At 60.5% G+C, this 57671-nt stretch carries 51 protein-coding genes and 1 riboswitch (1 of these 52 running past the window's edge); of the genes, 22 read left to right on the top strand and 29 right to left on the bottom strand.

Features of this window, described 5'->3' with window-relative positions:
* Positions 1-308 (top strand): gamma-glutamyltransferase (locus tag HRQ64_RS17420; protein ID WP_172125171.1); only part of this gene is annotated, 308 nt, incomplete at its 5' end.
* Positions 309-789: 481 nt separating this feature from the next.
* Here the strand turns inward: HRQ64_RS17420 and HRQ64_RS17425 are convergent.
* The 3 genes from HRQ64_RS17425 to HRQ64_RS17435 form a co-directional block, all read right to left on the bottom strand.
* Positions 790-2280, bottom strand: a complete 1491-nt coding sequence (locus HRQ64_RS17425; protein ID WP_172125173.1) for an aldehyde dehydrogenase family protein — start codon at positions 2278-2280, stop codon at positions 790-792.
* 130 nt (positions 2281-2410) lie between these two features.
* A complete protein-coding gene (locus tag HRQ64_RS17430) occupies positions 2411-3490 on the bottom strand; it encodes an MBL fold metallo-hydrolase (RefSeq protein ID WP_172125175.1) in 1080 nt (359 codons plus the stop codon).
* A 38-nt stretch (positions 3491-3528) separates the two neighbouring features.
* The gene (locus HRQ64_RS17435; protein ID WP_172125177.1) at positions 3529-4647 is read right to left on the bottom strand and encodes an NAD(P)-dependent alcohol dehydrogenase; all 1119 of its coding nucleotides are present in this window, start codon (positions 4645-4647) and stop codon (positions 3529-3531) included.
* 166 nt (positions 4648-4813) lie between these two features.
* Here HRQ64_RS17435 and HRQ64_RS17440 point away from each other — a divergent pair, with 166 nt between their 5' ends.
* Positions 4814-5713, top strand: coding sequence for a LysR family transcriptional regulator (locus HRQ64_RS17440; RefSeq protein ID WP_172125481.1), 900 nt, complete (start codon positions 4814-4816; stop codon positions 5711-5713).
* A gap of 13 nt (positions 5714-5726) precedes the next feature.
* Here the strand turns inward: HRQ64_RS17440 and HRQ64_RS17445 are convergent, their stop codons facing one another.
* On the bottom strand, positions 5727-7391 hold the full coding sequence (locus HRQ64_RS17445) for an MFS transporter (RefSeq protein WP_172125179.1): 1665 nt from the start codon (positions 7389-7391) through the stop codon (positions 5727-5729).
* Between the two features lie 180 nt (positions 7392-7571).
* On the opposite strand from HRQ64_RS17445, the gene HRQ64_RS17450 reads away from it, so the two are divergent.
* The 4 genes from HRQ64_RS17450 to HRQ64_RS20265 all read left to right on the top strand — a co-directional run bounded on the left by HRQ64_RS17450 (position 7572) and on the right by HRQ64_RS20265 (position 13878).
* Positions 7572-8471, top strand: coding sequence for a pirin family protein (locus HRQ64_RS17450; protein ID WP_248308266.1), 900 nt, complete (start codon positions 7572-7574; stop codon positions 8469-8471).
* 188 nt (positions 8472-8659) lie between these two features.
* On the top strand, positions 8660-11542 hold the full coding sequence (locus HRQ64_RS17455; protein WP_210258700.1) for a winged helix-turn-helix domain-containing protein: 2883 nt from the start codon (positions 8660-8662) through the stop codon (positions 11540-11542).
* Between the two features lie 370 nt (positions 11543-11912).
* On the top strand, positions 11913-12887 hold the full coding sequence (locus HRQ64_RS17460; protein WP_172125180.1) for a zinc-dependent alcohol dehydrogenase family protein: 975 nt from the start codon (positions 11913-11915) through the stop codon (positions 12885-12887).
* A gap of 385 nt (positions 12888-13272) precedes the next feature.
* Positions 13273-13878, top strand: a complete 606-nt coding sequence (locus HRQ64_RS20265; protein WP_248308267.1) for an AraC family transcriptional regulator — start codon at positions 13273-13275, stop codon at positions 13876-13878.
* Here the strand turns inward: HRQ64_RS20265 and HRQ64_RS17470 are convergent.
* The 14 genes from HRQ64_RS17470 to HRQ64_RS17530 form a co-directional block, all read right to left on the bottom strand.
* Complete coding sequence (locus HRQ64_RS17470) at positions 13870-14085, bottom strand: hypothetical protein (protein WP_172125182.1); 216 nt, start codon at positions 14083-14085, stop codon at positions 13870-13872. The genes HRQ64_RS20265 and HRQ64_RS17470 overlap by 9 nt on opposite strands.
* Positions 14086-14210: 125 nt before the next feature.
* Positions 14211-14642: a 6,7-dimethyl-8-ribityllumazine synthase gene (gene ribH, locus HRQ64_RS17475; protein WP_210258701.1), complete on the bottom strand. Its 432-nt coding sequence runs from the start codon at positions 14640-14642 to the stop codon at positions 14211-14213.
* Positions 14643-14646: 4 nt separating this feature from the next.
* Positions 14647-15867 (bottom strand): 3,4-dihydroxy-2-butanone-4-phosphate synthase, encoded by a 1221-nt coding sequence (gene ribB, locus HRQ64_RS17480; protein WP_172125186.1) that lies wholly within the window; start codon positions 15865-15867, stop codon positions 14647-14649.
* Positions 15843-16451 (bottom strand): riboflavin synthase, encoded by a 609-nt coding sequence (locus HRQ64_RS17485; protein ID WP_172125188.1) that lies wholly within the window; start codon positions 16449-16451, stop codon positions 15843-15845. Before HRQ64_RS17485 ends, ribB begins: the two co-directional genes overlap by 25 nt.
* Positions 16432-17475: a bifunctional diaminohydroxyphosphoribosylaminopyrimidine deaminase/5-amino-6-(5-phosphoribosylamino)uracil reductase RibD gene (ribD, locus tag HRQ64_RS17490; protein WP_172125190.1), complete on the bottom strand. Its 1044-nt coding sequence runs from the start codon at positions 17473-17475 to the stop codon at positions 16432-16434. The genes HRQ64_RS17485 and ribD overlap by 20 nt, the downstream gene beginning before the upstream one ends.
* Before the next feature lie 89 nt (positions 17476-17564).
* Positions 17565-17716: riboswitch (FMN riboswitch) on the bottom strand.
* A 218-nt stretch (positions 17717-17934) separates the two neighbouring features.
* Positions 17935-18309 (bottom strand): PepSY domain-containing protein, encoded by a 375-nt coding sequence (locus tag HRQ64_RS17495; RefSeq protein WP_172125192.1) that lies wholly within the window; start codon positions 18307-18309, stop codon positions 17935-17937.
* A gap of 471 nt (positions 18310-18780) precedes the next feature.
* Complete coding sequence (locus tag HRQ64_RS17500; RefSeq protein WP_172125195.1) at positions 18781-19035, bottom strand: DUF2171 domain-containing protein; 255 nt, start codon at positions 19033-19035, stop codon at positions 18781-18783.
* A 175-nt stretch (positions 19036-19210) separates the two neighbouring features.
* A complete protein-coding gene (locus HRQ64_RS17505) occupies positions 19211-19552 on the bottom strand; it encodes a GNAT family N-acetyltransferase (RefSeq protein ID WP_172125197.1) in 342 nt (113 codons plus the stop codon).
* 82 nt (positions 19553-19634) lie between these two features.
* On the bottom strand, positions 19635-20570 hold the full coding sequence (locus HRQ64_RS17510) for a pirin family protein (protein ID WP_172125199.1): 936 nt from the start codon (positions 20568-20570) through the stop codon (positions 19635-19637).
* 150 nt (positions 20571-20720) lie between these two features.
* Positions 20721-21434: a sensor histidine kinase gene (locus HRQ64_RS17515; protein ID WP_172125201.1), complete on the bottom strand. Its 714-nt coding sequence runs from the start codon at positions 21432-21434 to the stop codon at positions 20721-20723.
* Between the two features lie 157 nt (positions 21435-21591).
* Complete coding sequence (locus HRQ64_RS17520) at positions 21592-23028, bottom strand: glucose/sorbosone family PQQ-dependent dehydrogenase (protein ID WP_172125203.1); 1437 nt, start codon at positions 23026-23028, stop codon at positions 21592-21594.
* A gap of 114 nt (positions 23029-23142) precedes the next feature.
* On the bottom strand, positions 23143-23607 hold the full coding sequence (locus HRQ64_RS20270; protein WP_248308268.1) for an AraC family transcriptional regulator: 465 nt from the start codon (positions 23605-23607) through the stop codon (positions 23143-23145).
* A 116-nt stretch (positions 23608-23723) separates the two neighbouring features.
* Positions 23724-23954 (bottom strand): hypothetical protein, encoded by a 231-nt coding sequence (locus HRQ64_RS20275; RefSeq protein WP_248308269.1) that lies wholly within the window; start codon positions 23952-23954, stop codon positions 23724-23726.
* Positions 23955-24065: 111 nt separating this feature from the next.
* On the bottom strand, positions 24066-24431 hold the full coding sequence (locus tag HRQ64_RS17530; RefSeq protein ID WP_172125205.1) for a hypothetical protein: 366 nt from the start codon (positions 24429-24431) through the stop codon (positions 24066-24068).
* Between the two features lie 546 nt (positions 24432-24977).
* On the opposite strand from HRQ64_RS17530, the gene HRQ64_RS17535 reads away from it, so the two are divergent.
* The gene (locus HRQ64_RS17535) at positions 24978-25811 is read left to right on the top strand and encodes an alpha/beta hydrolase (protein ID WP_172125207.1); all 834 of its coding nucleotides are present in this window, start codon (positions 24978-24980) and stop codon (positions 25809-25811) included.
* A gap of 668 nt (positions 25812-26479) precedes the next feature.
* On the opposite strand, the gene HRQ64_RS17540 is transcribed toward HRQ64_RS17535, so the two are convergent.
* Positions 26480-28258, bottom strand: coding sequence for an NAD(P)/FAD-dependent oxidoreductase (locus HRQ64_RS17540; protein ID WP_172125209.1), 1779 nt, complete (start codon positions 28256-28258; stop codon positions 26480-26482).
* A 56-nt stretch (positions 28259-28314) separates the two neighbouring features.
* Positions 28315-29241, bottom strand: a complete 927-nt coding sequence (locus tag HRQ64_RS17545) for a MurR/RpiR family transcriptional regulator (RefSeq protein ID WP_172125211.1) — start codon at positions 29239-29241, stop codon at positions 28315-28317.
* Between the two features lie 286 nt (positions 29242-29527).
* On the opposite strand from HRQ64_RS17545, the gene HRQ64_RS17550 reads away from it, so the two are divergent.
* The 4 genes from HRQ64_RS17550 to HRQ64_RS17565 all read left to right on the top strand — a co-directional run bounded on the left by HRQ64_RS17550 (position 29528) and on the right by HRQ64_RS17565 (position 33617).
* Positions 29528-30349 carry an ABC transporter ATP-binding protein gene (locus tag HRQ64_RS17550; protein WP_172125213.1) on the top strand — a complete coding sequence of 274 codons (822 nt, stop codon included), beginning with the start codon at positions 29528-29530 and terminating at the stop codon, positions 30347-30349.
* Positions 30350-30358: 9 nt separating this feature from the next.
* Positions 30359-31201 carry an ABC transporter permease gene (locus HRQ64_RS17555; protein WP_172125215.1) on the top strand — a complete coding sequence of 281 codons (843 nt, stop codon included), beginning with the start codon at positions 30359-30361 and terminating at the stop codon, positions 31199-31201.
* 76 nt (positions 31202-31277) lie between these two features.
* The gene (locus HRQ64_RS17560) at positions 31278-32432 is read left to right on the top strand and encodes an ABC transporter substrate-binding protein (RefSeq protein ID WP_172125217.1); all 1155 of its coding nucleotides are present in this window, start codon (positions 31278-31280) and stop codon (positions 32430-32432) included.
* A gap of 105 nt (positions 32433-32537) precedes the next feature.
* Complete coding sequence (locus HRQ64_RS17565) at positions 32538-33617, top strand: Gfo/Idh/MocA family oxidoreductase (protein ID WP_172125219.1); 1080 nt, start codon at positions 32538-32540, stop codon at positions 33615-33617.
* Between the two features lie 432 nt (positions 33618-34049).
* Here HRQ64_RS17565 and HRQ64_RS17570 read toward each other — a convergent pair whose 3' ends face one another.
* The 3 genes from HRQ64_RS17570 to HRQ64_RS17580 form a co-directional block, all read right to left on the bottom strand.
* Positions 34050-35225, bottom strand: a complete 1176-nt coding sequence (locus tag HRQ64_RS17570; RefSeq protein WP_172125221.1) for a M20 aminoacylase family protein — start codon at positions 35223-35225, stop codon at positions 34050-34052.
* Between the two features lie 59 nt (positions 35226-35284).
* Positions 35285-36679 carry an L-serine ammonia-lyase gene (locus HRQ64_RS17575; RefSeq protein ID WP_172125223.1) on the bottom strand — a complete coding sequence of 465 codons (1395 nt, stop codon included), beginning with the start codon at positions 36677-36679 and terminating at the stop codon, positions 35285-35287.
* A gap of 73 nt (positions 36680-36752) precedes the next feature.
* Complete coding sequence (locus tag HRQ64_RS17580) at positions 36753-37748, bottom strand: ABC transporter substrate-binding protein (protein WP_172125225.1); 996 nt, start codon at positions 37746-37748, stop codon at positions 36753-36755.
* A gap of 166 nt (positions 37749-37914) precedes the next feature.
* Here HRQ64_RS17580 and HRQ64_RS17585 point away from each other — a divergent pair, with 166 nt between their 5' ends.
* The 4 genes from HRQ64_RS17585 (at position 37915) to HRQ64_RS17600 (ending at position 41683) form a co-directional block, all read left to right on the top strand.
* Positions 37915-38601, top strand: a complete 687-nt coding sequence (locus HRQ64_RS17585) for a TetR/AcrR family transcriptional regulator (RefSeq protein WP_172125227.1) — start codon at positions 37915-37917, stop codon at positions 38599-38601.
* A gap of 174 nt (positions 38602-38775) precedes the next feature.
* Positions 38776-39507 (top strand): ABC transporter permease, encoded by a 732-nt coding sequence (locus HRQ64_RS17590; RefSeq protein WP_248305322.1) that lies wholly within the window; start codon positions 38776-38778, stop codon positions 39505-39507.
* Positions 39504-40925 carry an amidase gene (locus HRQ64_RS17595; protein WP_172125231.1) on the top strand — a complete coding sequence of 474 codons (1422 nt, stop codon included), beginning with the start codon at positions 39504-39506 and terminating at the stop codon, positions 40923-40925. Before HRQ64_RS17590 ends, HRQ64_RS17595 begins: the two co-directional genes overlap by 4 nt.
* Complete coding sequence (locus tag HRQ64_RS17600) at positions 40922-41683, top strand: ABC transporter ATP-binding protein (RefSeq protein ID WP_172125233.1); 762 nt, start codon at positions 40922-40924, stop codon at positions 41681-41683. The genes HRQ64_RS17595 and HRQ64_RS17600 overlap by 4 nt, the downstream gene beginning before the upstream one ends.
* Before the next feature lie 10 nt (positions 41684-41693).
* Here the strand turns inward: HRQ64_RS17600 and HRQ64_RS17605 are convergent, their stop codons facing one another.
* The 3 genes from HRQ64_RS17605 to HRQ64_RS17615 are packed head-to-tail and all read right to left on the bottom strand — an operon-like array spanning position 41694 to position 44656.
* The gene (locus HRQ64_RS17605) at positions 41694-42533 is read right to left on the bottom strand and encodes a GNAT family N-acetyltransferase (protein ID WP_172125235.1); all 840 of its coding nucleotides are present in this window, start codon (positions 42531-42533) and stop codon (positions 41694-41696) included.
* Between the two features lie 4 nt (positions 42534-42537).
* A complete protein-coding gene (locus HRQ64_RS17610) occupies positions 42538-43569 on the bottom strand; it encodes an NAD-dependent epimerase/dehydratase family protein (RefSeq protein WP_210258703.1) in 1032 nt (343 codons plus the stop codon).
* A 19-nt stretch (positions 43570-43588) separates the two neighbouring features.
* Positions 43589-44656: a dihydrodipicolinate synthase family protein gene (locus HRQ64_RS17615; RefSeq protein WP_172125237.1), complete on the bottom strand. Its 1068-nt coding sequence runs from the start codon at positions 44654-44656 to the stop codon at positions 43589-43591.
* A 677-nt stretch (positions 44657-45333) separates the two neighbouring features.
* On the opposite strand from HRQ64_RS17615, the gene HRQ64_RS17620 reads away from it, so the two are divergent.
* Both HRQ64_RS17620 and HRQ64_RS17625 read left to right on the top strand, forming a co-directional pair.
* The gene (locus HRQ64_RS17620) at positions 45334-45903 is read left to right on the top strand and encodes a lysophospholipid acyltransferase family protein (protein ID WP_248308270.1); all 570 of its coding nucleotides are present in this window, start codon (positions 45334-45336) and stop codon (positions 45901-45903) included.
* A gap of 173 nt (positions 45904-46076) precedes the next feature.
* Positions 46077-46964 (top strand): LysR substrate-binding domain-containing protein, encoded by an 888-nt coding sequence (locus HRQ64_RS17625; RefSeq protein WP_172125239.1) that lies wholly within the window; start codon positions 46077-46079, stop codon positions 46962-46964.
* Between the two features lie 9 nt (positions 46965-46973).
* On the opposite strand, the gene HRQ64_RS17630 is transcribed toward HRQ64_RS17625, so the two are convergent.
* Positions 46974-47285, bottom strand: coding sequence for a cyclic nucleotide-binding protein (locus tag HRQ64_RS17630; RefSeq protein ID WP_248307284.1), 312 nt, complete (start codon positions 47283-47285; stop codon positions 46974-46976).
* A 257-nt stretch (positions 47286-47542) separates the two neighbouring features.
* On the opposite strand from HRQ64_RS17630, the gene HRQ64_RS17635 reads away from it, so the two are divergent.
* The 5 genes from HRQ64_RS17635 (at position 47543) to HRQ64_RS17655 (ending at position 54554) form a co-directional block, all read left to right on the top strand.
* Positions 47543-49114 carry an ABC transporter substrate-binding protein gene (locus tag HRQ64_RS17635; protein ID WP_172125241.1) on the top strand — a complete coding sequence of 524 codons (1572 nt, stop codon included), beginning with the start codon at positions 47543-47545 and terminating at the stop codon, positions 49112-49114.
* The gene (locus HRQ64_RS17640) at positions 49114-50061 is read left to right on the top strand and encodes an ABC transporter permease (RefSeq protein ID WP_172125243.1); all 948 of its coding nucleotides are present in this window, start codon (positions 49114-49116) and stop codon (positions 50059-50061) included. Before HRQ64_RS17635 ends, HRQ64_RS17640 begins: the two co-directional genes overlap by 1 nt.
* Positions 50058-50885, top strand: coding sequence for an ABC transporter permease (locus HRQ64_RS17645; RefSeq protein ID WP_172125245.1), 828 nt, complete (start codon positions 50058-50060; stop codon positions 50883-50885). Before HRQ64_RS17640 ends, HRQ64_RS17645 begins: the two co-directional genes overlap by 4 nt.
* Positions 50882-52489: an ABC transporter ATP-binding protein gene (locus HRQ64_RS17650; protein ID WP_172125247.1), complete on the top strand. Its 1608-nt coding sequence runs from the start codon at positions 50882-50884 to the stop codon at positions 52487-52489. The genes HRQ64_RS17645 and HRQ64_RS17650 overlap by 4 nt, the downstream gene beginning before the upstream one ends.
* A 70-nt stretch (positions 52490-52559) precedes the next feature.
* Positions 52560-54554 carry a CocE/NonD family hydrolase gene (locus HRQ64_RS17655; protein ID WP_172125249.1) on the top strand — a complete coding sequence of 665 codons (1995 nt, stop codon included), beginning with the start codon at positions 52560-52562 and terminating at the stop codon, positions 54552-54554.
* A 1541-nt stretch (positions 54555-56095) separates the two neighbouring features.
* On the opposite strand, the gene HRQ64_RS17660 is transcribed toward HRQ64_RS17655, so the two are convergent.
* Positions 56096-56329, bottom strand: a complete 234-nt coding sequence (locus HRQ64_RS17660; protein WP_172125251.1) for a winged helix-turn-helix transcriptional regulator — start codon at positions 56327-56329, stop codon at positions 56096-56098.
* A gap of 263 nt (positions 56330-56592) precedes the next feature.
* Positions 56593-57671 carry the 3' portion of an ABC transporter substrate-binding protein gene (locus HRQ64_RS17665; protein ID WP_172125253.1) on the bottom strand. Its footprint extends 508 nt past the window's final position, so 1079 of the gene's 1587 nt are visible here — the last part of the coding sequence; its start codon lies off the right edge, out of view; the stop codon is at positions 56593-56595.

Consider the following 57671-nt stretch of genomic DNA (forward strand, 5'->3'; position numbering starts at 1 on the left):
ATGGGACCCAAGGGGCGGACGGGCAGCCGCAAACGCTCGCCATGCTGCTCACGCGCCTCATTGATTACGGCAGACGGCCAGCCGAAGCGTTGGCGGGGGGGAGGTTCTTGCTGGGACGGACATTTTCCGACAGCCGCGACACGCTTAAACTTGAAGGCCAGTTCCCACCATCAGTTCACCAAGAACTCGCAAGGCGCGGCCATGAAGTGGCGCCAATCCCCGCGTTAAGCCCACTAGCAGGACAGGCCGGCGCGATCGCCATCGACATTCACGGCTCGCTCGATGGAGGTCACGATCCTAGGGGGTGAGAGGTCTGGCCGCAAAAGATCACCCACGCATCGTGACGCGAGATCGCCCTCTGTTACATGGCTAAACCCGGACAGTCCGGTGCCGGCCCGCAACCAAGTTGTTGGCCTACCCACCCCCAGTGTCTGCTTTCGACGAGCGATTACCAAGAGCTGCCAGTCCGCTGCCGGCCCCTACCCTGCCCTTCCGGGTCGTTATGCGGAACAGCAGAAACGGGGTGGGAAGCGGTCAGTCGGCTTCCGGCCATTAAACGCAAACAGCAAACGTCAGTGATCTGAAGGGGAGCTCGAAGGGCATGTCGTCGAAGCCGCCAGACGATGGTGGACTAAAGCCTACCCCTGTTACGCCGGGAAGATGGGGCGTCGACCGAGCGACAACAAGCTGGCTGGTGCCGCTGGTCGGTATGGGGATTTCGGATCGTTTCGCGAGCCATGGGTAGTTCATGTTCGTGGCGAATTGAAAATTAGCTCAAGCCGACAAGGCTCAGGCGGAGCGCGTAGGGAGCCGCGGCCGGACCGACGGTCCAGCTAGGCCCGGCTTGAGCGCGATGTGCTTGTATTCAATGAAGTCGTCGAGCGCGGCGTGGCCGTTCAGCCTACCCAGTCCCGACAGCTTGAACCCGCCCTCCTCGGTGCTGTCATACACCTTCGCCCAGTCGTTCACGAAGACGCTGCCCGCCTCCAGGGCTTGGGCTACCCGCAGGGCGCGGTCGAGATCTCGTGTCCAGACGCTGGCGGACAGGCCGTAGTCGCTGTCGTTGGCAAGGCCGATGGCTTCGTCCTCGTCGCCGAAGCGCTGGATGGTGAGAACTGGACCGAAGGTCTCCTCCTGCACGATAGCAAGCCTGTTGTTGGCGACCTCGAGAAAAGTGGGGCGGAAGAACGCTCCCTTGGCCAGCGGACCCTCGGTGACCGGTCCCCCGCGGACGACCGGGTTTGCCCCGGCGTCGATCGCGTTCTGGACGACCTTGTCGACCCGCGCCACGTTCGCCTTGTCGATGAGCGGACCCATATCACTCGCTGGATCGGAGGCTGGGCCGACACGCACGGCGCGCAGTCGCTCGGCGAGCTGATCCCGGACGGCATCGTACACCGCGTCCTGAACGAGCAGCCGGGAACCCGTCATGCAGAATTGACCGGCGAACACAGTTAGAGCCTTTTCGAGCACAGGCAACATCGGGGCGATGTCGGCGTCGTCGAATACGATCATTGGCGCCTTGCCCCCAAGCTCAAGGCCGAACCGCTTGATCCGGGCCGCGCCGACCGCGCCGATGGCAGCGCCGGTCCGCGTGCTTCCTGTGAAGCTGATCGTCGGCACGTTGGCACTCTCGACAAGGAGCGCAGCGCCGTCTGATCCGCTTTCGAGGAAGAGGTTCATGACGCCCTGAGGCAGATCTGTGCTCTCGGCGAGTATCTCCGCCAGCACAGCTGCTGTCTGCGCGACCTGTCCAGGCATCTTTACCACGACGGTACAGCCCGCCGCCAACGCAGGTGCGAACGACCTCGCCGCCAGGATGATTGGTGAGTTCCACGGCACAATGACGCCCGCCACACCCATCGGTTGGCGCAGGACGATCGAAAGGCTGCCAGGTCGCGGCCGCGTGGCGCGGCCCGCCTCCGTGCGGGCCATCGCCGCCCAGTAGCGCAGCTTGCTCGGGGCTGCGGAGACTTCGAGTGTGGCTTCGCTCCGGACCTTTCCGTTCTCGAGCGAGAGGATATCGATCAATCGATCGCCGTTCCCTTCGATCGCCGCCGCCATCTGGTCAAGAACTCTCGCGCGGAGTTCGGCATCGTGCGCCCATTCCGAACCGCGAAAGGCGCGGGCGGCTGCGGCGATCGCGGCGGCGGCAGCCGCCCCACCATCGTCTGCATATTCTCCGATGGAATCGTAGGTAGCCGGATTGATAGAAGCGCTGCGTTTCGTCGACGAAACGAACGCGCCGTCGATCCAGTTCTGGGCAAAGTAAGTCGTCATCGGATCATCCTTCCGGAACCTGCATGGCATGACGGGTTCCGGCATCGCCCGAAATGAAGCGGCGCTGCTGCGGAGCCACGGTTCGTTGCTCCTCCCGCCGCATAGTCTGGCGGGAGGAGCGGGCTTGAGACTAGGCGAAGAACGGCGGTGGGTTCTCACCGCGCAGCCGGTAGTTTGGCCGCGGCCGCTCGAGGCGGATCGACTCCATGACAGTATAGGCGTGATACTTGGTTTGCGTGGTCACACCGGCCAGACGCTCGGACCAAAGCTTGCCGTTGCTGGTCTTTTTCTCGAGCACGTACTTGGTCGCGTAATTGACCATCGAGTTGATCCAGTTTTCAGATCCAACCCAAAAGCGATCGAGGCCTGGTTCCAGGAGAATGTCCATCAGCCGATCGGAGCGGGAGTAGATGTCGATTGCTGCCTGTGCACCGTCGAGAATGTCAGCAAAATACTCGATTGATTCTTTGACTAGCTCAGGGGTGCCATATTTCATGTGGTGCCCGGCTACTAGAAAGTCGAAATCGAACTCCATGATTTGGTGCTGAGCCTCGTACCAGGCCGTGATGTTCTGGGAGGCGTCGCAGTGCATGAAGGTGGCGCTGCCGGGGCTGATGATGTCGATGCAGGTCAGAACCTTCTGTGCCGGGGCATAGATGAAGATGTTGCCAGGGCAGTGGTTCTCACCCTTGTAGGATAGCTCCAGCGTTACGCCGCCCACCGTGAGCGTGTGCTTCTTGTCAAAGGTGATCGTGGGTAGAGGGCGGCTGGGATCAGGGAAACGCTCCAGCAGCTCCTTCGTGATCTCATGGGCAACGATCTCGACGTCTGGTCCGTAGATTGAGGCGGCCCCGATATGGTCGGTGTGCCAGTGACTGTAAATCACATGGGTAACCGGCTTGTCCGTAACCTCCTCGATCGCGGCGAGCATGTTCTCACCGAGGGTCGGAGGAGCATCGATAGCGACTACGCCATCGTCTGTCACGACGAATGCCGCGTCATAGCCGCCACTCGTCACCCAGTAGAAGCCGCCGCGAAGCTCCTCAACATAGTAGCCAAGCTTCTGGAAACGCTCACTATGAAAGTAGGGAGGATAGTATTCAGGAGGATCGAGCGGATGCTCGCCCGCCTCGGGAAAGCCGTATCGGTCAATGCCGAAAAACGCGGGTGTGTCTGACGCCGTGATGGGCTTCTGGTGGTTATCGCACATGCTTGTTTCCTTCTTGTCTGATTGTAGAGTTCGGCCGTTCAGACTCCTGAGTGCCCGAAGCGGAGGACAGCCTTGATGACGCGGCCTGAGGCGGTGTCTTCAAATGCCTGGTTGATGTCGGCGAAATCGTAGAAGGTGATAAGCCTGTCGAACGGGAAACGGCCGCTGCGATAAAGACCGATCAGCTCTGGAATCATCAGCGCCGACACCGCGTCGCCCTGGATGATACCCTGGAGGGTCTGCCCGACCGAAAGACGCGCCGCATCCACGATCGCGCCCGAGTGATCATTGAACGCGACGAACCCGAAGTTCCCGAGCGGGGCGAGCGCACCGATCCCAGCATCGAGGTTCGCCGCGCGACCGCTGGTGTCGAGGATGAACTCGACGCCCCTCTGTTCGACTTGTCGAATCTCGGAGCAGACGTCCGCTCCGCTTGCGGCATTCACGACATGCGTCGCACCGAGCTCTTTCGCAAGTTCCAGCCGTTCGATGTTCACGTCAATGGCGATGATAGTGGCAGCTTGTGCGACCCTGGCGGCCATGATCGCAGCAAGGCCGACCGCGCCGACGCCGAAAACGGCGACGGTAGCGCCGACCGGAACCTTCATCGCCTTCAGGATCGCGCCTGCGCCGGTCTGCATGCCACAACCGAGCGGTCCCAGTATTTCCAGCGGAACGTCGTTCGGCACCTTGACGGTGTTTCGCTGATGCGCGAGCGCATGGGTAGCGAACGAGGACTGGCCGAAGAAATGGGCATGTAGATTCTCCGGGCCTTGCCGCCCCACGCCACTGGAACCGTCCAGTCTCGCGCCCGCGAAGTTGGCTTCCCAAACCTTATCGCAATAAGCGGCGTGGGAGGACAGGCAGGGTTTGCACTGCCCGCAGGAGTGGTAGGACAGTACGACGTGATCCCCGGGCTTGACGTGGGTGACTGTCGATCCAACGCGTTCCACGATGCCCGCGCCCTCGTGGCCAAGGATCGCGGGGAGCGGTGCCGGCAGCAGCTGACGGCGGACATGGGCGTCGGTCGCACAGATCCCTGTCGCAACCATTCGCACGAGCACCTCGTCCGGCCGGGGGGCTTCAAGTGTGACATCCTGCATGATGAACGGCCCATCCTTTCGTTCGATCACCGCTGCGCGTGCTGGCTGGGTCATGCGTGCTCTTGCCTCAACATGAGGATCATCAGTGGCTTGTGAGGTCATTGGGGGGCTTCCGTCAGATGTGACCCGGGTGTGCGGCCTTGTGTCCGCAACCCTTTCGCCGAGAGTAGCGGTTCTATAGTGTTGCAATAGCCATCGTGGCAGGAACTCGGAGTTGCTGATGCCGGAACCCGCGCCCGTTGATCTCTTGGATGTAATCTCGTTCGTTCGGGTGGTCGAAACCGGCGGTATTGCGAATGCGGCTGCGCGTCTTGGCATCGCCAAGTCCATCGTAAGCCGTCGTATCAGTCGTCTGGAAAAGGTTCTCGGCGCTCAATTGCTGATCCGCACGCCGAGGGGCACGACGTTGACCGATGTCGGCCGTAAGTATCACGCGCGCGCCGGAGGCGGCCTGGCGGAACTGGAATCAGCGCGGGAAGTCGTCAACAAACTGACGAGCGAGATTTCCGGGCTGCTCCGCATCCAGGTGCAGACTGCCTTTGGCGATTTTGTACTCGCGCCCCTGCTAGCTGAGTTCGCGATGCTCCATCCGCGCATTCAGCTAGACATATCCTTCGAGGATCGTCGGGTGGACATGAGCGCCGAAGCCTATGACCTCGCGATCAAGCCGGGAACCGACTCGGATCTGACGCTCATCACCCGCAAACTTGCCAAGGTCCGCTGGGTGGTCGTCGCCAGCCCGGCTTATCTCGATACGCAAGGGCGCCCGTCCAAACCCTCCGATATGAACGCTCATAAAGCCATGCTCCACGTCCAGGACACCGGAAACTGGGGGTTCCAGGGTGCCGATGGCTGGGAGCATGTGCGCATGAACTCGGAGTTCCGTACTGACAACGGGCAGATGCTCTTGGCGGCCGCGCGTGCAGGGCTGGGCGTGACCGTCGTTCCGAGGTTTATGGTCGAGGGACCGCTGATGCGAGGTGAACTGGAAGCCGTCCTGCCTGCCTTCCCGCATGAGGGCGCCGATCTGCAGATCTTCATGCCACCCGCACGATCTGATATTGCGAGAGTGCGCGCCCTGGTAAACTTCCTCTACGAGAAGATCGACCGGGAAATTTGAGCAGCTCGTCGATTCACAGTGCGGGCAGGCCCCAGGCTGCGAGCAGCAGCGCAACACCAACGATCGCAATCGCCGCAAACACCGCAGCAGGAGCATTGCCGGGACGAGGCGGGCGCCAGCCACTATCGATCGACTGGACTCCGGGCGCGTCTGGTGCCCCCGGCTGAAGAGCCGGACCTGCAAAGTCCAGAGCCCGCAGCTCCTTCAGGCGCCGTCGTATCCGGATTGCGAGGAGGATCGCGAGGTAGATCGTTGTGAATGCGGCGATACCTGCCGCCAAACGCAACGTGTCCAGTTGTGCGCCCTGCGTCGCTCCGGTCGCTGCCACGGACCAGTCGGTGTGACTCCCCAGCAGCGCGGGACCGGCCAGCGCGCCGAGTGCGTTGACGACGCCAAACAGGACGATGAAGCTGATAAGCTCTCGGCTACCCTGCTGGAGTGCGCTGGTGATGCCTAGCAGCAGCGCCGGCCCCAGGAAGAACGTTCCGGCGAATGCGATCGCCGCCTGCGATACGTAGAAGCGCTGCAGATGATGTGGATCTGTCGCCGCGCTGTCGATCAGGGCCGCGATGGCGACGATCCCGATCGACAGCATTATCGGCCGGGCCAGCTTCTCGGCATTTACCGAGACTGCGCTCGCCAAGACACCGGCGACGGCCCCGCCGAACATGACCAGCGACAGCGTCCAGAGTTGGTGGTTCGTGGCTCCGAGCGACTTCACGACCGCGACCGCAACCTCCTGTTCGGCCAAGACGATGCGCGCCATGAAGATGGCCGCGGCAAAACGGGCGACATCGCCACGCCTGAGCCAACGAAGGTTCAGCAGCGGTGTTTCGCGGTATGTATCGATGGCAGCTGCCGCCACCAACGCGGGTATGGCGACCAAAAGCGACACGAGGATCCATGGCGCCTGAAACCATCCCTCCCATCGGCCCAGTCCCAGCACAGCCGCGATCAGAGCCAGCCCACCCCCCATCAGAACGAAGATCAGTAAGTCCAGCGGCTTGAAGACGCTCACGCGCACCGCCGGCGGCAGGCGGACCAAGCCGACCGCGGCGAGCGACAGCAGGGCGAGTCCCGCCTCGAACATGAACAGGGAACGCGGCCCCTGGCTGGCAAGCAAGGAGGGCGACAGGACACGCGCCAGCGGCATCGCGCATTGCGTCACTCCGATGCCGAGTACCAATCCCCGCAGCCGCCATTCCGAGGGCAAAGCCTGCATCATGTGGAAGAGGCAAAGTGGTATCAGTGCCACCGCAACGAACCCGCTGGTCGCGCGCAGCAGCAATGTCGCCCCAAGATCCGAGACGAAAAGATGTGCCAGGGCTAGCGCGGCATAAAGGCCCAGGAAGACCAGCGCGAAACGGCGCAGGCCATATTGCTGTCGAACCTTGATCAGCAGCAGGTTGGCCGAGACCGCGGTCATCACATAGCTGGTCGGCAGCCACGCCACCTGATTGGCGCTCAGATCGAAGAGCCGTTGCAGCTGCTGCGTGTTGACGTTCACCAGCGCGCTGCCCATGCCCGCAGTCATCCCGACGAGCAGCGCGACAAGCACATAAGCGAGTCGAGTCGCTCGGCCATGAGCCGGCGTCGCAGGCGAACCGGCGACGGGCGCGCGCTCGTGCTCTGGAAACTCATGGACCTCCTCATCCAGGAGATCGCGCATCCGGTTCATGGGTCGGCGCTCATGCGGGCTATCGAATGAATCTGTCATGGAGCAAAGGTAGACGGCCGGCCCGAAACCATCACGAACCTTTAGGTTCCTTGATGGGCAACGCTGGGTTCTTGAACGCGCATCTTGATCGAGCTCAGACATTTCCGAGATGGAGGGCAATAAGGCTGGAGCTGTCACTTCATGACGAAGACTGCTCCGAACCACGAGAAGGACTTGCCAATGTTTGAGAGATCGATAGATCGCGTCACCAGGATACCGGCGCTAGAGCCTGGCTTCGGCGGCGAGAGGCATCAGGCCGCTTTGGTAGTTGCACCGGGCGAACTAGCTGCGACCGATCCATTCTTCCTGATGGCCGATGATAACATTACGCTGGCGGGAAGTTTCGGAGAGGCGCACCCTCATGCCGGCCTGGAAACCGTCACCTTCATGCTCAATGGCACCATGGAGGATACCGGCGGGCGGCTGGAGGAAGGCGACGTCGAGTGGATGACCGCCGGCAGCGGCATCGTCCATGCGGAGAACACGATGGTCTCCACCGGGATGCGTCTGTTCCAGCTCTGGCTGATCCTGCCTGAGGCGCAGCGCAATATGCCGCCCCGGGTGCAAATCCTCCGCGGAGCTGCGATGCCGACTCATGCCGAGCCTGGTGTCATGGCGAAAGTCTATAGCGGCCAGCTAGGGGAAGCGGCGGCACCGACGATGAACGCTGTCCCGGTCACGTTGATCGACATTTGGTTGGGGCCGGGCGCCGTGTTCGCGCCGCAGCTGCCGGCCTCCTACAACGGATTTGTCGTGGTGATCGACGGCGAGGTGGAGGCCGGCGTCACCGCAGAGGTCTTAACCAAGGGCGCGGTGGGCTGGACAGGACCCCTGGGCAATGGCGCCAGTTCACTCTCATTGCGGGCGGGCGATAGCGGCGCTCGTCTACTGCTGTACGCGGGGCAACCGCAGAACATTTCGGTGGTCGCGCAGGGGCCGTTTATCGCTGGCTCGCGTGAGGAATTGGCTGGCTACTACGACGCCTATCGCCACGGAAAATTTCCGCACGCCGGCACGATGCGGCCGGTCGCCCATGCATGATGTGTCCGCACGGTATGGCCGTGCGGCAGCAATCAGAAAGTAACGTGCCAGTGAGGAAGACCGACCCCCCACACCAATTTTGTCTCCAGATCGGAATATCTTGGGCAAACTGAAGCAGGGCCGGGCGGCGCATGTCCCCGGCTGATCGCGCTTCATCAGAGGGAGGGTGCTGATAGGAGTGTTGTCGCGTGCTGCCGCAGGTAGTCGACGAAATCGTTGAATTTGGCCCGTTCCGCCTGCATGTGTCAGGGCGTTTGCTGCAGTCGAACGGGGCTAGCATCCCGATCGGGAGTCGCGCGCTTGACCTGCTCATTGCACTGGTTGAACACGCAGGAGAGGTGCTATCCCAGCGAGAATTGATTGCGCGTGCCTGGTCGGGGCTGGTGGTCGACGAGGCTAATGTGCGGGTCAACATCGCAAGCCTGCGCAAGAGCTTGGGCGACGGCAAAAACGGTGCCCGCTACATCGTGAACATCCCGGGTCGGGGGTATAGCTTTGTTGCGCCCGTTACCCGAGCGCAGCTCGAGTCCTCATCCCTCGAAAGCGCCGAAACATGGACGCTCGATCAGGGATCACGCAGGCAGCCCTCAGTGTCCGTCGGTGAACGCTCGTTGCCCCGGGCTCTTAGTCGGCTGATTGGGCGCGATTCCTCGGTTACCACAATCGTCGAGTTACTCACCAAGCATCGCTTCGTGAGCATCATCGGTCCGGGTGGAATGGGCAAGACAGCTGTCGCCATCTCTGTCGCCCACGCATTGCTCGATGTCTTTGAGGGCGGGGTATATTATGTTGACCTGTCCTCCGTGCACGACGCCTCTCTCGTGCCGAGTGCGATCGCTTCCGCCCTTGGCCTGAAGGTGCAGGCGAACGATCCCAAGGCGGGCATCCTGGCGTTTCTCGCGCCCAGAAGATCATTACTTGTGCTAGACAATTGCGAGCACCTCATTGACCAGACGGCCGCGCTCTCCGAGTGGCTTTATCGGTCCACGTCTCAAACCCATCTCCTCGCGACCAGTCGGGAGTTGCTGCGTGCAGAGGGGGAGCACGTCCACATCCTTCCACCCTTGGATGTTCCGCCGATTGGTTGGGGCACTACGGCAGCGGATTGGATCGCCTTCCCCGCAGTGCAGCTTTTCATGGATCGAGCGGCAGCAAGCGGGTCGCACGAGGCAGTTACCGACGAGGTTGCCCTGCTTGCCGCTGACATCTGCCGGAACATGGATGGCATCCCCCTTGCAATCGAACTGGCTGCCGGACGGGTACCCTTCCATGGCGTGCGTGGAACAGCCGAACTGATCGAGAGCCGATTTAATCTTCTGTGGCCCGGCCGCCGCAGCGCGCCTCCCCGGCACCAGACGCTCCATGCGATGCTGGATTGGAGCTACACCCTCTTGTCCCAGGCGGAACGCCGCGTATTGTACCGGTTGTCGGTGTTCGCAGGCCCCTTTCAACTGGCTGCGGCGCAAGCGATCGCGGCAGACGCTGGTCTGGATGATGCGGAGGCGACAAGCGCAATCGCCAGTCTCATCGACAAGTCATTGCTGTCGCCCTCGACCATCAACGGTGCGAGCTATCTCCGGCTACTGGACACGACCCGCACGTATGCGTCGCAAAAACTGGCGCAATCGGGTGAAATCCACTGCGTCTGCGGCAAGCTGGCGGGGTATCTGGTTAAACAACTGAGGCGATGTGAGGATAACCGTGAGGGGCGTCCCGATCCCGCTTCGGTTCAGGTGGGCGACATACGCACCGCGCTTGCCTGGGCCTTCTCCAAGACAGGTGAAGGCGAGTTGGGCGTTCGTTTGGCAGCGCTCGCAGCACCGCATTTATTGGATTTGTCCCTGCTCGACGAGTGCCATCGATGGTGTCAGGCCGCACTGCACAAAGTGGGTCCTCATGAGGGCTCCAAGACACACCTTATATTGGAAGCATCGCTGGCGATGTCAGCGCTGTTCACCCGCGTCGACCGCAGTGACCTGCATGAGACGATCGAACGTGGGCTCAGTCTTGCTCGAAAGCTGAAGGATCATAAACGAGAACTCGAGTTGCACGCGGCGCAGCATATCGTCATGACTCATCTGGGCCGCTACGGTGAGGCTGTCGAGGTGGGCTCCCGCAGCCTCGAGTTGGCACACCAGGCGGGGTATGCCACGGGCATCGTCATGTCTGAGTGGATGCTGGGATGTGCGTATCACTTTGCTGGCGACCATGCGAGCGCCATACGCCACACAGAGGAAGGCTTCAAGCAAGCCGAAAGGCTAGGCACCACCAAAGTCGATGTGCTTGGTTTTGCACATCGGACGCGTGCCCTCAACGTCCTTGCGCGGGCACTTTGGTTGAGCGGCGCTCCGGACCGTGCAGCCCAAGTGGCACGCCAGGCAGTCGCGGAAGCGGAGCTAGACGAGCAACCCATGAGCATGCTCGTTGCCTTGACGTATGCCACGACGGTTTTCCTGTGGAGGGGGGATATTGAGCAAGCCGAGGCGCTAGTGGACCGTCTCATTCAGCACGGCATTCGTTACTCGTACGGTACAAATGCGGCCTTCGGCCTCGCGCTTTCGGGAGAAGTTGCTTTGCTCCGAGGAGAATTCCGGTCGGCGGCAAGCAAGCTTCGCGAGGCTCTAGACACCTTGAAGGTGGAGAGACGGCAAAATCTCGCGACGATGTTGAGCAGATCGCTTTGCGAGGCGCTGCTTGCATGCGGTGATATCCCAGAGGCCCAACTGATTATAGACGCTGCAATGGAACGTGCTGTGGCGCTACATGAGTCTTTCGAGATGCCCGAGCTGCTGCGTACGCGTGCCAAGATCGAGCTTGCTGCCGGACGGCTGGATCCACGCGCGGCTGAGGCGATGTTGCGGCGTTCGATTGAACTAGCATATGAACAAGGAGCCCTCAGCCTGGTGTTGCGCTCCACCATGGCTTTGGGGAGCCTGCGTGCAACCGAGGGGCGCACCCACGAAGCCCACGCAATGTTGGCTGAGGTTTATAGCGGGTTTAGCGAGGGCTACGATACGCACGATCTCAGAACCGCCCGACACCTGATCAAGACTTGGCGCCCAGCGACTTAGTGACGAAGTTCGGCGTTTCCTCTTGGGGGGATCCGGGGCAGGAGTATCAAGCAACCAGTGATTATGGCGCCAAGCCAGAGCGGCCGGAAGCGCTCCGGAACACACTGCACTCGCATGTGGAGCCGATCTAGCGAAAAGCCGGACTGCTGCTTAAGAATGAGCCGCTCTAGTCGAACACGTCGGGTGCGAATTCCGATTCCATGGCATTAAGGTCATGAGCTTCGCTCATCTACGGCTACTTCCAGCAAATGGGAGTTGGTCGCAAGAATTCTCTGCATGCAGCAGCTTCAGCACCGCAGTGCGTCCTGTCCTCGGCTAGACCGTGCCTCCGACGGCTTGAACTGAGCGCGGAAAAGGAGACAGCACTACGATGAAAGCGATGGTCCTTAAATCATTTGGCGGGCCAGACTCGTTCGAGTTGCGCCACTTACCCAAACCGGTGCCGCTTGCTGGGCAGGTTCTGGTTCGAGTCCATGCCACCTCCATCAACCCGTTGGATTATCAGGTTCGCCGCGGAGACTATCGCGACTTGGTGCAACTGCCGACCATAACCGGCCACGACGTATCGGGCGTTATCGAAGAAATCGGTCCGGGCGTGGCCGCCTTCTCTGCTGGAGATGAGGTCTGGTACACCCCCGCCATATTTGGTGGGCCGGGAAGCTACGCCGAGTATCACGTTGCCGACGCCGGCATCGTTGGCAAGAAGCCTGCCTCGCTGAGCCATCTAGAGGCGGCAAGCTTGACCTTGGTTGGCGGCACGGCGTGGGAAGCGCTGTTCGTACGTGCAGCCCTCAGGGTGGGGGAAACCGTTCTTGTGCATGGTGGCGCAGGGGGCGTCGGCCATGTGGCGATCCAGTTGGCAAAGGCGATGGGAGCAAGGGTATTGACGACTGTGCGGCAGGAAAACGCTGAATTCGCGCGTAGCCTTGGGGCCGATATGATCATCGACTACGAGCAGGAGAGTTACGTCGACACTATCATGCGGGAAACGGGTGGCCGCGGAGTCGATGTCGTGTTCGACACCATCGGCGGCAACACGTTGTCGCGCAGCCCTGACACGCTCGCGCAACTCGGCCGCGTCGTCACGATCGTGGACATTGCCCAGCCGCAAAACCTCGTTCAGGCCTGGGGCAAGAACGCGAGTTATCACTTCGTATTCACCAGACAAAACCGCGGCAAGCTTGATGAGCTGAGTGCATTGATCGAGCGCGGTCAATTGCGGCCCCATATCGGCGCGGTCTATGCGCTTGCTGATATTCCGCTGGCGCATGACCGTCTCGAGACGCCACACAACGGAATTCGAGGCAAAATCGCAATTGAGGTCAACGGCGAACTCACTTGGTGAGGAGCATATGTTGTGATCTCAGCCGTTGGCACAGATCGTTGCAGCAGAGGTCAACCGCGCTGAACGCTTTCAATAAACATTCAGCGCAGGGTAGACCGGTCCTGCGTCTGCAGGACCGGGAAAATGATTGTACCGCTGGTAGACATCGTGGGCGTCAAGCCGATGAACCTATGGTCACGTATTCTGCTGATTCATAGTTCTGAGGGCAAAGGAGCGGCTACGTGCTGCAGCTTCGAGTCATATTCTGATTTGAAGCGGTGTAGTCGGCATATGGTCCTTAGCCGGTTTACATCCTTTTTCAGCCCTTTATTTAACATCGGCGTGGAGTCACCCGATCATCCTCCTGCGTGGATCGCAATCCCAACGATCCCAATTGGAGAACAACATGATCAAGTTGCAAGATGCTGCAGAACTCATCCGCTCAGTCAGGCCACCCCTTGTGCCGGCAAGGGGCGGCCTTGCCCCATGGGCTGAACGGCGCTGCCTGGAGTTGTTGCGTGCACGAATTTCGGAAGACATCAGCCTTGATGAGTTGGCCGCAGAGGTGAGACTTTCCCGCTTTCATTTCGCACGCATGTTCAAGCAAAGCGTCGGTGTGCCGCCACGCGTGTACTTGACGATTATGAGGATGGAGAAGGCTTGTGAGCTGCTCGAGACGACGGATGAGCCCATCACAGAGATCGCCTTTGAGGTCGGGTATTCGTCGAACCAGGTATTCGCCCGGGTATTCCAGAAACATCGCCACATGAGCCCGTCAGAATATCGTCGTGCCGTCCGTGATCCGCTTGCGCAACTGCCCGTGCCTGATAGCTCCAGCGTAACGGTGAATGTGATCAACGCACCTCTTGGCACGACAGCAACCGCGCACCATCGTTGCAGACCCGGCGGAGGGGTGGTCATCGATGTGATGCTCGCTGGGGTCGATGACGGGGTTGTCGGCCTGATCAATGGCAAGAGGCAGATCAACATGGCCGTCACTGACCTACACTAGCCAAGCTTTGGCCCGTTGCCCGCAAGTCTCGTAAACGACGTAGAACTCGTCGCCGAATACGGAAAGATTTGCGAAGAGCTGTTTGGTGACTATATCGGTATCGCGGCCGACGTCGGCGCCGATGTCCTTCAAGCCTGCTTGAATGACTAATATTGCGCCGCCTGTTCCGCTTACCGAAGCATCCACCACAATGTCAATACTGCTCATCTGACACTCGCAGCAGCCCAACGCTTGAGTGCACCGGACCGCAATCCAATCACCTTTCCTCATCGCTGAACGCAGCGGGGGCAGCCCCCGTGGATGCGGGGCTGCCCACCTGCCAGGACGAGCCCTTATCGGGGCACAGCGCCGAGCGTTTGCAAGGCTTCAACGCAGGCGGCAGCCGCTTCCCTCCCCTTGTTGTGCTCGTCGGCGCGGCTCCGCACGATCGCCTGCTCATCGGTGTAGGTGGTCAATATCCCGAAAGTGATGGGCTTTCCCGTTTCGAGGCCCGCTTGCATCAGACCGTGAGCAACCGCTTCGCTGATATATTCGAAGTGGGCCGTATCTCCCTTGATAACGCAACCCAAACAGATCACGCCATCATAGCCGGTCTGAGCAAGCCGTTTGGCTATCAGCGGGATCTCGAAAGCACCGGGAGCCGAGTAGATATTCTCCGGGTTGACCGAAATCCCGTTCGCGCTCAGATAGGCCAGCGCCCCATCCCGCAGGCCTTCTGTGACCTCGGGGTTGAACTGGCTGACAACCAGGGCGAGGCGGGGCATTGCATCAGACATTTTGCTTCTCTTGTTCGGGATCAGTGAAGATGTGGCCCAGCTTTTCCCGTTTGGTGGCGAGATAGCGCCAGTTGTACGGATTGGCTGGTATTTCGAGCGGCATCCGCTGTGCGACCTCGATGCCGACCTTTTCTAGCGACAGCACCTTGTCCGGGTTGTTCGACAACAGGCGCAAGCGGTTGACACCGAGCGTGCGCAGGATGTGGCCGGCAACTGCGTATGTGCGAGCGTCTGCCGGGAGACCCAATGCCGTGTTGGCATCAACTGTGTCCTGGCCCTGGTCCTGAAGGGCATAAGCTCGGATCTTGTTCGCCAGACCGATGCCGCGACCTTCCTGCCCCCTCAGATATATCAAGGCCCCTCCGTCCCCGGTGGCGATCTGGCGCAATGCTTCTCGTAACTGCGGTCCACAATCGCATCGGAGTGACCCCAAGGCGTCGCCGGTGAGACATTCGGAGTGCACGCGCACCAGCGGAGTACCTGACAGTGGATTTCTGATCAGGGCCAGATGCTCGGTCCCATCAGCGCGGCTACGGAATGCCCGAACTTCCAGAGGGATTGGCGAGTGCTCGGTTGGCAGTTCAGACCGGGCAACTTCGTCGACCAATGTCTCACGGGCGAGGCGATGGGCGACAAGGTCCCGAATAGTGAGGATCTGCAAGCCGTGTTCCTGGGCAAAGATATCCAGATCGACCCGCCGGGCCATCTCCCCATCGTCGCGCATGATCTCGCAGATGACACCGGCCGGCCGCAGCCCTGCCAGCCGCATCAGGTCCACGGCGCCTTCGGTGTGGCCATTGCGGGACAGCACACCACCCTCGGCCGCCCGTAGTGGAAAAACGTGACCCGGCGAGGCGATGTCGGTCTTTGTAGCCTTTGGGTCGGCGGCGACCCGGATGGTCTGTGCTCGGTCATACGCTGAGATCCCGGTGGTGATCCCTTCGCGGGCCTCGATCGAGACGGTAAAGGCGGTCGAGCGCCGAGCCTCATTATGGGCGACCATGGGTGCCAGACCCAGCTGATCTACCTGTTCCCCGTCGAGCGCCAAGCATATCAGGCCACGCCCGTACCGGGCCATGAAGTTGATCGCCTCAGGAGTTACAAACTCGGCGGCAGCCACCAGATCGCCTTCATTCTCTCGATCCTCATCATCGACGAGGATCACCATGCCGCCGTTGCGCAATTCAGTCAGAGCTCGAGATATGGCAGACATAGGCGCTCCACATATTTGGCCATAATGTCGACCTCGACATTGAGGTCGTCGCCAATGGCGAGGGCGTGCAGATTGGTGTGGTTCCAGGTATGCGGGATGATGGTCACCATCACCGCGAGCCCCGCTTCGCGCGGCTCGACCCCATTGATCGTCAAGCTGATGCCGTTGAGGGTGATCGAACCTTTTTCCACGCAGTAGCGTGCCAGAGCTTCCGGAAGCAGGAACACATGCCGCCAAGCGCCATCGGTCTCTTGCCGTTCCGCCAACCGAGCGAGCCCATCAACATGCCCCTGCACCATGTGTCCGGAAAGCCGGGTGTTAAGGGTTACCGCCCGCTCCAGGTTGGCCTGATCGCCAACGGCTAAGCGACCAAGATTGGTCCGCGCCAGGCTTTCAGGGCTGACAAAAAACCGGGCCCAGCCGGTATCATCGAACTGGGTGACGGTTAAGCAGACCCCATCAACGGCTACACTTTCGCCGAGGGAAAGGTCTGTGATGCCGCTTTGTAGTTCGAGTTCAAGCGAACCGCCGCTGGTTGAGGCCCGCGTCACGCGCCCCATGCGTTCAATTATGCCCGAGAACATCGATTTCCTTTCGGTGTAGGTGAAACTGGGTGGCCGCGTTGCGGCGAATGGTGACCCTGTCAGTGCCGTCCGAATTTGCTGACTGCTCGATCAGCACGTGTTCGTCCCACTGGCCGGACGAGAGCAGGTGTTCGGTTAAGGTCGGCCCGGCTTCCACCAGCACTTCCATGCCCCCTGCCGAGGCGATCTTTTCCAACGCTTCGTGCACCCGATCAGCCCGGTAGACGGCCAAACCACGCTGCTCGACGGAATCCTGGTAGCCGGCAGAAACCCGCTGGCGACGATCAAGGACCACCAGCATACGGTGCTTGTTCGGATGGTCCGGGACCAGCCGCACGGTGAACAGCGGTGCGTCAGCCAGGATAGTGCCTGAGCCGGTAAGGATCGCGTCCGCCCTACGGCGCAGACGATGTGCCAGTTCAAGCGATGCCGGACTGGTGAAGGTCTTCTGGCCGTCAGGCGGAACCATACTGCCGCAAGACGACACGGCCTGTTTGATGGTGACGAAAGTAAGCCCAGTCAGACTCCTCTTCGCGAATGGCTCAAGGAGGCGTTCGGCACTGGCGAGCAGGAACTCTGCTCCGGGTAGCTTTAAGTCCGCCAAATAGTGCACCGAGCACCCGGCCGCACGCAGCCGCTCTGCTCCGCGACCCGCCACATCCGGATTGGGATCGCGGCAGGCTATCCATATCTGTTGGGCGTTGGTGGCCAGGATTGCATCAACGCAGGGTGGTGTACGTCCATGATGGTTGCACGGCTCGAGCGTCACGACGATCGTGCTGATGCTATCGGCTTTGCCGCGGGCGCGGGCGCTCGCGATGGCCTCGATTTCTGCGTGTGGCATTCCGGCCCGACGATGGGCCCCCACGGCCAATTCCTGCCCCGCCCTATCCAGCAGAACGCAGCCTACCGGAGGATTTGGAGCCGTTGCCCCCTCATGGGCTCGCGCCGCGTCCAGAGCGTGCGAAAAGGCCCGAAGAACGTGCTCAGGCCGAATATGTGGGATGGTTGTAGTTTGGTACATTCCCTTCTCCTCGTCAATTTCGAGGAGTTTCAGGGCAAATGACGACGCAACGCGCGAAATCCGGTTATCGGAAAGCGCGCGTGCACATCATTGGTTCTCTTCCATCCGGACTATACCGTCGGCCCCGGAATTGCACCGGATCTGCTGTCCCCATCCCCAAGAGGATAGGCGCTCGCGGGCTGATGTGCCGAAAGACACAATTACCGCCGGTGGGGAATTTCACCCCGCCCTGAGAACTCAATTAGTTGAATAAAGGCACACAGGCGTGGGTATCAAGTGGGCACAGAGGCGTAACCACCCACGCTGCCTTGCGGTAACGGCACAGTACCTGGCTGGCGAGTTGCTTGCGAGCGCGGGTACTAGTCATGCTGGTGCCTTCGGCTTGCGGCAAAATTGCTCCCGCCTGTGTGCTCCAAGCGCAAGGACCGTCTCGCAGCAGCGAGGCAGTCCTGTACGGCTTCAGTCGTCCTTGTCTTCGACCAAGGACTCCGGCGCCAGGTTGGTCAAGCGCCTCGGACTAGCGCTGGGCACGACGCCCACGTTGAGTTCAGTGCTGACTTGAGGCGCAATCTCGAGCGGGCGCAGCGTATCCTCGTCCACCAGCAGCAATCGGTGAGCGCCGTCTGCATCCCTGACACTGACGCTGAGCACGCCGTCACCCCATAGCTCAACTGCCGTAGCGTTGATCCCACGGGCGGACAGGTTAGCGATCATCGCTGCGGCCGAACGACCATTGATCTCGTCATTATCGGTCGACAGGCTTTGTGCGGCGAGGGCCGCAGGAGACACCAGCAGCAAAGCGGCAGCAGCGGTGGCCCTGATAATGGAAAACATCGAGAATTCCTTTCGTGTTGTTCGCACTTACCTAGGGAGGCTCAGGCCGAGGAATAAGCTGCGTTTAAGGGATTGATCGTCTCTCCCCGCAGACAATAAGGACTTGCCGGGAAGTGGGCCTGGCGGTCGCGCTGTTGAGCGAGACGGACCTGCTGACTACTTCAGTCTCTTCCAGGACGTGGGGCTCTAAGTGCGCGGTGCCTCGTGCCTTGGCAGCAAGGCCACGCCCATACTGGCGTTCGCGCGTAGCCTGTCGCAGATGGCGCCCAACACAGGCTCGCGACAAGGAAAGCGTCAGGGACTTGTGGAAGATTGCACCTGTTGCCCCGGCCACTCTGAGATAGTGGCAGAACACTTGAAAGGACGACCAGGCAGAACCTTGGCCGTCCATTCAGTCCCGGAACATGGACGCCAAGCAGGTGCTTGGCGCGCGTCTTACGCGTGAACAGGGCGCAGCACGTCGTCACAGCGTCAGTCAGCCAAGGTGCCATCTTCTTGTTCATCGAACAGCATGACATTGGCCCCGGTTGCGGTCAGTCGAACGACGTCGCCCTCTATATGGGCAACCAATCCTCCCGGGATGTAGAGGCTTGGGACGGCGTTATTGTCGACTACAACAGACTCCAGCTTGATTCTGGAGCCCGCAACGTCCGCAACCAGGCCCACCTTGACGCCGTCTGCGCCGACAACAGTCATTCCCTTGGCAATTGTTGAAAGGTCGCTCATTTCATCTCCTTTAGAATCTTACATGTTTCGGCTGACTTGCCGATCTCTAGGGGTCTACACAGTGGCTGCGGACAAGGCTCCGGGCTTCCGGAGCGGCCAACTGGGGCACGCGCAAGGCGCGTGTGACGACGAATGGTGGCCGCAGCTAGGTTCGACAATCCTGTGCCTGGAGTGCCTATGAACGCATCAGGATGTCCTGCCATTCCGGATGACGATTGATCTGCGCCTTGGCAAAGGGACAAAGTGGGATAATGGAAAACCCCTCGCGCCGAGCGTCCTCAACCGCTTGCTGCACCATACTCACTCCAATTCGGCGGCCTCTCAACTCATCGGGGACGAAGGTGTGATTGATGATGATCAATCTCTCCCCGGCGTGCCTATAGGTCATTTCGGCCTCGAAGCCGTCGACAGCCACGCTGTAGCGACCTTTGGATCCTTCGTCCTCGCGCACTACGTTCCCACCAGGGACAAGCGGCATATCCTGGGTCCGATCGGTTCGGCGCTCGTCGTCACTCATTGCAAAGTCTCCGTTTTTCTGGCTGGAAATGTTCGGTGTCTTGGCACTGCCCAGACCCGCCACTGCGGTGGGTTGCTGATTGCTACTCCGGCAATGGAATGTGCTCGTCGCGGTCGTTGATCGGCAGGTCGAACCGCCCTTCGCCCCACTTCTGCGCTCGCCAGTCCGCCTTGGCGGCTTCGATGCGTTCCTGGGACGAGGCGACAAAGTTCCACCAAATATAGCGGGGACCAGGTAGGGTGGCGCCGCCCAGGATCATCAGGCGAGCACCAGTTTCGCCGGCAGCGACGGTGATCCGGTCGCCCGGTCGGAAAACCATCATCTGGGACGCTTGAAACTCTTGACCGGCGATCGAGATCGAGCCCTGGACGATATAAATTCCGCGATCTTCATGCTCGTCGGGCATCGGCATCCGGCTTCCCGGCTCAAGGAGCACATCGGCATAAAAGGTCTCCGAGAGCATTTTGGCCGGCGCTAGCTCGCCATACGCACGACCAAGGATCAGCCGGACCGAGACACCGCTGTCCTCGATGTGGGGAAGCGCCTCCTTGCCGTGGTGCTCGAATGTGGGTGCCATTTCTTCATAACGGTCAGGCAGGGCGAGCCAGGTTTGTATCCCAAAGAGGCTGTTTGGCCCGCTCCGTGCTGCCGCACTGGTTCGCTCCGAGTGGGAAACCCCACGTCCGGCAACCATCCAGTTCAACTCACCAGGATGAATTATCTGGTCGGCGCCCGTGCTATCGCGGTGATGAAAATCGCCGCGATACAGGTAAGTGACGGTGCCGAGGCCCACATGCGGGTGCGGGCGAACATCGATGCCCTGACCCGTAAGCAATTCGGCCGGTCCTGCTTGGTCAAAAAAGATGAATGGACCAACCATCTGCCGCTTGGGCGCTGGCAAGGCACGTCGCACCTCAAAACCTCCGATGTCGCGGGAGCGCGGGATGATAAGGGTTTCGATTGCGTCGACAGAGACCCGATCGGGGCAGCCCGGTTCGAGTGCTGGGTTCCAGCTCATATTAGTAATACTCTCCTTCGAGCCTGTCACAGGCGAGGTGATATGGGGGGATTCCTATTGCGCAGTCGTGGGCGTCACTAGACCTGCGATCGGTTCAGCTGTGTCGCGAAAATCGGCACGTGCCATCGCGGACACTGTCCGGGCTTGGACCTATTCTCCGGTAACGAAATCCGACGCACCTGGCCGCAGCGCCTCCTCTCCAAGGAGCGGCAGATCAAGCCGTAGTTGCACCCGGGTTCCAACCTCTAACTCGTGCTGCTCGAGACTTGCCGGAAGGTTTGCCGCGATGGACTGGATGAGTTGCCTCCCCGTTCCGGCGCCTGACGCCACCGGACTGTTGCCAAAGCCGAACCCGTCATCTTCGACGCTCACCAAGAGTGACGCAGGATGCTCGAGTGTGACGCTTATTCTGACATCGCCAACTGCATCAGGGGGGTAAGCGTACTTCAGTGAATTGCACACCAGCTCGCTGATAATCATGGCGAGCTGGATGACTTGAACCTTGGGCAAAGCAATCGCCACACAAGATAATCGTACAGCGTCCCGTGAAGATGGCTCCGTCCAAGCATCACGAAGCGCCTCGACCAGCCTTTCCAGAAACTCGTCTAGCATAAGGCTTTCATTCGACCCGCTATGCGCAAGGAGCCGATGCAGCGTCCCGACGGCAGTCAAGCGCTGATATGCATCGACAAGCGCGGCTCGGGCCAACTCGTCGCTCACCGAGCGAACTTGCCTCTGGAGCGTCGCCACCAAAAGCTGCAGCGAATTGGCAATTCGGTGGTTGGCGTCGGCGTAGCTTAGAACCAATTGAGCGAACACGGCTTCCGCCCCATCGTGTAGTCGCGCTTGTTCGTAACTTGTCATTTGGGTTTCCCGGAAAAAGGCCTCACGGGCCTCAGAAAGCCGCCGGCGGCTCCGCGGTCCTCATCTTCTCGACCGCGGAGTTGTAGGGGTGGCCTCAATCAGCCCGGCGCAAGGGAGGCAGCCGTCCCAAGCCGTTTGTCCGGCGGTGTCCGGACTCTCACTTGGCCGTATAAACCAAGATCGCTCCGGGATTTTCAGGTGTCTCGGACACCCCTCCCTGAGGATCCACAACACCGCCGCTCAAGTCGGTGGCGAGATAGATCGTGCCGCCGTCATCGGAGATCTCGAGATCCCGCAAACGGTTTGCACCCAGATAGTAGCGCGTGAACCCGTCCTCCTCGGCGGCTGGGTTGATGCTGTAGATGGAGCCGTGCTTCAGCGTTGTGCTCATCAACCGCCCGCTGAGCTCCGGCACTCTATCCTGCTCATAGAGGGTGATGGAGGACGGCCCAACACTTGGGCGGCAAAGATAAGCAAAGTCCTCGCATCCCGGCAGCGGCTCGCTCACGGTGAACATCGTGGCGATGGGCATCACGTAGTTTTCTGGCGCCTGCCACTCGGATTCCGCCTGCTGCGGCACAACGTCAGGCGCTCCCTGTGAGGGGCCGATCGGATCAAGGCCGCCGCAGGGCTCAGATGCTTGTCCCCATTGGGCATAAAGGTAGAAGTTGTCATCCTGCTGCCCAGCGATGTGGGGCCAGCCATAGTTGCCGCCCGCCTTGATGATGTTGATCTCATCGTCCGAATCCGGACCGTGCTCGTTGGCGTAGAGCGTCCCATCTGCTGCAAAAGAGAGACCCTGCGGATTGCGGTGGCCGTAGCTGTACACATGGCTGCGCACATCATCGATCTCAGGGTTATCCTCCGGAATGCTGCCGTCGAGATTCATGCGGAGCACCTTGCCCTGATAGGCGTAGTGATCTTCCGCCGCGAGCTGGGCTGCTGTGGGCAGGGTCTGGGACTCGATAGGCCGGCACCAATTGATCAGCTGATTGTGGCCCTGATCGCCGACCGTCAGATAGATCATTCCATCAGGACCGACCTGCATCCGCCCTGAGTTGTGGTCGTTGCTGGACGGAATTCCGGTCAAGATGTCCGTTGGGTTGGAAAGCGTGCCGGTTGTCGCGTCGTAATCGAAACGGACCACCTTGTTGAACAGCCGATGAAACGGAGCTTTCTCGTCCAACTGCGTCGGGTCGGTGCGTTCAGCATCCTGGTAGGTGTGGTACACAAATACCTGGTCGGTCCCGTTGCCGAACTCGGGGTGGAATGCAAACCCCATCACTCCGGTCTGGCCCTGGATAACCTCAGCCACCTCGAACACTTCGGGCACGTTGAACGCGTAGGCTGTTTTGGTCGTGCCGTCCTCCAAGTTAATCCGGGTGATCTTCCCGGCTGTCCGTTCGGTCACCCAAAGCCAGCCGTCTGCCCCGAGCCTTATTTCGAAGGGGTTGCCCAAGCCCTCGGCAAGCACCGCCTTGGCAAAGGGGAACTCGGCGACCGTGACATCCTCGGGGGATTGCTGTGCGGCAGCAGGCCCAAGTGCCACGACCGCCAAAGCAGTCGAAAGATAGAGCGATTTCCAGAGTTTCATTTGAATGCCTTCTTGAGGGGACGAAGTTAATTGTCGCCACATAAAGCTATCGGCTGCCGGAGCCGGAAGCGTCGCTGCCCTTGCCGCAAACGCGCCAATCTTGCGGCTCCAGTGTCAGGAAAATTCCATCGAGCGAACTGGATCGCGAACCGCTCGGCGGTAGTCGGTCGGGCTCATGTGGCGATGCTTGACGAACACTCGATCAAGTACCTGGTTGGACGAGTACCCAACCTCCAGCGCGATCTCGGTGACCGGAAGGTCCGTCATCTCGAGGAGTTCGCAAGCCCTCTCCATCCTCAGTCGCGTTAGGTAGACCCGTGGCGGAACACCCAGGCTCTGCTTGAACATGCGGGCGAAATGAAACGATGAGAGCCGGACCTCGGCTGCGAGTTCGTCGAGGCTGATGTCTTCCGAGAGCCGTGCCCGCACCAGCTCCAGCGAACGTCGTTGCGCCCATGGAGTGAGGCCACCCCTTATGGGCGCGAACGGTTCCCCGCCTAACCGGTAAAGCTGCGCCAGGATCTCGCAGCCCGCGGCTTGCGCCAGCAAACGCGACGGCGCGCCCTCTTCATCACACAACGCCCAAAGTTGCTGGAGCGCTGATCGGATGTCGGCGACTCGAACGATCCGTGGTGGAGATCTAGATTTTCGAAGGAGAACTGGCCGTGGGCTGCTTCCTCGAGCACCCCCTGCCATCACGTTATGGGAAACGACAAGCTACGGAGGCGATGGCTGGTCTCGACTATGACCTTATTGGCAAAGTTTGGCGCAGCGAGGAAGAAACTACCCTTTACGCTTGTCACATCGAAAGCTCCGCCGCCAAGGTCGCCGCTAACTCGATTCCCGCCGGTCAGGTCCTGATAAAGGACGAGATCCGGCACGGCGGTGTCAGACATATCTCCCGGCGGCTGAGCAGCTTCAAGCATACTGAGGAGTCCGCCTGCGCCTCGCCCCCCTCGGCCAACTTTGGAGAAGTTCTCAAGGAGGGTGCGCGGCGGGGCTGCCCGGCTTGTGCGAGCCAAGCAGCCTGTGCAAATTCACTCATCGTCGCTTTCAATCAGCGACTGAGGCGTGCCGTGCGTGAGCCGCTGCGGCCGCGGAATGGGTGGGACGCCCGCATTGAGCTCGGTTCCGACCACCTGCGTTTCCGTGAGAGGACGCAGACTATCCTCGTCTACCAGCAGCAAGCTGTGACCGCTTGTATTCCTAACCTCAACGCGTAGTACCCCGTCCCCCCACTGCTCCACTGCCGTCGCCTTGATACCGCGCGCGGATAGGGTGGCGATGATCGACGCGACAGGGCGACCATTGATCTCATTGTCATCTGCCAGGCTCTGTGCCGACAGTGCAGGAGAAGTGAGCAGCAAAGCCAGAGCAGTGCTGGCGGTTATCTTGAGCGACATCGAATTTCCTTTGTGTTTGGTGTGGCCCTCATCCGGGGCGGCGTTCCGCAGGCGCTTCTGCTCCACACGAGAGCACGACCTGCTTCCAGGTGCCGTTTCTAAGCGCTAGCGGAATCTGCCGCGTCGTAAGAACTGCTGTTTAAGTGCCGATCTTGCGGGTCATCATGGTCGCGCCACCGATCGGGCACCGGCAGCTGACCGCTAGCGCCATGCTTGCGATATCGCAGGGCACAGCTCCGTTCCGCCGGCAAGAGGGCCGCCAGCGCCGGCCGACCGAAATCCTGTGGCGATGCCGGGCGAATACTACATCAGCCTAGGCTTCAACCAGGCGACAAGGCAGGGCGCTGGCGACTGGTGGGCCTGACTAACGCCTGCGAGTCCGCAAGATCGGCACTTAAGCAGCACATTCTGCGCCGCACGACCCGGTCGTGACACTAACATCCTCATCCTAAGCTGCGCCGCTCTCGTATCGAGCGGAACTTGTGCACAGGGACCACGCGGGTCGCTGGCATATATCAACCAAGCCAAGAGGAAGGATTACCTGCAATGGCAACCATAACAGCGGGCGACGGTACCACTATCTTCTACAAGGATTGGGGACCGGAAGATGCCCAGCCCGTGATGTTTCACCACGGCTGGCCGCTTAGCGCCGATGACTGGGACAGTCAGATGCTGTTCTTTCTGTCTCATGGCTATCGGGTGATAGCTCATGACCGTCGTGGTCATGGCCGATCCGATCAGACCGATGCTGGCAACGACATGGATACCTACGCCTCCGACGTGGCGTTGATCGCCCAAACTCTGGATCTGCGCCACGCTATCCACATCGGGCATTCGACAGGTGGAGGCGAGGTCGCGCGTTATGCCGCCCGCGCGGAGCCCGGCCGCATCGGCGGCGCTGTCCTGATCGGCGCTGTGCCGCCTGTCATGGTCCAGTCGAGCACCAATCCAGGTGGTATTCCCATGAAGGTGTTCGACGAGTTCCGCGCGGCCCTTTCCAGGAACCGCGCCCAGTTCTACCTGGATGTACCGAGTGGACCTTTTTACGGTTTTAACCGCGACGGCGTCGAGGTCAATCAAGGGCTCATCGACAATTGGTGGCGCCAAGCCATGAGCGGTGGCGCCAAGGCGCATTTCGACTGTATCGCCGCGTTTTCCGAGACGGATTTCACCGAGGATCTGAAGGCCATCTCCGTCCCGGTCCTGTTTCTGCACGGTGAGGATGATCAGATCGTTCCGTTCGAAAACTCGACTAAGAAAGCAATAAAGTTGGTCCGCAACACTACCTTGAAAACATACCCCGGCCTGTCTCACGGCCTGTTTGCCACCCATCCTGAGCTAGTCAACGCCGATCTGCTCGCGTTTATTCGCGACCTCTAAGTACATAACCAACGACCTCATGGTTCTGTGCCGCCACGGGCGGACCGCCCTCCAGCTTGATCACCCACGAAGCAGGTGGGGAAGTGGCCAAACTGCTGTGCGTCGTGCGGCGCAGCCTTCATCGGTCTTCGTGAGGATATGAGGCTTAGAGCCCCCATTCCGGAGCTGAAGAGTTATCGCCCATCCATACCCGCCATGACGTACCGCCGTCACCTCGGACGATCAGCAGATCGGTCTGGATAGATCCCAGCTTAACCGCAGCAACCTCCTACTTCACGACAATGCCGTAATGTCGGCTTTCAGGCCGCGGTACGAAGAGCGTGAACGGCAGCAACGGGGTCGTGATCGGTCGGTCAGGAAGGCGCCCCATTCCGGCCGTTCACCCTGCCGTAGGCAAGCGCTGAAAGCTGCCAGTCGGCTTTTTTGCCCGAAGTCACCTCTGCCGACGTCCTTGCGGCCACTATAGAGTTCCCGGACCTTCTAACGCCGTGGGCAGCGTAGGGTCGGTGGCGGGGCTTTGACGAACGGATTGGTCACCAGGCGACGCTCGTCAAGCCAAAGCCCAAAAGCGAAGTGCCACAACTAGCGGTTCGACTGTATTCCGCTGCCGCTTTAGAACAGGTCTACGGTGGGCCGCTCACCCAGTCGGTTGTCTTCGAGCATTGGCCTTAGAAAAAAGTCCGGTAAACCTGCGTGCTGATGCCTTCCATGCGGGCCTTGATCTGCAAAGCGAGAAACTTGGAGAAGAAGCGGGAAAGCGCCAGGTTCCCGCCCTGAAACCAGAGGCCTTCCTGCGCTGTGGGCTTATACATGTTGCGCAGTTCGCCGTGCCATGGGCCGGGGTCATTCCGGGTGCCAGAGCCAAGACCCCAGCAGGGGCCGATAGCATCGGCGGTGGTGCGATCCACTATTTTGGCGACAACCTCGTGCATGGATTGAAAGCCCGTTGACTGGATGATGACGTCCGCCGGCACTTCTGTGCCGTCGGCGAAGCGCATGCCCTTTGGGGTGAGCGTCTCGATGGGAATGCCCGACTTGATCTTGATCTCGCCGTCGATGATCAACTGCGAGGCGCCTACATCGACATAATAGCCTGAACCGGTGCGATAAGCTTTCATCATCAGTCCGGTTTCGTCTTCGCCGAAGTCGAGCAGGAAGCCGGTAGCGGCGAGCTTTTGATAGAAATCTGCGTCGCGAACCTTCATCTGGCCGGCCAGTGCCCTTTGGATCGGCGGCTGCAGCCCGAACGGGGTAGCTGCAGCAATCATGTCGGCCTTGTCCACGTCGATGCCAGCCTCGGTCGCCTCCTGGGAATAGATGCTGAAGGCAAGATCCAGCTGGGTCTGGGCCCGGACCACGGTAGTAGGCGAGCGCTGCACCATGGTCACTTTGGCGCCTGCTTCCCAGAGGTCGACTGCGACGTCATGGCCCGAACTGGCAGCTCCGATGACGATGCAGTGTTTGCCCGCGTAGGCTGCGCCATCGCTGTACTGGCTGGAATGAAGGATCTCGCCCTCGAACTGGTGGGCGCCTGGCAAATGAATGAACTTGGGCGGGCCGTATGCCCCGGTAGCGAACACCAACTGCGCGGGATAGAGGGTGAACGGCTTGCCATCACGGAGCAACTGCACGCTCCAACGTTTGGGGTGGGCGTCGAACACCGCGCTGACGCATTCAGTGCTGCCCCAGTAGGTCAGTTCCATGACCTTAACGTACATCTCAAGCCAGTCACCCATCTTGTCCTTGGGGGTGAACACCGGCCAGTGCTCTGGAAACGGGATGTAGGGCAGATGGTCGTACCAGACGGGGTCGTGCAGCACGAGCGAGCGATAACGGTTGCGCCAGGAATCGCCCGCCTTGGCGTTCTTCTCGACGATTACTGTGGGCACACCCAATTGCTTCAAACGAGCGCCTAGCATGATACCACCCTGCCCGCCACCAATGATCAGGCAATAAGGCTGTTCGCTATTGCCAAGCGCGGCTTCTTCGCGCGCCCGTTGTTCCGACCAGGTTTCGCGGTTGCGATCGGCGCCGTGCTTCACGCCCTTGGGGCGGGAGGCGCCTGAAGGTTCGGCGTGACCATGCAGTGATTGCAGGGTGGTCAGAATGCTGCGGCAGAGCCCCCCTTCCAGCCGCACAATGCCCTCGCCCGTGCCAGCATTGGTCTCGAAGGTGAACCAGGCTTCTATGGTGCCGGCGCGTGAGCCGGAGACTTGTCCCAACAGCCATTTGGATGGCGCAGTATGCTCCAGGCTCGCCGTAAGCATGGCGGCGATGTCCTGCTTGCCCTCGGTCGTCTTGATGTTCCAGGTGAAGGCCACCATGTCGCGCCAGTAGCAGTCCGTGGCAAACAGCGCCAAAGCCCCGGGTACGTCATGGCGCTCAAGGGCCTGCGAAAAACTGGTGAGCCACAGCGTGGCATCTACTGCCAGGGCGGTGTCGTGCATGGTCGTCCCCCAATTGACCGGCAAATAGCCCGGCCGAAATGCTGCTCTGTCCCGCCTCAGTCTCCAAGTGGCTCGAGCTCTGTTCCCTGGCGATGCGACAGGACGTTGTATTTTACCCGGCGCAACGTCTCGAGCGCCGAGGCGCCGAGCCGGTACCCGGTAGCGACTGAAACAAGATCGATGATGGCGAGGAAGGCAAACCGCGAGGCGGTGGGCTTCATCGTGTCGGGGAATTCCGGGATGGCGACAGTGAGGCGAACATCGCTGAGCTGCGACAGCTCGGTATTGGGGGCCGTTATGCAAACCGTCTTGGCCCGATACTGGTGAGCCAGAGCTACGGCATCGACCACCTCGCGCGATCGTCCCGTAGCTGAAATGGCGATCACCACATCGTTTGGCTTGAGCGTAGAGGCGACCATGCGCATGACGTAAGGATCGGAGTGGGCTGCTACCATAACGCCATACCGGAACAGGCGGTTTTGAGTCTCAAGCGCCAGCGATGAAGAACTGCCGCCCAGTCCGAAGACCGCCACCTGATGCGCATTGGCGAGCAGCTCTGCGGCCCGCATGACTTCGGCCGGATCAACCTGACGTTCCACGGCATTGAGCGCATTGCGCGCTTCGCCGAACACCGTGTTCCAAAGTGGCGAGCCATCCTCGGTTGAAGCGGGGAGATGCATACCCGTCAGGTACATCCTCCCGACGACGACACTCTGTGCCAGCTTGAGCTTGAAGTCGCGTACTCCTTCGCACCCGATAGCCCGGCAAAAGCGGGTCACGGTCGGCTCGCTGACATTGGCCTTGCTTGCTATGTCCGAATTGGAGGCGTCGACGCAGAATGCAACATCGGCGAGAACGACATCGGCAACCCGGCGCTCTGCCGGGCGCAACTCAGGGTAGTTGTCCCTGATCTGGGAAATGATGTCCGGGATGCGCGCTTGGGTGTTGCCCTGAACTGTGTCCGTTCTGTTGCGCTTGCTCATGGTTTTGCTTTCTGGAGCCCACGCAATTGTGGATTTTCACCATGTTCGATCCGGAACGATTGTGCCGCGACGAGCCTCACCAAAGATGCTCACCGCGCCGCAAGAATTGGATCATGTAGGAAACTTTCAGAACTAACAAGTGGCCCAACGCCTTTAAAATAGGCAAAGATTTACACTGCTGAAAGTTTGTTTTTGCTCCCTTGACGATCTGCGTTGGATAGTTACAGACTGCATGCTGGCGGCGCGAAACTAGTATTCATCAACACACTGTCCGGGCAGCGAGGCAATGGTCGATCAGAAGTCAGGCGGCGTAAAACTGAGAGTGCGGCAGGCTACAAAAGTCTATCCAACCGCCTCTGGCGACCTTCTGGCGCTCGATCGCTGTGACCTAGAGGTGCAGGCGGGTGAGATAGTCTCTGTTGTCGGTCCGTCCGGCAGCGGTAAAACCACGTTATTGTGGTCCATGTCCGGCCTGCACCAATTGACCTCAGGTCAGGTCGAGCTTGATGGAAAGCCTATCATCAAGCCAAGCCGGGACATCGGCATGGTATTTCAAGACGCGAACTTGCTGGCCTGGCGCAGTGTTGAAGCCAATATCAATTTTCCATTCGAGATCATGGGGCAATCACCCGACAAGGAATGGATTTCCAAGCTGATGCATCGGGTGGGACTCGAGGGGTTCGAGCAACGCATGCCACGCGAGCTTTCGGGCGGCATGCAGCAGCGCGTGGCGCTTGTGCGGGCGCTGTCGTTCAAACCTTCCGTGCTGCTGATGGACGAGCCGTTTGGCGCGCTCGATACCTTCACGCGCGAGGAAATGAACCACCTCGTCGAGGAGATCTACCTCGATACGCGAACCACCATTGTGCTCATCACCCACTCCATAGAGGAAGCGATCTTCCTGTCTGATCGGGTGATCGTAATGAGTGCGCGACCAGGCCGTATCGCAAGTGACAACCTCGTGCCTTTCGCAAGGCCCCGTTCCATGGAGATCATGGCAACCAAAGAGGTGTTTGACCTCACCAACATCATCAAGCGGGAAATCATGGGCGACCAGAAGAGCCTGGCCGGCAGACCCCGCTTTGTTGCAGCCACGGCAGCTGGTTAGGAATTCGACATGGACAATACGGACGCCATTCCTGAATTCACCAAATCTGAGGCGGGTGGCGGCGTGGGTGTGGCCAACATGTCCGCCCTGGCTGCCGGGCCCGGCATACAGTCAGCCCGTGACGTGGCCATCATCGTCATCGTTGCGCTCATCGTCATTGGCGGGTTGGAACTGTTGCTAAACCTGTTTGCCGTGCCGCAATACGTCATGCCCAAGCCGAGCGAGATCGGCATGGCCCTGGTCACCGATTTCTGGTTCATCCTCCCCCATCTCGGTCATACGCTGGTTGAGCTGTTTTCGGGATTTTCCATCGGCGCGTTGATCGGCCTGGTCCTGGCGGCGGTGATTACCCAGTTTCCTTTCGCGGAAAAGATCATCACCCCTTATATCCTGCTGCTGGTGACCACGCCCATGCTGGCGCTGGTGCCGCTGCTGATCCTGCGCTTCGGCTTCGGTTACACGCCCCGCATTATTGCAGTGGCGCTGGCGGCCGGACCCATGGTGATGATCAACGCGGCAACCGGCTTTCGCCGCGTCGACCGAGGCAAGATCGCGCTGGCCCGTTCCTATGGCGCCTCGACTTTGCAGATCTTCTGGAAAATCCGCGCTCCCATGGCACTGCCGATGATCTTCGTTGGCCTGATGGTTGGCTCGATCTTTGGCCTGCTCACTGCTGTAGGCGCCGAGATGGTTGGCGGCGGCTTCGGATTGGGCAACCGCCTGACCTCCTATTCTTCGATGATCCAGATGCCGCAGTTTTTTGCGGTGGTCTTGATCCTCTCCATTCTCGGCATCCTCATCTACGTGCTCTTTTTCCTCCTCGGGAAGAAATGGGCGAGCTGGGAAGCGTGATGCAAGACTGCCCGGTGGGGAAGTGGCGGAAACTGCGAAGCGACGTGAACACATGACAAGCAAGGGGATGACTGCAATGACTGACAAGATGCTCTCGGGCGCCCTAAGCCGCCGAACCTTCCTGCAAGTTTCGGCCGCCGGCATAGTGGGTGCCACCACGTTGGGCGGAATTGGGGCGGCGCGGGCCGAACCGTACCGCAATTTCACCTGGATTTCTCCACGTGGCTCGCTGGAGGTGCTCGACGACTACGGGCTCTGGGTCGGCAAGAAGATGGGCTATTTCGGCGACCTGGTCCATGACACCCAGCCTGGCCCCTCCGATGGCACCGCCGTAGTCAAGTTCGTTGATGTCGGCCAGGCCGATATGGGCTACCCATCGCCTGGGGTGTTCTCATTCGCGCTGGAAAACGGCATGAAGCTGAAGTCCGTGTTCCACATGGGCGCACTCGACACGTTCGGTCTGGCGTTCCGTAAGGGTGAAGGCACCAACGATCTCAAGACCCTTGAAGGCAAGACGATCCTGCTCGGCTCGGCCGCTTGGCAGTCCATCGTCGATCCGATGCTCGCCGTCCAAGGCGTCGACGTTTCCAAGGTCAAGTACGTTGAAGCCGGCTGGCCCACCTGGTCAACCGCGCTGCAGGCTGGCCAAGGCGATGCTGCCCTGGGTTGGGAAGGTTTGCGCGCCGAGTGGATCGCCAACGGCCTCGATTTTGAGTACTGGCTTGGCGTGAAGAATTCGCCACTGTTTGCTAACACCTTCGTGGTGCGCGCTGCCGACCTCGAAGATGCGGACAAGAAGGACTATCTGACCAAGTACCTGCGCGGTTGGGCAATGGGCATGGAGTTCGCCTTCCACAATCCCCGCGCCGCAGTGGAGATGGTGTTCGAGCAATTCCCGACCCTGGCTGCAAACCTCGGGCCGGAGATTGGCACGGTATCGATCCTGCAGCAGCTTGCGGTCAATCGCGGCGATATGGCGGCGCGAGCCGGCTGGGGTGATCACGACATGGCCAAGTGGCAGACCTTCCTAGACAGCATCTACACGCTTGGGCAGGTCAGCACGCAGTTCAAGGCGGAAGATATCGCGACGAACGAACTGGTCACCGCCGCCAATGACTTCGACAAGGATAAGGTCAAGGCAGACGCCGAGGCCTACGTGCTGAGCGAAGCCTTCGAGGCCCTCGACATCGAAAACATCAAGACCCACCTCTACGATCAGGCCGTAGCCTGATCGAGCAAAAGCCGGGCGGCGCTACGGGCCCCGTCCGGCCCACCTAATCGCAACTGTAGCAGCGGACTGCCGGCCTCAAGAGTGGCCGGGGCCGGGGGAGGCGCAATGCCAGAAACAGTAAAAGTTCTCGTGGTCGGTCTGGGCAATATGGGCGCCTCGCACGCAAGTGCGTACCATCGCAATCCAAGCTTCGAAATTGTTGGACTGATGAGCCGGTCCATCAAGAACAAGACCATTCCTGACGAGCTGGCAGGCTATCCTCTGTTCGAGGATTATGACGAGGCCCTTGCGACAACCAGGCCCGATGCAGTCTCGATCAATTCGTGGCCCAACAGCCATGCCGAATATGCCATCAAGGCCATCAATGCTGGCGCACATGTGTTCATGGAGAAGCCGCTGGCAACCAACATCGCCGATGCCGAAGCCGTCGTTAAGCTGGCGTGTGAGAAGAACAGGAAGCTGGTCTTAGGCTATATTCTGCGGGTGCATCCGAGCTGGATGAAGTTCATCGAACTGGGCCAGACGCTGGGAAAGCCGCTGGTAATGCGGCTCAACCTCAACCAGCAGAGCGGCGGCCCCACTTACGATTGGCACAAGAACCTGATCGATTCCCTGATCCCCATCGTCGATTGCGGCGTGCACTATGTCGACGTGATGTGCCAGCTGACCGGTGCCAAGCCCGTGCGGGTGCACGGCATCGGTGCCAAGCTGTGGGAGGAAGCCGATAAGCCAAATTACGGCCACCTCCACGTAATCTTCGATGACGGATCCGTAGGCTGGTACGAAGCGGGATGGGGTCCAATGATGAGCGAAGTCGCCTATTTCGTGAAGGACGTGGTTGGCCCCCGCGGCGCGGTGTCCATTGTGCCGAACCCCAAGACGCACAAGGAAGGCGTTTCGGATTCGTCCGACATCGACCAGCATACCAAGACCGACGCAATCCGGTACCACCATGCCGAGGTCTCCCCCCTGGACAAAAGCTTCCTGCATAAGGATGAGATATTCACGATGGCGGACGAGCCGAGCCATCAAGATTTGTGCGACCGCGAACAGGCCTTCTTTCTTCAGTCCATTGTCGAGGATCTAGACCTGACCGCGCAGATGGATGCGGCCGTCAACAGCCTGCGCGTTGTGCTCGCGGCGGAGCAGAGCATCAAAGAGGAGCGCGTGGTCAATCTAGTTTGACGCGCCCAACCCTCCACTCACATCAGAGATCATCGTGCTAGTACTTGCGGCCAGCTTCGGCCAGAGTTCGGTGGCGTCCGGCAGGTGAACTTATCCGGTACAAACACACAGTCCAGTTCTGGTGAAGGATTGCTCAACTTGATCGCAAGCGACCAAAATGGCGTCTTAAATAGCAGGGCCTCAGTGCGCCCCATTGCCTTCATCCAGCGCGTTCCAGAGATGTCCTAGAAGCAAACGTACACTGCTAAGGTCTAGGCGCTGTGTATGTGAGCGAAGCGGATGCGCTAGAACGCTTATTCAAGAGGTCAAGCATAGCGGGCCGATGCAGACTTGGTTCTCCGCAGCAGACAACACTGGTCCTCGTTACCAACCGCGCTGCTTGATGTGCGTAGCTGGGAGCTCTCACTGAAATTAGAATCAAGGAACCTCAGCTTATTTTTCCTTGCCTGGAGTCGGGTTTCGATCTGAACGGACCAGCTCGACCAAGACACTGGCCGCGATCGGGAGCACGTCGTCATCGAAGGCATATTCGGGATGATGCAGCGCAACCCCGCCGTTGTGGCCGATGAACAGATAGGCGCCCGGAACAACATGCAGCATGTCGGAAAAGTCCTCGCTACCCAGGCTTGGCCGCATGGTTTGGATGATCCGGTCGGCGCTGACAACCGAAGCGGCGCATGCCTTGGCCCGCTCCGTCATGTGAGCATCGTTGAATGTGACGCCAAAGAAGGGACGGCTTTCAACCTTTGCCTTAAGGCCATGAGCCGCGGCAACGCCATTTGATGTTCGGTGCAAGACCTGCCGAAGGATCTCGGCGACCTCCGGGTTGAAGTACCGCAAGGTTCCGGCTAGGGCGGCGGTTTCCGGAAGCACGTTGTAAGCGGATCCGGCTTGAATCCGGGTAACAGAAAGAACCGCTGCCTCGATCGGATCGACGCTACGACTAACCGCGGTTTGCAGCGCCAAAACAAGCTCGCTGACTGCTGGAACAACGTCGAGTCCCAAATGGGGTTGAGCAGCATGGGCACCGCGCCCCATGAGCGTGATATCAAAAAAATCTGCGCCAGCCATTACCGGACCAGGCATCACGGCAAGGCTGCCCAGCTTAAGGTCCGGCCAGTTGTGCCATCCGTAGATTTCATCACAGGGAAAGCGATCAAAGAGCCCGTCGGCCAACATGGCGCGCGCTCCGCCCAAGGCCTCTTCAGCGGGCTGGAAAATGAAGACAACGGTTCCAGCAAAGTCGACATTGCTGGCGAGGCAATGCGCAGCCATCAGCAGCGACGTCGTATGGCCATCGTGCCCGCAGCCGTGGAACACCCCATTCACCTTCGAGGCCCAGGGTACGTTGAGGCGTGACTGCATCGGCAGCGCGTCCATGTCCGCCCTAAGTCCAATGGTCGGCCCTTCCCCCCGTCCGCGCAGGACACCTACGACCCCAGTACCACCAACACCCGTGCTGCACTCAATGCCCCAATCGCGCAGCTTTTCTGCGACGATGCCGGCGGTCCGGTGTTCTCCAAAACCAATTTCAGGGTGGGCGTGAAGGTCCCGGCGCAGCGCCACGAAATCGGCGGCGTGGCGCTGGATAAAGGGGTGGATGTTCACTTGGGTCTCGCCATGATGCCGCAAGGGCTTGGTTGATGGGGTTCTGAACAGACTACCGGTCAGCAGACGGTGACGTTAGCTGCAAGGCCGGCAAGGCTGGTTTCTTTGTAGCGCTCGCTCATGTCGTGACCAGTTTGCCGCATGGTTTCGATACAAGCATCGAGCGAGACGACGTGAAGTCCATCTCCTTTGAGGGCCAGCGATGCAGCCGTGACGGCCTTAACCGCTCCAAACGCATTGCGCTCGATGCATGGGATCTGCACGAGGCCGGCCACCGGGTCGCAGGTCATCCCCAGATGATGCTCGAGCGCGATTTCCGCGGCATTTTCCACTTGTCGGACGCTGCCGCCCATAATCGCGCAGATGCCGGCTGCTGCCATCGCCGAGGCTGATCCTACCTCGCCCTGGCATCCTACCTCCGCACCAGAAATAGAAGCATTGTGCTTGATGATGCCCCCAATCGCCGCCGCAGTCAGCAGGAAATCATGCACCTGCCTGCGCCCTCCGCCTGGGGTGAACTTGACGAAATATTGCAGCACCGCCGGCACTACGCCGGCGGCTCCATTGGTCGGGGCTGTCACAACCCGACCGCCGGCGGCATTTTCCTCATTCACCGCCATGGCGAAAAGGCTCAACCAGTCATTGGCCAGCATCAGGCCGGGCTGGTTCTGACGCGACGATGCTTCGAGCTGCTCGTGGATTATTTTGGCGCGGCGATTGACCTTGAGGCCACCTGGCAAGATCCCGTCCTGCCTTAGGCCCCGCTCGATGCAACTCGACATCGCAGACCAGATGGCGTCCATGCCGAGATCGAGTTCGTTACGACTGCGCACCGTTTCTTCATTGGCGCGCTTCATCTGGGCGATTGTCAGCCCGGATGCTTCTGCCATGGCCAGCATTTGGCTGGCCGTCTCGAAGGCATAGGGTATATCGCCCCGAACTGCTTCTAGCAGTGGGCCAGACGCCAATTCGTCCGCACCGACCACAAAGCCGCCGCCGATCGAAAAATAGGACTGGCGATAGATCACCTGCCCTGCCTCGTCCCGTGCGATAAATTGCATGCCATTAGGATGGCCGGGCAGTGGATTGCGCTTGTCGAGAACAAGATCGACGGTCGGACGGAAACGATAGGGCGGATGATCCGGCGGATGGACCTGCCCTTCGGCTTCGACACGCGCGACGATCGCATCAACCTGATCTGGATCGACAGAAGCGGGCAGGCATCCGCTCAAACCCAGAATGATCGAACGGACGGTGCCGTGCCCGACGCCAGTAAAGGCCAGCGAGCCGTGCAGTGACGCAGTGAGGGCCACCGGTTTGGAGCGAGCGGGCCTGGGCCGATCCAGCCTTGCCAGTTCATCAAGGAACCGGCCGGCAGCCGTCATCGGACCCATCGTATGCGAGCTCGAGGGGCCGATGCCGATCTTGAAGATGTCGAAGATCGAAAGAAACATGAATGGGGCTCGCCCTTTGCGGCCACGTCGCCCAGGCAGATGCCGCGGGAACGGCGGTCCCGCGGCTAGTCCTTTACGGAGCCACCATCTTCAGATTGGTGTCCAGGAACTCGGATGTAAAGGCATCGGCCGGATCGAAGGGAGTCTGGATGTCGAAATAGGCTTCGACAAGTTCATAGGTCTGGGCAACGCGATCGGCGTCTAGGTGGCCGAGCGCTTGGGTGGTGGTGAACTCGTCGGCCATCAATTCCTTGACCCGGCTCCAATGCTTGTTCATTTCGCCACGTTCAAGGCCACTGGCGCTTTCCGTCAGGGCATCGATGCAGGGATCGATGTTCGCCACGCACTCCGAATAGGCACGCTGCGTAACCCTAACGAACGCCGCGACGGTGTCCCGATTGTTTTCAAGAAAATCAGCGTTGACGATAAAGGAATTTCCATAAGGATTGAGGCCCAGTTCGCTCCAGCGAACGAAGCCTAGGTCATCGCCAAAGGTTTCAACTTTAAGATCGTGTCCGTTATAAAAATCGGAGATGATGTCGACCTGGTCGGCGGCCAAGGTTGCCACCTTGGCCTGTGGTGTCACGTTGACAAAACTCACCGAGTCTACGGCCAACCCTGCCGCTTCTGCAAAGGCGGGCCACATCACCCGCGCCGCGTCGGCCGGCGGATTGCCGATAGTGTGACCGGCGAAATCGGCCACGGTCTCGATGCCCGAAGACTTCTTCCAGTAAAAAGCAAAAGGCGCCTGGGCGTAAAGGCTCATTACGGCGACCACATCGGCACCCATGCTGCGGGCCACGAAGGCCGTGCCCAGTTCGGCAATGCCGATCGCATGCTTGCCTACACCAACTGACTGCGCCGACATCGCCGAGCCGCTGCCTGCATCGATCGTGAGGTTGATACCCGCTTCCTCGTACCAGCCCTGCTGCTTGGCATAATAGATCGGCGCGTGGTCGGCGCCAGGCGTCCAATTCAACACAATACCGACCGCCTCCTGCGACTGCACTGTGGTGGAAGTCAGCACAATTGCCGCAACTCCGGCCAATAATCCGATAGATTTCCTCATGACGTCCCTCTTCCCTTTAAGGCCTAGGTCAACGACCAGGCACAACCATCTCCAATGGTCCTGCGGGCGTACACGGGTGTCGACCGTGGGTACGATCTGCATTAAACAAACGCTAGACCTGGGCCGGTCCTGCGTCAATAACCTGATCAACTGTTTGGTTGCCTCTATGTCGAAGCTCACTGATGCGCCCGAAACCGGCGAGCCGCCGTCTCCGGCCAAGCCGAAGCGTCGGGTTGCCAAAAAATCGGATCTCTCAAGTCGCGAACTGCTGCTGCGCGCTGCCAGCAAGGAATTCGCCACAAAGGGCTTGGAGGGTGCTCGCGTCGACCAGATTGCTAAGAAAGCGGGGGTCAATAAGCAGCTCGTTTACCACCACTTCTCCAGCAAGGAAGCCTTGTACCAGGCGGTGGTGGAGCAGGCGTACGCCCGCATCCGCGCCGAGGAAGCCAAGCTGCATCTTGACGCGGGCGATGCCAAGGAAGCAATGACGCGGCTTGTCGTATTTTCCTTTGACTATCTCGCGGCCAACCGCGATTTCGTTTCGCTGCTGACCGACGTTAACTTTCATCAAGGGCGCCACTTCAAAGCGTCGGAAAACCTGCCGCAGCTGCATACGCTGCTTGTTGGCATGATCAAGGAAACACTTGATCGAGGCGCTGCCGCAGGCCAATTTCGGGCTGATGCAGACCCGGTGCAGCTTTATATCTCGATCGCCGGCCTGGGCTTCTTCTATTTCAACAACATCCATACGCTGTCCTCGATCTTTGACCGCAAATTCAACGACAAGACGCACATTGCTGAGCGTCGTGCGCATGTCGTTGACTTTGTCTTGCAGGCACTCCGGCCCGATTGACAGCATCAGATCGCCCGCATAGCATCCATCAACTAGTTGGTTGGTTTTGTTCTCTGGAGGGGGGTGCGGATGTCAGCGATTCAGGAGGCAGATCCGCGCATCGCCGGCCCAATTCAGCGTAGCCACCGGCGGGAATTATCTGACAAGCTACCCCGTTACGCCATTGTCGTCGGCATGCATCTGGCGGTGCTGCTGATCTGGCAGATTGCTGCCAGCTCTGGTGCCGTGCCCGCTTTCATTCTGCCGTCGCCGATGGCGACGTTGATGACCCTGGTCGAGCCGCGCTACCAGTGGCTCAGCAATAGCTGGGTCACCGCCGTCGAGATCTTTGTCGGCTACGCGCTGGCCGTGGCGTTTGGCGTCGTGGTGGCGCTGCTGTTCTCGTGGTTCCGCTTCCTCCAGATGGCCCTTTTCCCACTTTTCGTGACCTTTAGCCTTGTGCCAAAGGTGGCGCTTGGGCCGCTTCTGGTCATCTGGCTTGGCTATGGCATCACGACCAACATTATCTTTGCCTTTATCCTCTCCTTCTTCCCGATCCTGATCACCACCGCCCGCGGACTCCGCGAAGTCGAGCCCGATTTACTTGACCTGGTGCGGAGCCTGAAAGGATCGAGGACACAGATTTTCCTCAAGATCCAGCTGCCAGGCGCGTTGCCCTACATCTTCTCGGCCATGAAGGTGGGCGCCGTGCTTGCGGTAGCCGGTGCGATCGTTGGAGAGTTCGTCGCTTCCAGCCAGGGCCTTGGCTATCTGATGATCCAGGTGCAAGGGCAGCTCGACGCAGCCGGCATGTTCATGGCTGTGATCCTTCTCACCTTGCTCGGTGTCTTGCTCTATGCGCTGGTGCTGCTGCTTGAACGGATTTTCGTGGTCAAGGACGCCCGTCTTGACGGGAACTCGCCATGAGCCATGGTATCGGCAAGCTGGCCTTCGCTTCGGCGAATGACCTGCTGGAAGGATATAGGGACGGAACGATTTCGCCCGTGGACGCCCTGGATGCCGTCCTCGATCAACTCGACCGGTTGGAACCCGTGCTTAACGCCTTCTGCGTTGTGGACAAGGATGGTGCGCGCCAGCAGGCCGAGGCTTCGGCTAACCGGTGGCGACAGGGGCAGCCCAAAGGGCTGCTCGACGGCGTGCCCGTTTCGATCAAGGATATCATCCTGACGGCGGGATGGCCAACCCTGCGTGGCTCCCGCACCGTCGATCCCAACCAGCAATGGAATGAAGACGGACCCGCTGTTGCGCGCTTGCGCGAACATGGGGCGGTGCTGTTCGGCAAGACCACGACACCGGAATTTGCTGCTAAGGGTGTGACGGACTCGCCGCTGACCGGCATTACCCGCAACCCCTGGAACACCGGCCTGACGCCTGGCGGCAGCAGCGGCGGTGCTGGTGCTGCCGTAGCAACCGGCATCGGCCCATTGGCTCTCGCGACCGATGCTGGTGGCTCAATCCGCATCCCGGCGAGCTTTTCAGGCGTGTTCGGACACCGACCCTCGGCCGGCCGCGTGGCGATGTATCCGCCAACTCCTTATGCCTCGCTGGCCGCCTTCGGGCCTATGTCGCGAACGGTGCGCGATGCGGCACTGATGCTGTCGGTGATCGCCCAGCCCGACGTGCGCGACTGGGAAGCCGATCCCACCCCGCCTCTGCCGTACGCCGACCTCCTGGACAAAGCCGATCCGAGCACATGGCGCATCGCCTGGAGCCCGACCCTTGGCTATGTCGACCTGCACCCCGAAGTGCGCGCCATCGTCACGCGTGCCGTGGAAGTATTTCGCGGCCTCGGCGCGACGGTCGAGGAAGTCGAACACGTATTCGAAGATCCCTGGCCAGCCTTTCATCGCTTCAAGCGTGGACTGACGGCCTTCGCCTTCCGCAACGTTACGCCGTCCCAGTACAACTTGATGGACTCAAGCCTGGTCGAAGATATCGAGGAAAGCCGCGGTGCGACGCTTGAGGAACACTTGGCGGCCCAGGTGGAGCGCGCCATGCTGGCGCGGCGCATGGGTGAGTTTCACCAGCTCTTTGATCTCCTGCTGACCCCGACTCTTGCCGTGCCGCCTTTCGCGGTCGGCCGCAACAGCCCGCACGGCTATGACGGGCGCTCTTGGTACGGCTTCACCTACCCATTCAACCTGACGCGCCAGCCGGCCGCCAGCGTGCCGTGCGGCTTGACCGAAGCCGGCTTGCCCGTAGGCCTGCAGATCGTCGGCCCGCCCTGCAACGATCTTATCGTCCTGCAGGCTGCCCACGCCTATGAGCGCCAACTTCCATGGCAGCGTTTCGCGCCACTCGCCACGAGGACCAACACACCATGAGCGAACGCCTGATCCGCTTGCAGAACGTGCGCAAGGTTTATAAGACCCGGGACCGCGAAGTGCTGGCCGTTTCCGATGTGAACCTTGAGGTCAATATTGGCGACTTTGTCTCGCTGGTTGGGCCTTCCGGCTGCGGCAAAACCACCGTCCTCAAGATCCTGGCCGATCTTCATCACGCCGATGAAGGCGTCGTTGAGATCGGTGGCGACACAATCCCCTTCGTCGCTGGGCGCGATGTCGGTATGGTGTTCCAGCAAGCGCTGTTGTTGAAGTGGCGCAAGATTTTGGACAACGTCCTTTTGCCCGCTGAGATCCTGGGCCTACCTCTTAAGGCGAGCCGCGAACGTGCGCTCGACCTCCTCAATATGGTCGGGCTCAAGGGCTTTGCCGACCGTTACCCCTACGAGCTTTCGGGAGGCATGCAGCAGCGCGCCTCGATCGCGCGGTCCTTGGTGCACGATCCCAAGCTGGTATTGATGGACGAGCCCTTCGGTGCGCTCGACGCGCTGACGCGTGAAAAGATGAATCTTGAACTCCTGCGCATCTGGCAGGAGTCGCAAAAAACCATCATCTTCGTGACGCACAGCATTCAGGAGGCCGTGCTGCTCGGCTCCCGTTGTGCGGTGTTGACAGCAGGGCCGGCGCGCATGGCCGAATACTTCCCCATCGATTTGCCCTACCCGCGTACGCTTGAAATGAAAACTGGGGACGCTTTTGGCGCCTATACGCGCCGCATCTACAAGCTGCTCAATATGTGATCGGGTCGCTTCAGGCGAACTCCGGCCCGGTCAGCGCGAACACCCTGGCAGCGTCATCGAATGGTTCGCTCCGGCCATGGAGCATGCGGGTAAATTGGCGCTGCGAGGTGAACCCGCGCTGCCGCAGCACTGAATGGATTTCAACATGGCGATCCGGCACGTCGATATAGGCCGGTCCATCGATCTTCGGCAGGACCGCTCCCAGCAGGTCGGCTGCGACGGTGTCATCCACTGCAACGAGGGGGCCGATCTGCGTGGCTCTTCGCCCCTCGCGACCTAAAACAAACCCGACGCATTCGCTGCCGACGAACTTGGCCTTTGCCAGTCCAGGCTGGCGGCGGAGGAGGCTGGCAAGAAGCGGCGTGCGATCAAGGACGAAGGCGTTGCGATCGAGCGCCGCGATCGCCTCAAGATCTTCCGGAGTGGCCGAGCGAACGGCACACCCGTTGAGGTTTTGCGCGACGAGCGCGTCGCATTGGAGGCGCGTTATCGAGTAGATGTCACGATAGCCCAGCCGCAGGTAAACCTGGCGACCGGCAGGCGTGGCATCGAGCCCAGGCGTCAGTCCACACCCAGTCAGCCGTGCTCCGGCCCATTCCAGCAATTTCGTCGCATAGCCGCGACGTTGCTCGCTGGCCGTGACCAGCACCATGCAGACCCAGCCCACGGTCCCATGGGGGATTATGGCCGCCGTGGCGATAAGTTGGCCGTCACGGAACAGCCCTCGACCCTCGCCGACGGTGAGGATCGTGTTCCAGTCGTTCGCCGTCTGGTTCCAGCCCGCCTCGGCGACGAGTCGCATACAGGCGTCGACATCAGCAGACGTGAGGCGTCGATCGGGCGCTGACATGACCTTAATATGTCCCGGTGCGAACCTCAAAATGGGTTGCCTTGTTGAGGCTTCCCAAGCCACGCTTCAGCCAATCGGCCTGCCAATCGATCAGCGTAGCCAGCGCCACGGTAGGATAGCCGAAAAGTGAGGATGCACGCGACGTATTGGCGAGCCACGCTGTCGGTGCTTCCTCGCCGACCAACTTGACTTCGCATTCGAAGCGCCGGGCAAATTCCCGTGCGAGCCAAGCGATCGAGACGGTTTCCGGCCCCGATACGTTCAGCGGCCGAGCCGGCACTGATGTATGCAGCAGCGCGCGTATCGATTGCGAACAGGCGTCCCCCTGCCAGATCACGTTGACATGGCCCATCGAGACATCGATGTCCTCGCCCGCGAGGACCTTGGACGCCAGGTCATGCAAGACGCCGTAGCGCATATCAATGGCGTAGGAGAGTCGGAACAACAAGGCGGGGGTGTCGAGCGTCTTGCTGAAATGCTGGAAAATTCGTTCCCGCGCCACGCAGGACATGGCGTATTCGCCGGGCGGGGAAACCGGATCTTCTTCGCCCGACCCACCATGCGCCACCAGGGCGAAAGGATATACGCAGATGGTGGAGTAAACCACGATGCGGCTGCCGGCAAAATGTTCGGCGACCAGCGCCGGAACATGACTGTTCATCGCCCAGGTCAGTTCTTCCGAACCGCTCGAGCCGAACTTGCGTCCCGCCATGAAGATGATGTTCTTGGCGCGCGGCAGCGCCGCTACCTGCTCGCGGTCCAGCAAGTCCGCGGAAATCGTCTCGATGCCGTGGCTTTCGAGATAGGCTTTGAGCTTCGGCTCGGAAAACCGTGCCACTCCAAACACCCGGCGATCCGGCGCCGCTCGCTTGGCCATACGCGCGACCGTGGGCCCCATCTTGCCGCCAACTCCGACGATCATGATGTCGCCATCGAGCTTTTCGAGATCGGCAATGAGTTGCGCATCCGGGGAGGACATGAACTCGTCCAGTTCGGCTTCGCTGGCAAAGAAATTTGGCTGACGCGGGGTCATCATCGTCCCTCCCGTTGGTAGTTCAATGCCCGAGGAAACGGGCGAGGTTTTTTCTTACGAAGGTATCGTCCGTCAGGTGCGGATAGGCAGCAATGACCTGATCGAGGGCCTCGCGCTGACCGCGCCCCAGCCCCTCCTCGGGATCGAGGCAAAGGATATTTTCAAGCAGGCCTTGCCGACGCAAGACCTCATGGCATCCTGCAATGCAGCCGTGAAAATTGTTCTCGACATCGAAAACGGCAGCGTTCATCGCCGTGACCTGGGAATCGAGCGCCAGAAGCTCTTCCGGATTGGCGCCCTGAGCTGCCGCCCGCTTGCAGCGGTTGAAGATATCCACGGCCGAATGGGTCCAAACGCTCCAGTGACCGAGCAAGCCGCCTTTGATCCTGACTGTCACCGGCTGGTTGTCCCGATAAGCAACGAAAGGGAGCAGAAGGTCTAGGACGATGTGGTCGTCATTGCCGGTGTAGAGCGTAATCCGATCTTCAGCACCCGCATCCACCAGACCCTGGATCACATCGAGCGTGCGATACCGATTGAACGGCGCCATCTTGATGGCAATGACGTTTTCGATTTCGCAGAACCGATTCCAGAAGCTGCGTGGCAGATGGCGCCCACCCACAGCGGGCTGCAGATAAAATCCGAAAAGCGGAATGCGCTCGGCAACCGCGCGGCAGTGCTCGATGATCTCGTCTTCGCTTGCCTCACGCATGGCGCCGAGACTGAGGAGACCGGCATGGTAACCCAGACCAACCGCAACATCTGCCTCTTCGACGGCCTGATCCGTGCGGCCGGCAAGTCCGGCAATCATCGCCAGATTATGGTCGGGGTATTCACTGGTAACTGTTTCAACCGCTAAGCGCAGGACGGGCTCATAGAGCCCCACCGATCGGATGGCGAACTGCGTCGTGTGAACTCCTACAGCTAACCCGCCCACTCCGGAGTCGATATAATACCTAGTCAAGGCCCGCTGCCGACGTTGGTTTAACCGACGATCAGCATCAAGTGCTAACGGATGCGCCGGGATGACCAGTCCACCAGCAATCGCCTCGCGCAGCTCGGGTTTCAGCCCAACAATCTTAAGTGACATCTATTTACCCACTAACCAACTGTTTGGTTGAAAATAGCTATGAACACGCTAAAGTCAATGCCTGGCAGGATGTCAGTACGACCGGTTAATCAGAGTACTCGGACCGAAATCCCGGGGCAAATAGCCCGGATCAGAAGGTCGCGTGGAGTGAACGCGAAGCTACTATTGATCATTGCTCTCGAGCGACAACCGCAAACATCGCGACGGCCGCGGAATGAGAGACTGGAGGGCAGCTAGCCCTGCCTTAGGCCCAAAAAGCAGACGGTCCGCAAACGGCCCCTACCCTGCCCTTCCAACTTGCTGCCCCCGATCGGCAGTTCGGCAACATTCATAAGCAGACGCCTCGTTCGAGATCACAATTGGCGCAGCCGAGATTCCCCCCAGGACGAGGGCGAGCCGGTGATCAATCTTAGATAATCGGAGAGAATTGCTGGACCCGATGCGGTATCAGTGCCAGCGGTGAGCACGGCTAGGCGCCGTGCCAAAGACCCATCTCCACCTCCCCAATCATCCGGAGCAATAATATTACGAGTACCACCTATCTTCGATCGATAGCCTTCGATGTTGTGCTGGCCGTATGGACCTGCCTTTTCGCCATTGGCATTCCGTGGTTTGCAGTTGTCGGGGGTTCGGAACAGGCAATTCGGGCCGTTACTCGACTCTGGGCGCGCGGGCTGTTGGAGAGCTTGCGAGTAGTGGTCGGTTTAAAGCACCTGGAAACTGGCTATCCATGTCAGACGCCGTGCCTCATCATCTCTAATCACCAGTCCACCTGGGAGTCTTTAGCTTTCCTCGTGCTAGCACCGGACGTCGCAATCGTCGCCAAGAAGGAACTGCTGAATATCCCGGTTCTGGGCTGGTATCTACGACGCTCTCCGATGATCATCATCGATCGCGCCAGGGGGGCAAAATCGTTTTCCATAATGCTGGAGCAAAGTCGGCAGGCTCTCTCGCAAGGACGTTCTGTTCTCATTTTCCCGGAAGGCAGCCGAAAAGGTCCCTTCGAGCCCGTCAAGTTCAAGCGTGGCGCGGGGCTGTTGTATAAGCATTTGGGTGTTCCTGCCCTTCCAGTGGCATTAAACTCCGGGCGCTTCTGGAGCACCGCAGCTTCAGGGCCAAAGACGGCAGGTACAATAGCGGTATCCTATCTCCCAATCATTCCCCCCGGCCTGACCGAGGCCGAGTTCACGAGCATGACCGAGAGCATGCTTGAAGCCGAGCGGAGCAGAATTACCATGGCTGCCTAGTCGGAGGTGCGCGAGCGGCGCGCCCACGGTGATACTGGGACTATTCAGAGAAGCTGAGGGTCCAACCGGGGTCGGCACCGTAGGAGATGTTGGGTAACCATCCGGCTAAGCTCGTAAATCTATCAACCCTGAAGGCCCCGGCACTGGCCGGGCCGTTTTCGTGCAAGATCGATATGGCTAGATTGCAGCAGCTGCCCCCACTCAATTCGCTCGTTGTGTTTGAAGCCGCCTCGCGCTTGGGGAGCTTTTCCCGGGCCGGGCTGGAGCTGGGCCTCACGCAAAGCGCGGTCAGCCGGCAGATCGGCAAGCTCGAGGCGTTTATCGGCTCAAAGCTCTTCAACCGCGCCGTTCATGGCGTGGTGCTCACCCCTGTCGGCGCTGCCTATGCCGCTGATATTTCCCGGGTCCTGGGCGAAGTCGCCTCGGTGACCGAAGGGGTGCGGACCTGGTCTGGCCCGCGCCAGATCACCATTGCCTGCTCGCGCGGCATTGCCGATCAGTGGTTCATGCCCAGGCTGGCGCGGATGCAGCAGGAAATCGCCGGGCTCGAGCTGCGCCTCAAGGTGACCGACGACGTGGTGCATCTGCGGCTCGATGAGTTCGATCTTGCCGTGTTTTACCGCAGTGAGCGCCCGGCTGGCGTCAACCTCGTCGTGCTCGGGCGAGAGGAAATCGTGCCAGTCGCCGCGCCGAGCTTGCCGTTGCTGATCGATGCGCCGAGCCCGGTAACGATCGGCATCGAGGACACCATGCGTGAATGGCAGGACTGGCCCGACTGGTGGCGCAGCGCTGGCTTTACCCCGCTTGAAGCGACTCGCCGCTGGCTGTTGGGCGATTACGGCCTTTGTGTTGCCGCCGCCATGCAGGGCGGAGGCTATGTGCTGGGCTGGACCTGGCTGATTCGCGAGCAACTTGAAGCGGGCACCCTCGTGCCCATGCATGGGCACATGATGCAGTCCGAGGGGCGCTTTTACCTCATGCGTCCCGCCGACCGGCACCAGCGGCGCATCGCGCGCGAAGTGTCCGATTGGCTCATTGCCCACAATGTCAGCGAAGGCTGAGCCGACGCCTCAGGCCGCCGCTGCCGGGGGCTCGGCGTCATTGGCCGGCATGCTGATCCCTGCCGGCGCACCGGCAAGCTTGCGGCGCTGATGACGGCTGTGGATGTAGCCGAGCACGGTGAAAACCAGCCAGGCGACCTGGGTCAAAAACGACCCAAGGTTGAAATTCCAGAGCAGCGAGTATATCAGGCACACACCCCCGAGGACATTGAGCGCCGCATAGCGGCCGTCCTCGATCGCGAGCAGGCGCATCTGGATCAGTGCATAACCGACCAGGTAAGCCACAGCGCCGACGAGCCCTACGGCAGTCGCAAGCTCCATCTCGAATGCTCCTAAATGCGCCAGGGGAGGCGCCATAACACAGTCGACTTGCGGCCGCTGCAATTGCCTGAGGGGGCGCTGCGGTCCGTACAAATCAGATCGCGATCTAGCGCTGTTTGCGCCCGGTCTGCGCACGCCGGATTCTGATACGGGTATGATTTTAAATCATGCCTTGGGTCACCCTGCCCCGACTAGTATCCGCCATGGAACCGCACGCGCCCTCGAGCGGCGGCAAAAGAGAAAAACAAGGTAGGACTATGCCAAAGAACCCGTCACCCCACGCCCTCAGCCGCCGCCAGGTTCTGGCGGGCGCGGCTGGACTTGGCTTTACGGCTCTGGCGAGCGGCCTGCTCGTCCCCTCGGCGCAGGCGCAGGAGGCCACCCCCAAGCGCGGCGGCGTGCTGAAGTTGGGTGTCGGCGGTGGCTCGACCACCAACAACTTCGATATCCGCGTGCTCAATGACTGGGTGCCAGTGAACCACGCCTATATGGTGTTCAACGGCCTCGTGGAAATCGATAAGGACAATATGGTCCAGCCCGAGCTGTTCGAAAGCTGGGAGCCTTCGCCCGATGCGCGTGAATGGACGTTCAAGATCCGCCAGGGCGTGACCTTCCACAATGGCAAGACCCTCACCGCCGAGGACATCCTTTACTCCCTCAACCTGCACCGCGGCGAAGCCAGCACCTCTGCTGCGCGCTCGACCGCCAGCCAGTTTGCCGACGTCGTCAAGCTCTCCGAGACCGAGATCAAGATCGTGCTCGAAAGCGGCAATGCGGACCTGCCCTATATCCTCTCCGACTACCACTTCCTCATCGTCCCCGAGGGCTTTGAGGATTGGAACAACCCGGTCGGCACCGGCGCCTTCGTGCTGGAGAGCTACGAGCCGGGCGTGCGCGCACGATTTACCCGCAATGAGAGCTACTGGAAGCCCAACACCGCCCATGTCGATGCGGTCGAGGTCATCGTCATCAACGACATCGCCGCCCGCACCAATGCGCTGATGAGCGGCCAGGTCCACGCGATCAACCAGCTCGACTTCAAGACCGTCGACCTGCTCAAGCGCAATCCGAATTTGACGGTGGTGCAGTCGTCCGGCGGCCAGCACTTCACCTTCCTCATGGATTGCACCCAGGGGCCCTACACCGACAACAATGTGCGCCTCGCCATCAAGCACGCCATCGACCGTGAGCAGTTGCTGAGCACCGCCCTGCGCGGATATGGCCAGCTGGGCAATGATCACCCCATCCCGGCAAGCGACCCGTTCCATGCCGCAGATCTGCCGCAGCGCGCCTTTGATCCGGAAAAGGCGAAATTCTACCTCAAGCAGGCCGGCCTCGATAATCTCAGCCTCGAGCTATCGGCTTCCGATGCCGCCTTCTCAGGCGCGGTGGATGCCGCCGCCATCTTCCAGAACACCGCTGCTGCTTCGGGCATTACGCTCAGCATCAAGCGCGAGCCGATGGATGGTTACTGGTCCAATGTCTGGATGAAGGCTCCCTTCTCCATGGGCTATTGGGGCGGCCGCCCGACGGCAGACCAGATGCTGACCACCGCCTACTCCTCGACCTCGGTGCAGAACGACACCCACTGGCACAACGAGACGTTCGACGCCAAGCTCGTGGAAGCCCGGGCGCTGCTGGACCCGGTCAAGCGCAAGGAGATCCATGCTGAACTCCAGCAGATGATCTCCGATGAAGGCGGCGCCATGATCCCGATGTTCGGCGATTATCTCGATGCCGTTTCCAACAAGCTGGGTGGCGTGACCAGCCACCCCATGTTCAACTTCATGGGCGCACGCCTGGCTGAAAAGGTGTGGATCGAAGCCTGATGATCCAGCTCATCCTTGAACGGATCGCGCTGGGAATTCTGACGCTCCTGCTGGTGTCCGCGTTGATTTTCGCGGGCACCCAGCTCCTGCCGGGCGACGTCGCTTCGGCCATTCTGGGGCAAAACGCGACGCCGGAATCACTGGCCGCACTTCGTCAGGATCTCGGCCTCGATCTTCCCGCCTGGCAGCGTTATCTTTCCTGGCTGACCGGCTTTGTTTCGGGCGATCTGGGCATGTCCCTCGCCAACCGGCAGCCGGTGGCAGACCTGCTCTGGCCCCGCTTTGGCAACACCATGGCGCTCGCGGCCTATGCCGCCGTCGTGTCGGTGCCCGTGGCAGTGCTGCTTGGACTTGCGGCTGCCGTGCGGCGCGGCGGTGCCTTTGATCGGGCCAGCAACATCCTGGCTCTGGCCTTTGTGTCCCTGCCCGAATATTTCCTTGGGCTGTTGCTCATCCTCTTCCTGTCCGTGCAGTTCAACATCCTGCCCAGTCTCGCCGACATCTATGGGGGCATGAGCTTTGGGGATTGGCTGCGCGCCACCACCTTGCCTGCCCTGACCCTGGTTCTCGTGACCGTCGCGCAGATGATGCGCATGACACGCACTGCGGTCTTGTCGGTGATGGACCAGGCTTATGTGGAAACCGCTTTCCTCAAGGGTCTGCGCACCAAGCGGGTCGTGCTGCGCCACGCCTTGCCCAATGCGGCCGCGCCCATCGTCAATGTCGTGGCCTTCAACATCGCTTATCTCATCACCGGCGTCGTGCTGGTGGAGGCCATTTTCAACTATAACGGGCTTGGACGCTTCATGGTCGATGCCGTCGCCAAGCGCGACCTGCCTTTGGTTCAGGCTGCGGCCATGGTTTTTGGCGCCGCCTATGTCGTGCTCAACAGCATTGCCGACATCACCGCGATTGCCCTCAATCCGCGTTTGAGGCACGCGCAATGACCCGCAGGCTCCAGAATATTCCTCTTTCCGCTTGGCTTGGCATCACCATTGTCCTGCTCAACCTCGTCGTGTTCCTGGTCGGCCCTCTCCTCGCGCCCTATGGGCAAAACGAGATCGTGGGGAGCCCCTTTGATCCCCCGTCCGCCCAGTTCTGGTTTGGTCTCGACCAGAATGGCCGCGACATGTTCTCGCGCCTGCTGGCGGGCGCGCAGATGTCGATCGGGGTGTCGCTCGCCGCGTCCCTGATCTCGTTTGCAGTGGGCATTCCACTCGGCTTCCTCGCCGCCATTTTGGGCGGCTGGGTCGATACCGTCCTGTCGCGAGTCGTCGATACGGTAATGTGCATTCCCGTGCTGATTTCCGCGCTCGTGGTGTTGCAGGCCCTGGGCTCCTCGATCCCGGTGCTGATCTTCACCATTGCCCTGTTGGACAGCACGCGCGTTTTCCGTCTTTCGCGCGTCGTCGCCCAGAGCATAACCGTGCTTGAATATGCCGAAACCGCGCGGCTGCGCGGAGAAAACATGGTGTGGCTGGTCACGCGGGAAATCCTGCCCAACGCCCTGCCCCCACTCATCGCCGAGTTCGGCATGCGCTTCTGCTTCACCTTCCTCTTTGTTGCCGGCCTGTCCTTTCTTGGCCTTGGCATCCAGCCGCCCTTTGCCGATTGGGGTGGCATGGTCAAGGACAACCAGCAAGCCATTCTCTACGGCCTTTATGCGCCGCTGTTTCCGGCCGCCGCCATTGCCCTGCTGACCATTGGGGTGAACCTTGTCGTCGACTGGCTCCTGTCCAGCCGCGGCATTGCCCAGGGAGCTGACCGATGAGCAATGTTCTGACGATCCGCAACCTGCGCGTTGCAGCACCCAACGGAACCGTTCTGGTCGATGGCATCGATCTGGACCTGGCGCCCGGTGAGGTGCTGGGACTGATCGGGGAATCAGGTGCAGGTAAGTCCACGATCGGCCTTGCCGCCATGGGCTACGGCCGTGGCGGCTGCCGCATCGTTGCCGGCACTGTCGAGATCGGCGAGGTCTCGCTGACACAAGGCACCCGCGCCACCCGCGAAAAGCTGCGCGGTGCCCGCATTGCCTATGTCGCCCAATCGGCGGCCGCAGCGTTCAATCCCGCCATTCGTATCGGCGAACAGATCGTCGAAAGCGCCCTTTACCATGGCCGGATGAGCCGGGCCGAAGCCGAAGCCTGGCGGCTTGAGCTGTTGCGCACGCTGCAGCTGCCCAGCCCCGAAACCTTTGGCGATCGCTATCCCCATCAGGTGTCGGGCGGGCAGTTGCAGCGCGCCATGGTCGCCATGGCCATGGCTGCCCGTCCCGACATCATCGTTCTGGACGAACCCACCACCGCCCTCGATGTCACGACCCAGATCGAGGTTCTGTCCCTCCTGCGCAGTCTCATTCGCCGCTACAACACCGCGGCGCTCTATATCACGCACGACCTGGCCGTCGTTGCCCAGATCGCCGATCGCATCATGGTGCTGCGCCACGGCAAGCTGGTTGAAGAAGGCACGACTGAACAGGTTCTCGAGGCCCCCCGGCAGGACTATACCAAGCTGCTGGTGTCTGAGCGGCGGGCCGATCTGGGCGGGGCAATCGTCTCCAACAAAAGCGGCGAGATGCTGCTCGAAGTGCGCAATGTTCACGCCAGCTACACGAAAACACCGGTCTTGGACGACATCTCGTGCACGTTGCGGCGCGGCGAAACGCTGGCCGTGGTCGGCGAATCGGGCTCGGGTAAATCCACTCTCGCCCGCACCATCGCCGGCCTGCCGCCGCACGCGTCGGGCTATATTGCGCTCGCCGGCAAGCAGCTTGATCGCTCCTACAAGAAGCGCAGCCGCGAGGAATTGCGACGCATCCAGCTGGTCTATCAACTCCCCGACGTCGCCCTCAACCCACGCCAGACCGTGGGCCAGATTATCGGTCGGCCGGTGGAGTTCTATTTCCGCACCTCTGGATCGGCGCGTAACACTGAAGTTGCGCGCCTGCTTGAGCTTGTCGGCTTGCCGGGGGAGTTCGCCGAGCGCCTCCCTAGGGCCCTTTCAGGCGGCCAGAAGCAGCGCGTCTGCATCGCCCGCGCGCTTGCAGCGCGGCCCGACCTCATCATTTGCGATGAAGTGACATCCGCGCTCGACCCGTTGGTCGCAGAGGAAATCCTGCGGCTCCTGCGTTCGCTGCAGGACGAGTTTGGTTTGTCCTACCTCTTCATCACCCACGATCTGGGTGTGGTGCGGCGCTTGGCCGACCGCACCATGGTGATGCAGCGCGGCAAGATCGTTGAGGAAGGGCCGACAGCTGAAATCTTCCAGCCGCCCTTCCATCCCTACACCGAAGAACTCGTGACTTCGGTGCCCGAACTGCGCCGCGACTGGCTCGACAGCGTGCTGGCCAAGCGCGTGCCAGCCGCCGCCTGAGCCGCAGCCTTTCGGCGCCCGCTGCCAGGGCTCTGCCCTGGCATCTTCCCCATCTATTTCGGACTACCCCATGTCGATCCGCACTGAAGAACACATCTGGCTTACCCTCAGCGATGGCACCCGTCTTGGTGCCCGCATCTGGCTGCCTGAAGCGGAGGGTCGATATCCCGCCGTGCTCGAATATCTTCCCTATCGCAAGCGCGACGGCACCCGCGGCCGCGACGAGCCCATGCATGGCTATTTCGCCCAGCACGGTTATGCCGCCATTCGCGTCGATATGCGCGGATCGGGGGAATCTGACGGCCAGATGGCCGACGAGTACCTCAAGCAGGAACAGGACGATGCGCTCGAAGTCATCGCCTGGATCGCCGCCCAGGACTGGTGCGACGGCAGTGTGGGGATGATGGGCAAGAGCTGGGGCGGCTTTAATGGCCTGCAGGTCGCCGCTCGCCGACCGCCCGCACTCAAGGCGATCATCACCGCCTATTCCACCGACAATCGCTTCACCGACGATATCCACTACATGGGCGGCCTGCTGCTCAACGACAATCTCTGGTGGGGCACCATCATGATGGCCTATCAGGCCCGCCCGCTTGATCCCGCGATCGTGGGCGAGGGCTGGCGCAAAGCCTGGCTCGAGCGCCTTGAACAGCTGCCGTTCTTCCCCGGCTTGTGGCTGAAGCACCAGCGCTACAACGATTACTGGAAGCATGGCTCGGTCTGCGAAGACTTCAACGACATCGCAGTACCGGTGCTTGCCATCGGCGGCTGGGCCGATAGCTACACCAACGCCGTGCCCCGCCTGCTCGAGGGGCTCAAGACCCCCCGCAAGGCTATTATCGGCCCCTGGGGCCATGTTTATCCGCAGGATGGCATTCCCGGCCCCGCCATTGGCTTCCTTCAGGAAGCGGTGCGCTGGTGGGATCACTGGCTCAAGGGCCGGGACACCGGCATCATGGATGAGCCGGACCTGCGCGCCTTTATCAATGACAGCGTCGTGCCCACGGGCACACGCACTCAGGCCCCCGGCCGCTGGGTGGGCGAGCCGTCCTGGCCCTCGCCCACAATCACCGCGCAAGCCTTGCACCTGGGCGCCGACCAGCGCCTGCACTCGGCTTGCGCTCCATCGGCCCGCTTCAACATCTGCTCTCCACTTAGCCACGGCAAAGCCGGTGGCGAATGGATGGCCACAGGCTGCCCGGGCGAGCATCCGTTGGATCAACGCCTTGATGACGGGGGGGCACTCGTCTTTGATACCCCGGTCCTTGATAACGAGGTGGAAATCCTAGGCGCGCCCGTCCTCAAGCTCCGCCTGGCCGCCGACAAGCCAGTGGCGCAGATCGTCGCCCGCCTCAGCGATATCCGCCCCGATGGCACCGTGTCGCGCGTTAGCTTCCAGGTCCTCAACCTCACCCATCGCAACAGCCACGAACATCCCGAGCCTCTCGAGCCCCGCCAGTTCTATGACGTCGTCGTCAAGCTGAACGACTGCGGCTATCGCTTCGCCAAGGGCCACGCCATCCGCCTTGCCCTCGGCACCGCATATTGGCCCCTGGTCTGGCCGTCGCCGGAACTCGCCACTCTTACCATCGATACCGCTGGCTCGAGCCTGCACCTGCCCGCACGTGGTGCCGAGGGTCCGGCAGTGGCTTTTGCCGAACCGGCACACGGTCCCCTGACGCCGATGACCCAGCTCGATCCCGGCACGGTGCAGCGCTGGACCATGCAGGATCACGTCGCGGGCACCACCACCTATGTCACTAAGGGCATTGGCGGGCTCTTCGGCGAGGGCATCCTGCGCTTCGACGACATCGAAACCACCCTCAGCCACAGTCTCAAGCGCGACCTGACGATCGCTGACCATGATCCCGCCTCAGCCCGCTATGTGCTGACCCAACGCTACGAGATAGGCCGGGAGGGTTGGCGCGTCATCATTGAGAGCACCACCCGGATGCATTCGGACCGCACCCATTTCTTCGTGTCCGGTGAACTAACCGCCACCGAAAACGGCCGCGAAGTTGCCCGGAGATGCTGGGATCAGCCCGTCCTGCGGGATTTGATCTAGAGCGGCCCGACGGCCGGCACCTGCTTGGGTCTCGCCAACCGGCAAAACAGAAGGCGAACATGTCGCAAGAAGTCAAACGCACTCGGGCCCAGTACCTCAACAGGCTAGCTGTAGCCGTGCTTGGAAGCAGCGCCTCGGCAGTTGTCGCAGGTGCTCGCTTTGGTGGCTCGTACCCGCTGCTGGGGGCAGCCTAATGCTTCACTGGCGGACCATCCAGGCTGTCAGCTAGGAAGCGAGGTGTTATCGAGTTGATGCCGAATAAGTGGTGAGCTCAACTTGCCTCGGCATTTACCTCTTCAGTGTGCAGCGCAGATTTCGGTTCCGGACACCGCACGGACGCTCACTGCCCAGCTTACTTTCCACTGATGGCGCCTTTCGGGAGTTCGAACCTAGACCCCGAATGTCTTAAATGGGGTCGTAATCCGTCGGTCCGCTTTCGGGCGAACGTGGTTCAAAAGCAGAAGTGACCCTTCCCCTGCCACTGTGAAGGCAGCATTCTTCGACCGACACAGTCAAGTAAATGGCCACTCTGTTGCACTAGAGAGCAGCTTGAAACTGCGCGCAACACGTTACTGCGGCGGCAGGCATATCTGCTCTGACGGACCCAGGATTAATAAGCGTATTACTCAGTTAAAGCCGGCGATCGTTCCTGTCCGTCTGCGGGGCGCCGCTTCAAGTCCTGGTCGATCCCGACCAATTCTGCGAACGGGTTGCACTGTTGCGCGCAAAGCCCGAGCTAGCGCTGGAGCGAAAGGCGCCTCCGGATAGATTCGAAGCGGCCTGGCTCAAGATGAAGAAAGGCGATTCTGCCGATGACTATTCATGCCTGTCGCCAACTGCGCCCGAGGTTGGCATAGGCCTTCTACTGCCAACGATGACGCGATATCGTTCGATCAAGGCATGGCCCCGGCCTCATCAGGGGACATTAGTCCCGGGCCTTCAACTACTTCCATTTAGCGCTCGCCTCGATGATCGTGGTAACGGCGTGAAGTTGCAAACCGCGTCCCGCGATGCGACGTCGTCGTGCTCGCAATGTCGTCCGATGCAGCAAGCCGGACAACTGATGATCTGAGGACCTGAACGACTTGACGTCCAAACCTACAATCGAGGATCGAGTTATTTCGTTGGGGCCCGGTCTTTCGGCAATTCCCGAGCGCCTGCTCCTGGCACACGCCCGTGACAGTCTTGACCAGACAATCCATCACAGCTTCACGCTCCGCGGGATGAATGCAGTTCAGGGCATTTTCCAGGCTGAGCTCGAAGGTTGAGCGATCCCGTCCAACAAATTCGGAGAGCTCGTCTGACCACGACAACTGGTTGCTGGCCGGCTGCCAGGACCAGAAGCCAGTCGGGCGAGTTTTTGTGCTTCGGTGACTTCGCAAAACTGGGCAGTCAATTCGTCGGACATGTCTGCGGCGCCCTCTAGGCTTCATCTCCTCATCTGAGACCTTGCCGAAGTAGGGCCTGACACAACAAGGAAGTGTTACCCCGCGGGGGATGACCGGCGTACAGAGGTATCTGCCTAGCCTTGGCGCTGCCCATCAATGCTGGTCTGGTGTGCCGGACGGGAGCGGTCCCGGACGGTGCCGGGCTCCCCATTCGTGCAGTGTGGCCAGGATCGGTGTCAGGGAGTGTCCGAGCGCAGTGAGTTCGTATTCAACCCTGGACGGCGTTTCGGCGGAGACGGTTCTGACGATGACACCATCCGCTTCCAACTCCCGCAACTGCAGCGTCCCTGACGCGATAAACCAGCCAGACCTCGGGCTTCGCGCCAACTGAACGAACGGAGCGGGCCCAGGTGAGCAAGTCTATGCTGCCACTCCTGCGCGAGTCAGCCGCCCGCCGGATATTGCCGGCAGTGGCCGCGAAAATCGGCCGACGAATGGCATTGCCAGATGCTACGGCTACGCCATTCGTCTTTCCTGTTCCAACTCAAACGGCCGTTATTCGCCGTTAGACGTTGGCAAGTCTGCACGCCTGGCTCCCCCGGGGCAGTGCAGCTTTGTCAGTATAAACGTTCCAGCTTGCTGTCCTCGGTCTACTTGGTCGTGAGATTATAGTAGGTGACGTCTGCCGAGGAGCCCTGCACGAAGCCTTCCACATTCGCCCGATCGGCCCGCTGCGAGGTGGCCTGGAACATGATGACGTAGGGACCCTCATCCAACAGCCGTTTTTGCAGGTCGATATAGGCCCGCATGCGCGCCTCGGTGTCGCTCTCCTCGGCGGCGGCCTTGGTCGCGGCGGTTAGCTCAGGCGAGTCCCAGGCATTGCGCCAGGCCAGCGGCTTGGCCGTGGCTTCGTCCGAATTGTCGTTGTTGGTGATGAAGCCGTCGGCATTGGTGTGCGGGTCCATGTAGTCGGGGCCCCAATAGACCATCAGCGCCTCGTGCTCGCGCGCGCGATACTTGGTCAGCATGGGCGCCATTTCCGAGGACACGATGTTCACGGTGACCCCGGCTTGCGCAAAGGTCGACTGCACCGATTGGGCCATGTTGACAAAGGGCGAGAAATTGGGCGCATCGAGGTCAAGGGTGAAGCCGTCAGGCAGGCCGGCTTCCGCCAGCAGCGCCTTGGCTTTTTCCGGGTCGAAGTCATAGGGGTTCTCGTTATAGGAGGCCCAGAAGCCCTCCGCCCAGAATGACTGGTGCACCTGCGCGGCCCCCTTGAGGAACGAATTGGCTATGCCCTCGTAATCGACGAGGTGTCGCAGCGCCTGGCGAACCTTGGGATCCTGCAGCTCCGGGGTCTTTTGGTTGAGCCCGATATAATAAAGCAGCGCCTGCGGGACCGTGGTGACCTCGATGTCGGCATTGCCTTCGATGGAGGCAATCTGGTCCGGGCTCAGGTTCATTGCAATGTCGACATCGCCCTTCTCCAGCGCGAGCCGCTGGGCCGAGGCTTCGGGAATGTGCTGCACCACGACGCGCTTGAGATTGGCCTCGCCGCCGCGATAGTTCGGATTGGACGCCAGAACAACGGCCTCATTGGGCGTCCAGGAGCGGATCACATACGCCCCCGACCCGGCCGAAGTGGTCTTGAGCCACGCATTGCCCAGGTCACCATCAACTTCATTTTCGAGGGCGAGCTTGCTGTCCACAACGGAGCCGACCACGGAAC

This window comes from Devosia sp. 919 (genome assembly GCF_013185965.1).
GTDB lineage: Bacteria > Pseudomonadota > Alphaproteobacteria > Rhizobiales > Devosiaceae > Devosia.

Excerpts from the sequence above, each read along its gene's own strand:
- HRQ64_RS17425 (WP_172125173.1), bottom strand. The coding sequence starts at position 2,280 with ATGACGACTTACTTTGCCCAGAACTGGATCGACGGCGCGTTCGTTTCG.
- HRQ64_RS17460 (WP_172125180.1), top strand. The coding sequence starts at position 11,913 with ATGAAAGCGATGGTCCTTAAATCATTTGGCGGGCCAGACTCGTTCGAG.
- HRQ64_RS17520 (WP_172125203.1), bottom strand. The coding sequence starts at position 23,028 with ATGAAACTCTGGAAATCGCTCTATCTTTCGACTGCTTTGGCGGTCGTG.
- HRQ64_RS17580 (WP_172125225.1), bottom strand. The coding sequence starts at position 37,748 with ATGAGGAAATCTATCGGATTATTGGCCGGAGTTGCGGCAATTGTGCTG.
- HRQ64_RS17605 (WP_172125235.1), bottom strand. The coding sequence starts at position 42,533 with ATGTCAGCGCCCGATCGACGCCTCACGTCTGCTGATGTCGACGCCTGT.
- HRQ64_RS17625 (WP_172125239.1), top strand. The coding sequence starts at position 46,077 with ATGGCTAGATTGCAGCAGCTGCCCCCACTCAATTCGCTCGTTGTGTTT.
- HRQ64_RS17555 (WP_172125215.1), top strand. The coding sequence starts at position 30,359 with ATGGACAATACGGACGCCATTCCTGAATTCACCAAATCTGAGGCGGGT.
- HRQ64_RS17510 (WP_172125199.1), bottom strand. The coding sequence starts at position 20,570 with ATGAGCTGGAACCCAGCACTCGAACCGGGCTGCCCCGATCGGGTCTCT.
- HRQ64_RS17595 (WP_172125231.1), top strand. The coding sequence starts at position 39,504 with ATGAGCCATGGTATCGGCAAGCTGGCCTTCGCTTCGGCGAATGACCTG.
- HRQ64_RS17635 (WP_172125241.1), top strand. The coding sequence starts at position 47,543 with ATGCCAAAGAACCCGTCACCCCACGCCCTCAGCCGCCGCCAGGTTCTG.
- HRQ64_RS17530 (WP_172125205.1), bottom strand. The coding sequence starts at position 24,431 with ATGTCGCTCAAGATAACCGCCAGCACTGCTCTGGCTTTGCTGCTCACT.
- HRQ64_RS17585 (WP_172125227.1), top strand. The coding sequence starts at position 37,915 with ATGTCGAAGCTCACTGATGCGCCCGAAACCGGCGAGCCGCCGTCTCCG.
- HRQ64_RS17535 (WP_172125207.1), top strand. The coding sequence starts at position 24,978 with ATGGCAACCATAACAGCGGGCGACGGTACCACTATCTTCTACAAGGAT.
- HRQ64_RS17550 (WP_172125213.1), top strand. The coding sequence starts at position 29,528 with ATGGTCGATCAGAAGTCAGGCGGCGTAAAACTGAGAGTGCGGCAGGCT.
- HRQ64_RS17430 (WP_172125175.1), bottom strand. The coding sequence starts at position 3,490 with ATGTGCGATAACCACCAGAAGCCCATCACGGCGTCAGACACACCCGCG.
- HRQ64_RS17645 (WP_172125245.1), top strand. The coding sequence starts at position 50,058 with ATGACCCGCAGGCTCCAGAATATTCCTCTTTCCGCTTGGCTTGGCATC.
- HRQ64_RS17615 (WP_172125237.1), bottom strand. The coding sequence starts at position 44,656 with ATGTCACTTAAGATTGTTGGGCTGAAACCCGAGCTGCGCGAGGCGATT.
- HRQ64_RS17540 (WP_172125209.1), bottom strand. The coding sequence starts at position 28,258 with ATGCACGACACCGCCCTGGCAGTAGATGCCACGCTGTGGCTCACCAGT.
- HRQ64_RS17485 (WP_172125188.1), bottom strand. The coding sequence starts at position 16,451 with ATGTTCTCGGGCATAATTGAACGCATGGGGCGCGTGACGCGGGCCTCA.
- HRQ64_RS17655 (WP_172125249.1), top strand. The coding sequence starts at position 52,560 with ATGTCGATCCGCACTGAAGAACACATCTGGCTTACCCTCAGCGATGGC.
- ribB (WP_172125186.1), bottom strand. The coding sequence starts at position 15,867 with ATGTCTGCCATATCTCGAGCTCTGACTGAATTGCGCAACGGCGGCATG.
- HRQ64_RS20265 (WP_248308267.1), top strand. The coding sequence starts at position 13,273 with ATGATCAAGTTGCAAGATGCTGCAGAACTCATCCGCTCAGTCAGGCCA.
- HRQ64_RS17560 (WP_172125217.1), top strand. The coding sequence starts at position 31,278 with ATGACTGACAAGATGCTCTCGGGCGCCCTAAGCCGCCGAACCTTCCTG.
- HRQ64_RS17650 (WP_172125247.1), top strand. The coding sequence starts at position 50,882 with ATGAGCAATGTTCTGACGATCCGCAACCTGCGCGTTGCAGCACCCAAC.
- HRQ64_RS17445 (WP_172125179.1), bottom strand. The coding sequence starts at position 7,391 with ATGAACCGGATGCGCGATCTCCTGGATGAGGAGGTCCATGAGTTTCCA.
- HRQ64_RS17435 (WP_172125177.1), bottom strand. The coding sequence starts at position 4,647 with ATGACCCAGCCAGCACGCGCAGCGGTGATCGAACGAAAGGATGGGCCG.
- ribD (WP_172125190.1), bottom strand. The coding sequence starts at position 17,475 with ATGTACCAAACTACAACCATCCCACATATTCGGCCTGAGCACGTTCTT.
- HRQ64_RS17440 (WP_172125481.1), top strand. The coding sequence starts at position 4,814 with ATGCCGGAACCCGCGCCCGTTGATCTCTTGGATGTAATCTCGTTCGTT.
- HRQ64_RS17505 (WP_172125197.1), bottom strand. The coding sequence starts at position 19,552 with ATGAGTGACGACGAGCGCCGAACCGATCGGACCCAGGATATGCCGCTT.
- HRQ64_RS17565 (WP_172125219.1), top strand. The coding sequence starts at position 32,538 with ATGCCAGAAACAGTAAAAGTTCTCGTGGTCGGTCTGGGCAATATGGGC.
- HRQ64_RS17575 (WP_172125223.1), bottom strand. The coding sequence starts at position 36,679 with ATGTTTCTTTCGATCTTCGACATCTTCAAGATCGGCATCGGCCCCTCG.
- HRQ64_RS17590 (WP_248305322.1), top strand. The coding sequence starts at position 38,776 with ATGCATCTGGCGGTGCTGCTGATCTGGCAGATTGCTGCCAGCTCTGGT.
- HRQ64_RS17630 (WP_248307284.1), bottom strand. The coding sequence starts at position 47,285 with ATGGAGCTTGCGACTGCCGTAGGGCTCGTCGGCGCTGTGGCTTACCTG.
- HRQ64_RS20275 (WP_248308269.1), bottom strand. The coding sequence starts at position 23,954 with ATGCTTGAAGCTGCTCAGCCGCCGGGAGATATGTCTGACACCGCCGTG.
- HRQ64_RS17495 (WP_172125192.1), bottom strand. The coding sequence starts at position 18,309 with ATGTTTTCCATTATCAGGGCCACCGCTGCTGCCGCTTTGCTGCTGGTG.
- HRQ64_RS17515 (WP_172125201.1), bottom strand. The coding sequence starts at position 21,434 with ATGACAAGTTACGAACAAGCGCGACTACACGATGGGGCGGAAGCCGTG.
- HRQ64_RS17640 (WP_172125243.1), top strand. The coding sequence starts at position 49,114 with ATGATCCAGCTCATCCTTGAACGGATCGCGCTGGGAATTCTGACGCTC.
- HRQ64_RS17610 (WP_210258703.1), bottom strand. The coding sequence starts at position 43,569 with ATGATGACCCCGCGTCAGCCAAATTTCTTTGCCAGCGAAGCCGAACTG.
- HRQ64_RS17500 (WP_172125195.1), bottom strand. The coding sequence starts at position 19,035 with ATGAGCGACCTTTCAACAATTGCCAAGGGAATGACTGTTGTCGGCGCA.
- HRQ64_RS17600 (WP_172125233.1), top strand. The coding sequence starts at position 40,922 with ATGAGCGAACGCCTGATCCGCTTGCAGAACGTGCGCAAGGTTTATAAG.
- ribH (WP_210258701.1), bottom strand. The coding sequence starts at position 14,642 with ATGCCCCGCCTCGCCCTGGTTGTCAGCCAGTTCAACCCCGAGGTCACA.
- HRQ64_RS17470 (WP_172125182.1), bottom strand. The coding sequence starts at position 14,085 with ATGAGCAGTATTGACATTGTGGTGGATGCTTCGGTAAGCGGAACAGGC.
- HRQ64_RS17545 (WP_172125211.1), bottom strand. The coding sequence starts at position 29,241 with ATGAGCAAGCGCAACAGAACGGACACAGTTCAGGGCAACACCCAAGCG.
- HRQ64_RS17450 (WP_248308266.1), top strand. The coding sequence starts at position 7,572 with ATGACGAAGACTGCTCCGAACCACGAGAAGGACTTGCCAATGTTTGAG.